The organism is Paraburkholderia sp. RL18-085-BIA-A (assembly GCF_046027075.1).
In the GTDB taxonomy this organism is placed as follows: Bacteria; Pseudomonadota; Gammaproteobacteria; order Burkholderiales; family Burkholderiaceae; genus Paraburkholderia.
Window position 1 is genome coordinate 1 of the sequence record NZ_JARESU010000043.1, and the last position, 57,671, is coordinate 57,671.

38 protein-coding genes and 4 pseudogenes (1 of these 42 running past the window's edge) are annotated in these 57,671 nt (G+C 61.9%); 13 read left to right on the forward strand and 29 right to left on the reverse strand.

Going from position 1 to position 57,671, the window contains the following annotated elements; translation table 11 throughout:
* The 4 genes and pseudogenes from P0D89_RS25845 to P0D89_RS25860 form a co-directional block, all read right to left on the reverse strand.
* Positions 1–995, reverse strand: a 995-nt coding sequence (locus P0D89_RS25845) for a hypothetical protein (RefSeq protein ID WP_408377443.1), incomplete at its 3' end; no start/stop codon positions are given.
* Between the two features lie 505 nt (positions 996–1,500).
* Positions 1,501–2,421, reverse strand: coding sequence for a restriction endonuclease (locus P0D89_RS25850; protein WP_408377445.1), 921 nt, complete (start codon positions 2,419–2,421; stop codon positions 1,501–1,503).
* Between the two features lie 807 nt (positions 2,422–3,228).
* Positions 3,229–3,807 carry a tyrosine-type recombinase/integrase gene (locus tag P0D89_RS25855; RefSeq protein WP_408377447.1) on the reverse strand — a complete coding sequence of 193 codons (579 nt, stop codon included), beginning with the start codon at positions 3,805–3,807 and terminating at the stop codon, positions 3,229–3,231.
* A gap of 118 nt (positions 3,808–3,925) precedes the next feature.
* A pseudogene (locus P0D89_RS25860) lies at positions 3,926–4,348 on the reverse strand (site-specific integrase); the annotation flags it as partial.
* Positions 4,349–4,810: 462 nt separating this feature from the next.
* On the opposite strand from P0D89_RS25860, the gene P0D89_RS25865 reads away from it, so the two are divergent.
* Positions 4,811–5,005, forward strand: coding sequence for a hypothetical protein (locus P0D89_RS25865; RefSeq protein WP_408360589.1), 195 nt, complete (start codon positions 4,811–4,813; stop codon positions 5,003–5,005).
* Positions 5,006–5,116: 111 nt separating this feature from the next.
* Here the strand turns inward: P0D89_RS25865 and P0D89_RS25870 are convergent, their stop codons facing one another.
* On the reverse strand, positions 5,117–6,097 hold the full coding sequence (locus P0D89_RS25870) for an NADPH:quinone reductase (RefSeq protein WP_408360591.1): 981 nt from the start codon (positions 6,095–6,097) through the stop codon (positions 5,117–5,119).
* Positions 6,098–6,620: 523 nt separating this feature from the next.
* On the opposite strand from P0D89_RS25870, the gene P0D89_RS25875 reads away from it, so the two are divergent.
* Positions 6,621–7,253, forward strand: a complete 633-nt coding sequence (locus P0D89_RS25875) for a malonic semialdehyde reductase (protein WP_408360593.1) — start codon at positions 6,621–6,623, stop codon at positions 7,251–7,253.
* A gap of 69 nt (positions 7,254–7,322) precedes the next feature.
* Here P0D89_RS25875 and P0D89_RS25880 read toward each other — a convergent pair whose 3' ends face one another.
* Both P0D89_RS25880 and P0D89_RS25885 read right to left on the reverse strand, forming a co-directional pair.
* Positions 7,323–8,342, reverse strand: a complete 1,020-nt coding sequence (locus P0D89_RS25880) for a ribonuclease Z (protein WP_408360595.1) — start codon at positions 8,340–8,342, stop codon at positions 7,323–7,325.
* 93 nt (positions 8,343–8,435) lie between these two features.
* The gene (locus tag P0D89_RS25885) at positions 8,436–9,620 is read right to left on the reverse strand and encodes an FIST signal transduction protein (RefSeq protein WP_408360597.1); all 1,185 of its coding nucleotides are present in this window, start codon (positions 9,618–9,620) and stop codon (positions 8,436–8,438) included.
* Positions 9,621–10,118: 498 nt separating this feature from the next.
* On the opposite strand from P0D89_RS25885, the gene P0D89_RS25890 reads away from it, so the two are divergent.
* On the forward strand, positions 10,119–10,289 hold the full coding sequence (locus P0D89_RS25890) for a hypothetical protein (RefSeq protein WP_408360599.1): 171 nt from the start codon (positions 10,119–10,121) through the stop codon (positions 10,287–10,289).
* A 669-nt stretch (positions 10,290–10,958) separates the two neighbouring features.
* Here the strand turns inward: P0D89_RS25890 and P0D89_RS25895 are convergent.
* A complete protein-coding gene (locus tag P0D89_RS25895; protein WP_408377449.1) occupies positions 10,959–11,327 on the reverse strand; it encodes a SpvB/TcaC N-terminal domain-containing protein in 369 nt (122 codons plus the stop codon).
* Between P0D89_RS25895 and P0D89_RS25900 the strand changes: the two genes are divergently transcribed.
* The 3 genes from P0D89_RS25900 (at position 11,314) to P0D89_RS25910 (ending at position 12,558) form a co-directional block, all read left to right on the forward strand.
* Positions 11,314–11,610, forward strand: coding sequence for a SpvB/TcaC N-terminal domain-containing protein (locus P0D89_RS25900; RefSeq protein ID WP_408377451.1), 297 nt, complete (start codon positions 11,314–11,316; stop codon positions 11,608–11,610). The genes P0D89_RS25895 and P0D89_RS25900 overlap by 14 nt on opposite strands.
* A 67-nt stretch (positions 11,611–11,677) precedes the next feature.
* Positions 11,678–12,145, forward strand: a complete 468-nt coding sequence (locus tag P0D89_RS25905; protein WP_408360673.1) for a SpvB/TcaC N-terminal domain-containing protein — start codon at positions 11,678–11,680, stop codon at positions 12,143–12,145.
* Positions 12,124–12,558 (forward strand): GntR family transcriptional regulator, encoded by a 435-nt coding sequence (locus tag P0D89_RS25910; protein ID WP_408360605.1) that lies wholly within the window; start codon positions 12,124–12,126, stop codon positions 12,556–12,558. The genes P0D89_RS25905 and P0D89_RS25910 overlap by 22 nt, the downstream gene beginning before the upstream one ends.
* Before the next feature lie 454 nt (positions 12,559–13,012).
* On the opposite strand, the pseudogene P0D89_RS25915 reads toward P0D89_RS25910, so the two are convergent.
* From P0D89_RS25915 to P0D89_RS25935, 5 genes and pseudogenes are all read right to left on the reverse strand, one after another.
* Positions 13,013–14,143 (reverse strand): annotated as a pseudogene (locus tag P0D89_RS25915) (IS110 family RNA-guided transposase).
* Between the two features lie 245 nt (positions 14,144–14,388).
* Positions 14,389–15,300 (reverse strand): leucine-rich repeat domain-containing protein, encoded by a 912-nt coding sequence (locus tag P0D89_RS25920; protein ID WP_408360607.1) that lies wholly within the window; start codon positions 15,298–15,300, stop codon positions 14,389–14,391.
* Positions 15,301–15,321: 21 nt separating this feature from the next.
* Positions 15,322–19,362, reverse strand: a complete 4,041-nt coding sequence (locus P0D89_RS25925) for a PAAR-like domain-containing protein (RefSeq protein WP_408360609.1) — start codon at positions 19,360–19,362, stop codon at positions 15,322–15,324.
* Between the two features lie 2 nt (positions 19,363–19,364).
* Positions 19,365–20,390 carry a hypothetical protein gene (locus P0D89_RS25930; protein WP_408377453.1) on the reverse strand — a complete coding sequence of 342 codons (1,026 nt, stop codon included), beginning with the start codon at positions 20,388–20,390 and terminating at the stop codon, positions 19,365–19,367.
* An 8-nt stretch (positions 20,391–20,398) separates the two neighbouring features.
* Positions 20,399–20,617: pseudogene (locus P0D89_RS25935) on the reverse strand (DUF2169 domain-containing protein); the annotation flags it as partial.
* A gap of 329 nt (positions 20,618–20,946) precedes the next feature.
* Between P0D89_RS25935 and P0D89_RS25940 the strand changes: the two are divergent.
* Positions 20,947–21,728, forward strand: a pseudogene (locus P0D89_RS25940) (IS3 family transposase); the annotation flags it as partial.
* Positions 21,729–21,741: 13 nt separating this feature from the next.
* Here P0D89_RS25940 and P0D89_RS25945 read toward each other — a convergent pair.
* From P0D89_RS25945 to tssJ, 10 genes are all read right to left on the reverse strand, one after another.
* The gene (locus P0D89_RS25945; RefSeq protein WP_408360615.1) at positions 21,742–22,866 is read right to left on the reverse strand and encodes a DUF2169 family type VI secretion system accessory protein; all 1,125 of its coding nucleotides are present in this window, start codon (positions 22,864–22,866) and stop codon (positions 21,742–21,744) included.
* A 336-nt stretch (positions 22,867–23,202) separates the two neighbouring features.
* Complete coding sequence (locus P0D89_RS25950) at positions 23,203–23,985, reverse strand: hypothetical protein (protein WP_408360617.1); 783 nt, start codon at positions 23,983–23,985, stop codon at positions 23,203–23,205.
* A 660-nt stretch (positions 23,986–24,645) separates the two neighbouring features.
* Positions 24,646–25,401: a hypothetical protein gene (locus P0D89_RS25955; protein ID WP_408360619.1), complete on the reverse strand. Its 756-nt coding sequence runs from the start codon at positions 25,399–25,401 to the stop codon at positions 24,646–24,648.
* A 67-nt stretch (positions 25,402–25,468) separates the two neighbouring features.
* Positions 25,469–27,277, reverse strand: a complete 1,809-nt coding sequence (mltA, locus tag P0D89_RS25960; RefSeq protein ID WP_408360621.1) for a murein transglycosylase A — start codon at positions 27,275–27,277, stop codon at positions 25,469–25,471.
* A 69-nt stretch (positions 27,278–27,346) separates the two neighbouring features.
* Positions 27,347–29,230 carry a serine/threonine protein kinase gene (locus tag P0D89_RS25965; protein ID WP_408360623.1) on the reverse strand — a complete coding sequence of 628 codons (1,884 nt, stop codon included), beginning with the start codon at positions 29,228–29,230 and terminating at the stop codon, positions 27,347–27,349.
* Positions 29,227–29,976: a type VI secretion system-associated protein TagF gene (tagF, locus tag P0D89_RS25970; RefSeq protein WP_408360625.1), complete on the reverse strand. Its 750-nt coding sequence runs from the start codon at positions 29,974–29,976 to the stop codon at positions 29,227–29,229. Before tagF ends, P0D89_RS25965 begins: the two co-directional genes overlap by 4 nt.
* Positions 29,973–33,596 carry a type VI secretion system membrane subunit TssM gene (gene tssM / locus P0D89_RS25975; protein ID WP_408360628.1) on the reverse strand — a complete coding sequence of 1,208 codons (3,624 nt, stop codon included), beginning with the start codon at positions 33,594–33,596 and terminating at the stop codon, positions 29,973–29,975. Before tssM ends, tagF begins: the two co-directional genes overlap by 4 nt.
* A gap of 32 nt (positions 33,597–33,628) precedes the next feature.
* The gene (locus P0D89_RS25980) at positions 33,629–34,945 is read right to left on the reverse strand and encodes a DotU family type VI secretion system protein (RefSeq protein WP_408360675.1); all 1,317 of its coding nucleotides are present in this window, start codon (positions 34,943–34,945) and stop codon (positions 33,629–33,631) included.
* A 5-nt stretch (positions 34,946–34,950) separates the two neighbouring features.
* On the reverse strand, positions 34,951–36,282 hold the full coding sequence (gene tssK, locus P0D89_RS25985; RefSeq protein ID WP_408360630.1) for a type VI secretion system baseplate subunit TssK: 1,332 nt from the start codon (positions 36,280–36,282) through the stop codon (positions 34,951–34,953).
* A 157-nt stretch (positions 36,283–36,439) separates the two neighbouring features.
* Positions 36,440–36,970, reverse strand: a complete 531-nt coding sequence (gene tssJ / locus P0D89_RS25990) for a type VI secretion system lipoprotein TssJ (RefSeq protein ID WP_408360632.1) — start codon at positions 36,968–36,970, stop codon at positions 36,440–36,442.
* Positions 36,971–37,250: 280 nt separating this feature from the next.
* Between tssJ and P0D89_RS25995 the strand changes: the two genes are divergently transcribed.
* From P0D89_RS25995 to tssC, 6 genes are all read left to right on the forward strand, one after another.
* Positions 37,251–39,449 (forward strand): CHAT domain-containing protein, encoded by a 2,199-nt coding sequence (locus P0D89_RS25995; protein ID WP_408360635.1) that lies wholly within the window; start codon positions 37,251–37,253, stop codon positions 39,447–39,449.
* A gap of 193 nt (positions 39,450–39,642) precedes the next feature.
* Positions 39,643–41,226, forward strand: coding sequence for a ShlB/FhaC/HecB family hemolysin secretion/activation protein (locus P0D89_RS26000; RefSeq protein WP_408360637.1), 1,584 nt, complete (start codon positions 39,643–39,645; stop codon positions 41,224–41,226).
* Between the two features lie 11 nt (positions 41,227–41,237).
* Positions 41,238–45,950, forward strand: a complete 4,713-nt coding sequence (locus P0D89_RS26005) for a two-partner secretion domain-containing protein (protein WP_408360639.1) — start codon at positions 41,238–41,240, stop codon at positions 45,948–45,950.
* A gap of 15 nt (positions 45,951–45,965) precedes the next feature.
* Entirely contained in the window at positions 45,966–47,021 is a 1,056-nt protein-coding gene (gene tssA / locus P0D89_RS26010) for a type VI secretion system protein TssA (protein ID WP_408360641.1), read from the forward strand.
* Between the two features lie 94 nt (positions 47,022–47,115).
* Entirely contained in the window at positions 47,116–47,625 is a 510-nt protein-coding gene (gene tssB, locus P0D89_RS26015) for a type VI secretion system contractile sheath small subunit (protein WP_408360643.1), read from the forward strand.
* A gap of 42 nt (positions 47,626–47,667) precedes the next feature.
* Positions 47,668–49,173 carry a type VI secretion system contractile sheath large subunit gene (gene tssC, locus P0D89_RS26020; protein WP_408360645.1) on the forward strand — a complete coding sequence of 502 codons (1,506 nt, stop codon included), beginning with the start codon at positions 47,668–47,670 and terminating at the stop codon, positions 49,171–49,173.
* Positions 49,174–49,209: 36 nt separating this feature from the next.
* Here the strand turns inward: tssC and P0D89_RS26025 are convergent, their stop codons facing one another.
* From P0D89_RS26025 to tssE, 6 genes are all read right to left on the reverse strand, one after another.
* Positions 49,210–49,989, reverse strand: coding sequence for a PP2C family protein-serine/threonine phosphatase (locus tag P0D89_RS26025; protein WP_408360647.1), 780 nt, complete (start codon positions 49,987–49,989; stop codon positions 49,210–49,212).
* 43 nt (positions 49,990–50,032) lie between these two features.
* On the reverse strand, positions 50,033–51,499 hold the full coding sequence (gene tagH / locus P0D89_RS26030; protein WP_408360649.1) for a type VI secretion system-associated FHA domain protein TagH: 1,467 nt from the start codon (positions 51,497–51,499) through the stop codon (positions 50,033–50,035).
* Positions 51,500–51,525: 26 nt separating this feature from the next.
* The gene (tssH, locus tag P0D89_RS26035) at positions 51,526–54,258 is read right to left on the reverse strand and encodes a type VI secretion system ATPase TssH (RefSeq protein ID WP_408360651.1); all 2,733 of its coding nucleotides are present in this window, start codon (positions 54,256–54,258) and stop codon (positions 51,526–51,528) included.
* A gap of 105 nt (positions 54,259–54,363) precedes the next feature.
* Positions 54,364–55,497 (reverse strand): type VI secretion system baseplate subunit TssG, encoded by a 1,134-nt coding sequence (tssG, locus tag P0D89_RS26040; protein ID WP_408360653.1) that lies wholly within the window; start codon positions 55,495–55,497, stop codon positions 54,364–54,366.
* A complete protein-coding gene (gene tssF, locus P0D89_RS26045) occupies positions 55,473–57,359 on the reverse strand; it encodes a type VI secretion system baseplate subunit TssF (protein WP_408360655.1) in 1,887 nt (628 codons plus the stop codon). The genes tssG and tssF overlap by 25 nt, the downstream gene beginning before the upstream one ends.
* Before the next feature lie 18 nt (positions 57,360–57,377).
* Positions 57,378–57,671, reverse strand: partial view of a type VI secretion system baseplate subunit TssE gene (gene tssE, locus P0D89_RS26050; protein ID WP_408360657.1) — the 3' portion only. It continues 213 nt past the right edge of the window; 294 of the gene's 507 nt are visible here — the last part of the coding sequence; its start codon lies beyond the right edge, outside the window; the stop codon is at positions 57,378–57,380.

Genomic DNA, 57,671 nt, shown 5'->3' on the forward strand with positions numbered 1-57,671 from the left:
CCTGCGATTTCTGGAAGATAGGCGTCGAATAGGGCTTCTAGCCGCTTCGCACCACAGAAGAAGTAGCCCTGTTGTAGGATGGACCCGAACGCCCAAGGGGCCTGTGTCATCAAAGCAGGCAACATGACGAGTAGTTGGATTAGCGGTGCGACATCGCGCAAGTACTCGGGCGACCCAGCTTCACCATCAAAAGGCTGGAGAACATTCCGTAAATCTAATGCCTTGAGCATATGACGCGCCTCCACCGTCACTTCCATTTGAGCGTCATTAGCGTCTGGGTATTGGATGGAGGGGTAGTAGCTCGGGTGGCAGCCAAAGGACAAGAAGGCGGTCAGGCCGAAGCGCTTAGCCGCTTCCACGAAATCCGAGGAACCTGGCTCGACAGTGGCCGAACCAAGACCCGAACCGAAGAATTCATGTGAACGGTCTTGCCGCTGATCATATATTGCAATCGCATTTTCAACGTCGGCTGGAGTCCTCGCGACTAGGATCGGCTGACGTGCATCAAGCGTGGCACCTTTGCCTACGCGTCGATAGAGAATATGTAGCTGCGAAAGCAGTTTTACCCGACCGACGAACGAGGCGACATGACGGATAGCAGCGTCGTCAACCTTGAACGTGATTCGGGTGGCTAACTCGCTCCGGTCCTCCCTAGCGAAGGTTGACGACATGATCTCCGCAAGGAATCTATCGTATCCGTTGGTCGTGCCATAACTTCCGGAAAAGAAGGCATCCGGCGCTCTCCGCAAATACCATAGCCAGCGTACGCCCCCATACCCTGAATGTGCACGCTGAATATGCTCTTGCGTGGCTGCTATGAATTGCTCCAGGTATTCAGCCGCTTCCACGCCGATAAGGTCAGCTTGGGGTGGGTGATTTTCCTTAAAGATTGCGAGTGCGGTGTTAATCGCGGCCTTACCTGAAAGCGCGTGCCATTGTTTAGAGGTCACACGGCGAAAGGCGGTAACAGCAGGATCGACGGCGAGGGGAGGCATGCCAAGTAACGTCCATTTATTTTAGGTCCGGCAAGATGATCCCATGGCTAAGGTGTGTTTGTCAGTTGGCTTGAACGTAAAGGTGATTGGATACCCAAAATATGCAGGTGCGCCCACACGAATTTGACTTGATTGCCGAGGACGACGTTCGACTGCCACCACAGGCAGTGTTCGGCGTTGCGCTCTCATTGGCGCTGGATGGTGAGGTGGATACCTTTCTTTCCAGTTCAAGGGGCTCGATCCAAAAACGGCAGCCCTCGGTGCCTATGCGGTGTTCATGCTACGCCGTGATTCGGCCGGCCGAACGCTCCGGCAGTTCACGCCGGAGTGTTCGATAAAACGAACGTTTTACCGAACGCGACTTGGCGCGGCCGTCGCAAACCGGCCACAGTTGCAGACGTTGAACCAAGCCCTATCGCAGACATCCGAAGCTTGGTTCCGATCTGACTATGGACGCTCGACGGCCGTTGCGTATGTCGCGTCATCGACCTGTTGACGACGGCTGCTACTCGAAAAATTCCTCGTCAACCTTCTTTAGGTGGAGGGTTTCCTCAACACGGCAACCGACGTTGTACCGAATCATCAGCCGGGCCAGTTGGCGGCCGTCAATCAGGACGATGCGTTTGCTTAGGAACTCGGCAGTTTCACGAGCTGAGGGAGAGAAGGCCGAGGTGGTGACAAAGAGGCCCTTGGCTGCCTTGAAGCGATCCAGTGACCCAAAGAAATCGCGGATTCCGCCGGGGCCGACGTTGTTGCCGTCGGCATAACGTTTCGCCTGTACGTAGATACGGTCCAGGCCCAGAGCATCCTGATCGATGACGCCATCTACCCCGCCGTCGCCGCTCTTGCCTAGCGCACGGCCCGCATCGGCCGTCGAGCCACCGTAGCCCATGGCGATGAGCAGTTGGACGACAAGGCGCTCGAAAAACTCCGGAGGAGCCGCTACGATACGGCCAAGTAGATCCTGGCCGAGTTCGTCCTCCAACTCGCGGTGGGCTTTTCGGATCATTTCGTCCGGCGTCATGCCGGTGGTCTGCACCACTTCGACCGCGGCCGGGCCATCGGCGGGCTTGTCGATACCGCTGCCGGCGTCCCTGAACAGGACGAACTCGGGAAACTGCTGGAGGAAGTGAATATCGATTCGTACCGGCGGATTGGCCAATACCTCGCGCCCTCGATCGGTGATGCGAAAGTGTGCGCGCCTGGTCAATTCCACCAAGCTTGCTTTGCCTAAATAGCTCTTGGCCCAGTGGACGCGGTTGGCGAAGGTGGTCTGCTTGCCGGACGGCAGCAGTTCTGACCGTTCTTCCTCCGTCAGCCGGAAATTGTCGGCCAGTGACTCGACCACGTCGGAGATCTTCATTTCGACCGTTTCTGCAGTACGCAGGACGGGCAGTATCAAGGTCTGGAAGTCGGGGATCGCCATTGCAAATGGGTGATTAGTGATGGATGACCGACGTTGGGCCGTGCTGGCCCGGGGGGCATCATGCCGCTCATGCGGGGCAGATTACCCAACGGATGATTGTTCGTCAAAACAGGTTTGTCCTAGGCGCAGCGGAAGCAAAAGGTTGGGGGCTGAGTCGGGGGGCAGTCGATCCCCGACGAAAGACGCACTTCCGGGTTCTGCCACGTTCAGTCATTCGCCTTCATGCTCGGACGGACATTCAAACGTCGGTCCGCCAGATAGCGGACGCACACCGGTGCAGTGTCGGCGTCACAAGGTCGGCCATGACCAGTCCCGAGACGTCAGCAAGCTCGTTTTCGAGGATCAGTTCGACACTGCGCACAAGCCCATCCGAAGCGTTGTTGTTGCCTGTACGCAGGCGCCTGAGGGCCGTGTCCTTATTGCCGAAAGCAGCCAGGAACGCGAACGGGAACTCCGCCGCGCGAAGGGTTGAAAGGCCAGTTCCGATATGGCTGCTTCGATTTCTACTGCATTCATGGGGCATCTCGCCTGTGTGACTTTCTTCCGCTCGCGTCCGAATGAGCTTCGCTAACTGATGCGACACTACGGGGAGCCACCTTGTAAATGGTTGTCCGTGAAGGTCCGGGTTTATCTGTTGTGAATTATCGCACCGCGCACGCGACGGCCCCCGTGGCACAGTGCGCCAGCACAAATACGTACGAAAACGATTCGTTTGCTACATGTAGAAATTTCATGTGCGAATACGGGCGTTTTCTTGTCATCGTATTGGTATGTCCATTTCGTGTCCATCGAGGGAAACCGTTCCATCTAATAAGTAACCCGAAAGGTTGGGGAATCTTCCGGACGACTTTTACGCCGGTCGTAGATTCGCGTCGTGGCAATGTTTGCGTGGACGAGCCATTCCTGAACTTTGGCGATATCGGCCTCATACTCCAGTGCATTGGTCGCCGCCGTTGCCCGCAGGCTATGCACGCCAAATCCCTGTACCTCGATTTGAGCGCGCGCCGCGTAAGCGAGCACGATCTTGTAGACGCCATCGGCAGTCAATGCTGCATGGGTCTTTCTTCGTGCCGGTTGAAAGAGTGGGGCATTCGGTACTTCGCCATGTCCGGCGACCTCGAGATAAGCGTGGATGCGTTCAGCGCTGCCAGCATGTAATGGCAGATAGCGCAGTTTGTTGCCTTTGCCGTGGATACGTAGATGGAGTACGCCGCGGCGGGCGTGGATGTCTCGAACCGTGAGCTTGCATAACTCTTCCCGGCGCAGGCCGTGATACAGCAGCACCGACAGCAGCGCGCGGTCGCGTTTGCCTTTGAGAGTTGTTGGATCTGGCGCATCCAGCAGCGCGCGCCTGATGATCGCCAAGTGCCGGCGTCTTGCCTTCATTGCTGTCGACCTTGGGCCGCTTCGCCCCTTTCACGGGATTGAAGTCGACGGCGTTCTTTTCGCACAGGTACTCGAACAGCGATGACAGCGCCGCGAGCTTGCGCCGGATCGTCGCACCGGACAGTCCACGAGTCTCGAGCGTTTTCCGCCACGCCAGCACGTGGGCGCGCGTGACGACGCGATGCTTGACGTTACGGATCGCTTCAAGGAACCGGGTGATCTCGTCCTGACTGAGGATCACCGGGAGTTTGCGCGGCGTCCGCGCTATCGGGAGTTCTTCGACCGCCCACTCGCGTTTGAGCGTGATGTGATACAGGAAGCGCAGCGCCGCGGTGGCCACCACCAGCGTGCTGGATGAGCGCCGCTGGACTTCAATCAGGTGCACCTGCCAGGCGCGCACCTCCTCCGGGCCTGGCAGTTCAGGGGAACGCCCGAAATATCTGGCAAAGTTGTTCACCTGCTGGAGATACGCGCGTTGCGTATTGGCCGCGAGGTTGCGCACGCGCATATCCTCGATCATGCGTCGACGTAGGGGTGTCATGGTGGACTCCGCTCTGAATGGTCACGACAGCAAACTGCACTGTCATCGTCCCACTCGAACGGATGTGCCCTACGGATGATCCCGGAGTCGATGCGCTGGCCAAACGCCTCCTCCCGCGTCAGCGGGTTAGTTCAACATGTTTTATCAAGAGTAGATCCGGGCGCTCGGGAACATTCGATCATCCCGGAAGCAGCCATTCGAATCAGCGGTATTGGCGGGAACAGACAGGTGATCGACACGGTATGGCTTACGAGCTACTGAAGGCGCGTCGAACCTGCTCCCACCCTCATGCAAAAGTCTTCGAAATCGCTACTCGAGCGGAACTGCGAATTGCAGAACGTGAAAACTTGCTCTTTGTAGTCGAATTGCACTGTTTGGCGTGCTCGTTCGGTCAGACGTCGCGATTTCTCTGAGAAGCTTGGCCGAACGAAACGCCTGACATTACGCAAGTCGGCGGCTGGAATGACAGTGTTCGATCGTCCCGTCAATTTCGCCTCGCAAACCCTCAACCCTTCCGAAGTGATGAAGACTGTTCTTGTAATCCACGGTGCCATGATCATCCTGATCAAAAGCAGCGTGGCCATGACGCCGGATATCACCGAAAGCAGCGGGTTCACCTGGGTCTTCGGCAACCCAAAAAGCCGCCACGATCCGTAGAACTCAATCCATGTCCTAGTGAACTGGCGATGCAAGGCAATGCCGGCTACGGAATAAGAACCTGGGGAAAGATCAAAGCATGCTCGACATCGTGCTGTTGCTGAGATCAGGTCAAGGTAGGTCTAATACAACGTTGCCTATCAGGCTTCCAGCTTCGACAGCTTCATGCGCTGCAGCAATGTCGTCCAAGGGAAAACGTGCCCCGATCGTGTGCTGTAGCTTTCCCTCCTCCAGTAGCTTCGTGAGGCCGTCAGTCGCCCTTTGCCTGTCCACTCGATCAAGGTCGTACACGACAAAGAAGCGCAGGCTAATTGAGCCAAAAAGAAGGTCGCGAAACGGCACTGCTGTTTCGCCGGGGGCATTAGAACCGTAGCAGATGATTGTTCCATGAGGCGCAAGAACTCCGAAGGGAAGCCATTTGATCGTCGTTGAGAAATCCATGTCGACGATCGCATGAACGCCGAGCCCCTTGGTGATTGCCTTGACCCTTTCAGGAACGTTCTCTTCCTTGTAGTAGATCGTCTCAGACGCGCCAGCATTCACTGCATGTCGTGCCTTCTCTACGGACCCTACGGTTCCTATCACCTTGGCGCCACCCATGGCGGCAAACTGAGTGGCATAGTGTCCCACAGCGGAAGACGCACCAACGACCAGCACGGTTTTTCCGGTGATATCGCCTAACATATGAATTGCCTGAAAGGCCGTCGTGGCAGGAATGCCGAGGCAGGCTGCCGCAGCAAAATCTCCTGCGGCCGGCAATTCCACGGCCTGCAATTCAGGCAGTACGACATACTGGGCGGCAGTGCCCATTGGGCGCTGCCATTGACCGTTCCAGACCCAGACCCGTTCCCCTATTCGGTCGGGATTCACGCCTTCACCAACCATATCAATGACGCCAGCGCCGTCACTGTGTGGCACGATACGCTCACTGGCTAGCGGTCGATTACGCCTCGACTTGACATCAGACGGATTTACTCCAGAGCAGGCTATTCGGACACGAACTTCACCTCTCCTAGGTTCTGGAATTGGCATCTCACCAACCATCAGAACCTCCCGAGCCTCCCCGTTTCTTGAGTACCAGGCTGCGCGCATAGCATCCTCACGTGAAGTTGCAAAGTAGTCGGCTGGTCAGCCAACTCCGAAATGTATGGAAGTATAGGGAAGAAAGTGAGCTCGCCGCGGGTGTTGCCTGCCTCGAAGTCCGCCTTGAATGCGTCGAGCTTGTCTTGCAGTGACATGATGGTGACTTGGTTTGGGGGCGCTGGCCGTTGGGCCGGCGTTGAAACCATCATCGGAGATGGGCGGGCAACATCGCAGCCCTTTCTGGTGGGCGCCGTATTCCTTGCGCCAGCGGTAATAGTTCTGCTCGGAAATGCCGGCTTCCTTACAGTCCAGCAGGGCGCTCCCCGGAACGTGACCGGTACCCGCCCGCGCAAATTTTTCCATGAACGACGCGTGGTAAGTCTATAACACCCAAACGGGGCTTCGCTCAGATCATCGATGATCTGCTGCGTGATGTTCACGAAACGCGTGGACGGCATACCGCCCTCCAAGATTTCGTGGTTGTTGATGCAAGAAGGCAACTTACAACGTCCGTTTCCGTTGGGAGGCAAATATGGACAAACGAGTGAATGAAGAAGGGATGGATCTGCTGTTCCGTCAGGCTCGAACCCACAACAGCTGGCTGCCTAAACCGGTCAGTGATGACACATTGCGCGAACTCTACGATCTGATGAAGTGGTGTCCAACGAGCGCAAACTGCAGCCCAGCACGTATTCTGTTTCTGCGCACTCAGGAAGCGAAGCAACGACTTCTACCGGCATTGGCACCAGGCAATATCGACAAGACGATGAGCGCACCGGTGACTGCCATCATCGCTTATGACGGCAAGTTCTATGACAAGCTGCCTAAACTCTTCCCGCACGCAGATGCACGAGCCTGGTTCGCCGACACACCGGAACTGGCCGAGGTCACGGCACGGCGCAATAGCTCGCTACAAGGGGCTTATTTCATCCTGGCTGCCCGCTCGCTCGGACTGGATTGTGGTCCGATGTCCGGGTTCGACCATGCAAAAATTGACCATGAATTTTTTCCTGCGAGCGCACAGGAGGGCACCTTCCAGCAGGAGTACTTTCCCGACAGCCACATCAAGTCGAATTTCCTGTGCAATCTGGGCTATGGTGATCCGGCAGGGCTGTTCCCACGCAGCCCACGCCTAGATTTTGACGAGGCCTGCAAATTGCTCTGACCGCCAGGAACCTTGCTTCGCGGGCCTGATCTCCCTCGCCTAGGTGCAAACGGCTCACATGCCGGTGGATCAGCAGGTGGACGTAGCGGACCACGCCGCCTGCACTTCTGCAATCAGTGCTGCCGAGCGTCCTTCGTAACGCGGCGAAAAGTGGAACGGCACCACCGCCCGGGCGCCGATCCGGCGCGCGATCAGACCGGCCTGGCGGGCCGTCAGGTGATTCTTGCGCAGGCCATGGGCCTTGTCCTCGTCAAGAAATACGCTCTCGATAAAAAGCAGGTCCACGTCGTGCATCAACGCCGACAGGGACTCTACGTTCGCTTCCGTATAGCGCAAGTCTGTTACGTAGCCAATGCGCTGTCCAGGAATGATGTCGACGATCAGGTGACGCAGTTCGCCGACCTGCCGGGTCATGGCGTGCTCGCCATGCCGGTCGAGCCACCGTACCTGAATGGGCGTCTCGTCAGGCGCGCCGGTCAGCACCGCATGTTTCAGTTCGCGCAGCCATGCACCCGTCGACACCCCCAGCGCCGCGAGTCGGTCATTCGCGACGACGACGCGGGCCTTCTCCTCGAGCACGTACGCAACGCACGGGATGTCATGATCGACAAACCGGCCGCGCACACGAAAGGTTGCTTCGTTGTGCACCACGTCGTCAGATCGTTCAAAGGATGGGCTGGCATCGCGGGCGAACCGTCTCCGACTCGAAAAGAAGGCGCGCTGGCCGCCACCGTCCACGCCGATTTCGCGCGCGTCGATCACCAGCTCGACCTCGTAACGATGCACCACGTTCCAGGTATAGGCGCTCAGCTTGTGTTCGATTTGTGCAAGAAAGTTGGGGCCGCCAAACATCACGATGCCAGCCTTGCGCCCGAGCATCACGCGCAAGAGACGATCGAAGCCGGAAAAATGGTCCATGTGCGTATGGGTAACAAACACATGTGACAAACGCATCAGGTGGCGGGGCATCAGCCTGGAGATATCGCCAAGATCGAAAAGGAGGGCACGCCGTTCGTCGCAAAAGTCCACGTATAGACCCGGGTCGCCAAACGCGTCATTGACAAGCCATGGTTTGAAGAGGGCGTGCATGAATCTGTCAGGGCAGCGTACGAATGGCTCTTGTGGATGAACGCAGTATGGATCTTCATCGTGCTCTGGCAAAAATCAGAACCGTCCGGCGCCTCAGTCCCGGCTCGTGAAGACCGTCAATACGCCGGTGTAGCCGTAAAGGTGATTCCTTGCAATCTCGCCGCCGGCGAAGAATCCCACAAGCGGTACCTCACCTAGCGCATTTCGCACCGTCTGCAACTCCGCGTGCCGCGCTCCGAAGTGCGGGCCGCCCCGTCCCGAGCAACTGATATACAGGGCGCCCGACATGTGCCCCGCCGTGCCGCTTTCCAGTTCCGCGCGGATTTCCGTTGCAATGCGCACCAGATCGACCTGGGCGGCCTCGGGGTTGCGCGTGCAAAAGGCCAGATGCATGCCGGGCTCGACCCGATCCGCAATCGCCAGGACCCGGTGCTCGGGATCCACGCCCACCAGGTGCCGCACGAGTGTGTCCGCGCCGAACTTTCCAGGCCATTTCGGCACGTCCTCGGCGCCCGTGCTCAAGCCCGCCAGGGTGGTAGACAGCGCCTGCGACAAAGCATCGATTGGCAGATTCCGGTCGAGTCCAAGGTCTTGCAACACGCAATCGAGTGCAGGCTTGCCGTCCAGCGTGCCCACCAGATTGTGTTGGGCCTGGGTGATGGTACGCACCGGCCCGATGGGCTGGCAGCCCTGCGTCACACGTGAGATCAGACCGACCTCGGGGCCGAAGAGCACGCCGGACATCCCGCCGGTGAACACGCCATCCGCTATATGCAGCGGACGGTTTCGCGCCGAGGACAGGCCGCCGAAGAGATAACCCGTGGTCGTGCGGGCGCTCAGTTCGTGCAGCAACTCTTGCACGTCCGGCGTGCTGCCCTCGGCATGGACCAGCGCGGTGTGGACCACGAACCCGGAGGATGTCGCAGGCAGTGGCTGCAGGCCGGAGAATAGCCGGAACGATTCCCGTGGCAGCGGCGCGAGCATCAGCACCAGGGCCGGCTCGTCGATGTATTCGATGCCGCTGGCGGCCACGCCGACACCGACCGTTCCGACCCATGCGACGCCAGGCTGAGCCCGGTGCAGTTCGTCGAGGATTGCCTCGGACGCGGGTGCGTAATAGTCGCTCATGTAACACCAACCGAGCGTGAACGGAGCGGATTCGTCAAGTTGCGCCGCACGGGCCGCAATTTGGGTTTGAACTTGCCTCTGGCACTCGGCCAGGGCCACCCGCCAATCGGCGTGGGCGGCGTGAGCGTGGACAAACGAAGCGCGGGACATGGTCCAAACCTGTCGAAGGCAACAATAAGTTGGACCTCCGCTGGCAGGGCATGTTCAGCCGGCCGTTGAGGAAACCCGTGACCGGACCGGCCGGCAGGGTTTGCGGTTCATGGGTACAACCCGTGATGTCCGCGACCGGCGCTTGCCGACCCTTCTCTGACATTCATTGGTATGTCGACTGAACGGCCGAAATCGGTGTAGTAGGGACGCCGGAATGAAGTAGCTGTCTTGTCAGGATCAACGCTCGCGGCCCGCACGTGTCGCGGTCTAAATCCAACAGTACGTTGTGGAGCGTTGGATACTAGCCCACCATCTGGGCTGCGCCCTCACAAGCACCCCGGCCGCGATCGATATATCGTCTATATTCAGCCAGTTACGAGCCGTCTCTCGGTACTCTGCCGAGACTGGCACGCCATGTGCTTTGAATTGGTTAGCGGCATCGCGAGCGGTGTGTCGCCCAAACTTTTTATTTACTGACCTTTTTTTAGGAGAACTACTATGAAGAGCCTTACGATTAATGACCTACTTGATGTCGAAGACCTGGATCGCGTCGCCATGTCTGCCATCACGGGCGGCATGATCGACCAACGTCTAGCCGAATACATCAACAACGTCTGGTGGTATACGCATGATTACGCTCTCGGCGCCCGCCCCGTCCCGAAATTCTGACCACGGCGGCCAACCCGCCCTCCGTGCCGTCTACGACGGTTCGGGGGGATCGTCCCGATGTGTGCTGAGTCCGTCGTCGTTATCGGTGAGCCCGGTGTGCACCGCGTACCCCCGTCGATCCCCGATTCAATCGGCCACGGGTGGTATCTCAACTCCACGATATCCCGTGAATCGTGGTTGATAACCAACCGATCCCGCCTCATCGACAGTATGGCGCCGCTCTGTCTCCGCCTTCCTGAGCTGCGCCCGCGAATCGAAGACCGGCAGTCGCACCTTGAGAGTAGGATGCCGAATCCCATTTACCTTTTGTGAACCAACGTATCCGTCCCCCCTTGCCGCCTGAATGGCCCTTTCAGCCGAGTCGCGATGGCTGGTCGCACCTTCGGCGATCTTGTCGCGCTCCAATATCGCGGCGCCGATGTGTGGCTCTGGAGGTGCCGATGCGGCGGCCACGTTACTGCCGAGCTGGAGGCGGTCGAGGGCGGCCGAACTCGGGACTGCGGCTGCCGTGAGCAGTGTCGTGTGTGGCGGTCCCGACCGGGCTCACCTGCGCTGCGGGGCGGTGAGGTGTTCGGCGAGCTGACGACCGATCGGTACGTTGGGGATGGTTTGTGGGTTTGCCGCTGCGACTGCGGTGGTGAGGCGAAAGTGAGTGCCGGGCGCCTGCGACTAGGCCAGGTGCGTTCGTGCGGCCGCTGCTGCGGCGCTTCGACCGCCTGAGCGGCACAGTCTGGTCGGTTTGGTCATGACATGCGGGGCCTGTTTATCCGGAGTCTCACACGGTGGGATCGAGCGCCAGAATATGTCGGTCACGTCGGCAGTAATAGTCCAGCGCTCGATGCGCGCGAACAAGCCCTCGATGCGCGGGCGGTACCGGCGGATTCGATAGGTCTTACCATCAACTGTCCTCTGTGCGTTGGCATCATGCGCGAGGACGGGCACCAGGTCTTCCGCGCCGGAAAGGATGAAGACATCCGAATCGACAGCATCGAGATACTGCGGCAGGCCTTTGTCGGTCTTGCGCGTGATCGTCTCCAAGGACAACATCACCACCTGGTACGGCCGCACGGGCGAGAGCCGCATAGCAGACCTGGCCAATCCGAGTCACATCTTCAGCTGGTTGATCTGTCAGAGCCACGACGACAAAGGCAATGTCGTCATCTCTACGGCGCGCGATGGCAGCAACGCCTGGCACTTCGAGGTCGACTTCGACTATGGCGAGCATGACGCCAACGCGCCGACTGAACGCTGGTTCAACAGCTTCAAGAACGAACGGGTGCATGGCGATCGCCACACGCCAGCATTCGCCCCTCGGCAATAGATCGCCCCTCAGTTCTTCGTGAAGAATCTGTCAATCTTGTCATACAAACTTCCGGTTTGAGGTGGGCATGGATAAGCAGGTTGGCAAGTCTGATTCATCAGAATCGATCTTCAGCACCCAAGGCGGCCGCACCGAGCCGGACGCCATCGAAGTGCCAAAAATCGAGCTGCCCAAAGGCGGCGGCGCGGTGCGCGGCATCGATGAAGAGTTCAAGGTCAACGCGGCCAACGGCACCGCCAGTTTCAGCATCCCACTTCCTGTCGCGGCATCGCGCGGTGTCGCGCCCAAGCTGCGTATTGCGTACAGCTCCGGCGGCGGCAACGGCATCTTCGGTCTCGGTTGGGACTTGGGCCTGCCGACCATCAAGCGCAAGACCAGTCAGGAACTGCCGCAGTACCTCGACGGCACAGGCAATGCGCCCGATTCCGATACCTTCCTGCTGGCCGGCGCCGAAGACCTGGTGGCGGAATTCAGCAGAGACGCGTTCGGCGCTTTCATCAAAAACGCGGAGAGGTGCGTGTTGCTCTTGAATTGATCGCGGTTCGACGCACCGTTGCGCTCGGCCGCCATAAGGACAGTGCTACTGTGAGGCGCCTGGAGCCTTGTATTGATGAACTGGAGTTGATGGCCGCCCGCAAGGATCCCTATGGACTGGCGCAGGCTGACGTAGCGTTTCACCATGAATTATGTGACATCAGCGGCAATGATTTTCTCCGTACCATATGGGAAGGGGTGGCTGGCCAGCTAACAATCGTTGTCGGTCTTTCAACGCTCGACAAGTCGATGAGAGACATTGTCAAGGAACACCGCACGTTGCTGGAGGCGGTAATCACTGGCGACATTAAAAAGATTGAGAAGGCGCTCGGAGAACACATCCGCGATCAAAATGCCTGCGTACATCTGGAGAAGATCATCGAGGACCGACGGAGGGCGTGCCCCCCCGGCTGACTTCTACCCGGGCATCGCCAGTCAGCCGATGTCCCGGCTTCCGAAAGCAGCCATTGGAGACTACGTCCTACGCGGTCTCTAGACAACCCGGTCCGCTTCATCGCTGACCACGACCACACTGTTGTTCGAGTGCAGGTCGATTCCACTAAACTGATATGACTTTCCGTGTCAAACGGGATCGGTTTTCAGTTTTTCCAAAAGTAACTTCTTTGCGATAGGTGGTCTGAATTTCCTGAGGGCGGCGTAGCAGTAAATTCGACGGTGAATCACACTGATATCCGCGGGTTGGTTACCGCATTACAGAGGTCCGTCTCGTGAGCCTGCCGCTCCCTTGTTCCGCAAATCGGTTGATGCGCGTTGCGATGTTTAGCCGCGGGTTGCTCGGGTACCGGGCTACGCCGCCTTCAGGAAACTCTTCTCCAGGTGTTCGTCGAATGTTGAGTGATCGGCACGGTTATGCTGCGAGTGCGGTGCGTGGCACGGCGAGCGACATTGCCAGACGGCTGATGTCCCAAATGAAACCGGCCAGCTCCCGGGCAACTGCGACCGTCGCGATGTTCGGGTTCTTGCCGCGTGCCGCCAGTCTGCGATATCGGCGGCACAATCTAAGCTGCGCGTCCCAGGCGCGATCAATGATGGCCTTGGGGATGCCTTCATGGCGGCGTTGAATGTCGGGACTCACGCGTGCCGGATGCCGGTAGCTCCAGGCCGCCTCGACGAGCAGCTTTCTGACGTAGCTGTTGCCGGTCTTCGTGATGCTGCCCTGGCGGCGCTTCCCGCCCGACGAGTGTTCGGACGGCGTCACGCCAAGCCAGGCCATCAGCTGACGCGGATGCTCGAAGCGCGACAGGTCCCCCAGTTCGGCGAGCATCCCTACGGCCGTGGTGAACTGCACACCGCGCATCGCCTGCAAGCCCAGGACGGCTGGATAGAATCGCCAGTTGGGCACCGCCTCGCGCAACGCGGTCTCGAGACGCTCGCATTGCGCGAGCCGATCCTCGATCATGCGCCGATGTTCTTCAAACGCCAGTTGCTGCCATTCGTTGCCGAACGAATACTGGCTTAGCCAGTGCCGGTGCGCGGGGCCCCAGTTGGCGCTACCGGTATAGCGCACGCCGTGCGAGAGTAGGAACGACTTCAGTCGTTGCCGGGCGCGCTTCAGATCGTCCCTGGCGCTCATCCATGCACGTGCCAGATCGCGGAACGCTTCATCGGCAACGGTGGGCACGTACACCGCTGACAGGTCGCCGGAGCGCATGGAGCGCACGAGCTTCACGGCATCACGTCGATCGGTCTTGACACGTTCCCCCGGCTTTCTGGGAATCAGTGATGGCGCGCACACCATGCAGTCGAACCCCTTCTGCACGAGCTAACGGTAAAGCCCATAACCGCACGGACCTGCTTCATAGACAACCACCACGCGTCGCGCTTTCGATTGCAGACGCTTGCACAGGCGATCGATATCCGTCTTCGTCGTACCGATCTTTCCGAGCAGTTCGACCTCGCCCGAGCCGAGCGCGTAGGCGACCGTGATCGAGTCCTTGTGAACGTCTAAACCGACGTACAACGTGCTATCGTTTTCCATTGCTGGCCTCCGTGCCGGAAATCGCCGGGTGTGGCCCAGTCCACACCGTGCGGCTCTGGCAGTGATGCTAACCCGCGTCTGATTCCTCACGGCGGGCCAGCCTCTGCCTCACGGAAAGTCATACTGCCTTGTTCATGCCGTCCTCCTGTGCGTCACGTCGGTGTTCGCACCTCCGACTCTACGCGAGCCGTTCGAGTCGAACGGCGGGGGGCCGGCTATATGATTATCAGCGCCACCGTAACAACTTAATCTTGTGGTTCGGGATCCAATCCCAACGCCTGCTTGATATCAGCGACCTTAGGCGTATAACTACGCTTCTCTGGATAAATGTCAAGATAGTTCAATGACTTTGCCTGCAGCAAGGGTGAAAGGTCGTTCGAATTGATGGCGCGAGAAAAGAAGCTCTTTAAGGATTTCATGCGAGGCACGAAAGACACGGAATCTATGGGCGTCAGGAGCTTTAGGGTTTCGATCGATGCAGACTTGGCGAGAGGCGAAAAATCGGTCAGATTCTTAGTGTTTTCCACATACAGGTACTTAAGATTCTTGCATTTTGCGATGGTGGAAATGTCCATCAACTTGGACAAGATGAAGATATCGATTCTCTGCAGATGATTCAGCCGTTCTATGCCTGACATGGATTTTATGTCGGAATCCGCTACTTCCAGCGTGACAAGCGACTCCAGGTGCTTCAAGAATTTAAGATCCTCTTCACCGGAAACCGAAAGGCGTAAGGTCCGCAATTTCGACAGCGTTTGCCATCCTCGAGTGGAGGTCCGGTGCCTAAAAGAGAGATATTCAAGGCCAGGAAAGTAAGACAAATCAACTTCTGGCGTGGTGCGTGCAGGCCAAGCCAGCTGCGTCAGTTTCTTTAGCTTGTACAAAGGTCCGAGATCTGTGTTCTTAGCGATATTCATACGGCACTCCAGGCCGCTCAGATTCGGAATTTCGTTGAGAAAGCTAAAATCGATATGCTGGGGCTTCGGATCCGGACGATGCGTGCTCACTTCGATGCTGACGATCTTTTTATCTCGCACATAGGCCAGCGCCTCGTCTAAGTGCTCCAGATACACCACCACCTGCGGCGGCCCTTCGCCGAAGCTTATCGAGGTCTTTTGTACTTCATAAGGCACGGATTCTTCAGAAGGGTCACTCATTCGGAGCTCTCTGTCGTAGATCTATTTTTTACAGGCACGTGCTGCTCGGTCAGCTTCCAGCTTTTCCAGAAGATCCTTAGCTTTTTTGGTCGCAGCGGCCCGCTTGTCAGGATTCTCTGCCCATGCTGTCGCCCCAGAAATGTGACTGTTCAAGAAGCCGGCAGGAACCCCTGCCCGGCCAATCCCTGCTTTGAACTTGGAAAGAACCATGGTTTTGTATTCGACCATCTTCCCGAGCTCGTTGTCGCCGCCGGTGTCGACGTGGGCCGCTGCCGCAATGTTGCAATCGTTTTTTCCTCCTCCCCGGCCTTTCTTAGAAGCTTTGAAACGGTCCTCTTCGCCCTTCCCAATATATCGTTTGCCGCTTTTGAGCTCGAAGATGTACGCGCCGCCACTGCCCGCGAGACCCAGCGGGTCGATCCAGCCAGTCGTATTGACTGCATAGCGATACAGGTTCGAATTTGCGGCCAACCCCAAGGGGTCTTGAGAAATGAACCTGCTCGTCTCGGGCTCATAGTATCGATAGCGGTTGTAGTATAGTCCCGTTTCCTCGTCGTAATACTGCCCTTGGAACCGTAGCGGCTGCTGAATCTCGCTGATCTCCGCAGCGAGAACGTTTCCGTGAGTCCGGTACGTAACCTTCCATGTGATGCGCCCTTCGTCGTTGCTGGCTTCCAGTGGCGTGCCGAGGTGATCGGTGTGCAGATGGTGAAGCGTGCCGTTGAAAAACTGCGCCAAGGGCAGAAAGGATTCGGGTTTATATAGGAAGATCGTCTCGTCGCATCCGCGTATTTGGAGGGTCAGGCGCTCGTCATCCCAAGCGAAGTACGTGACGCCGAGAGCGTCGCTTTTAGCGACCCGGCGCCCGATGGCATCATAGGCATAACTAAAATAACTGCGTGCCGCGACGAAGGTGTCCGAGCCGCGTTCCACTTCGGCTCTCACCAGCTGGTGGTCCGCATCCCAGTACAAGCGAGTCCGCGTCTGTACGCTGTCAGAGCGCATACCTTGCAGGCGCTCGGTCAGATTTCCATAGACGTCGTAGGCATAGCGAACGTCCTGCCAAGCGAGCAGACGGTCGCCGACGACCGTCAAGCCAGTACTATGCGCGTCCGTGCCGGTGGAAAGCGGATTGCTCGCGGGATCCCACTGGAAATGCTCGACGACGGCCTGCGCGTTGCCATTGGAACCCGCCCGGGCAATGCGCATTTGTCCGATCACGCTGTCCGTCACACGGCTCACGGCGTCGTAGCGGTAGTCGTTGATGTCGCGGTCCTTATCTTTCCATTTCCGCAACTGTCCGGCCGGGTCATAGTCGTAATGCCGCTCGATAAGGCCAATCAGCGCAGGCGTCGCTTTTCGCGTCACGCGCTGCGCCTTCAGTCGGTCAGAGGCGTCGTATACAAACTCGCTGACGAGGCTACCTTGGCTGCGCCGCACTTCCCGGTACAGATTGTCGCGCTCGAAGTTGGAAATCTCCTGACCGTCCAAGTTGATCTGGTGCAGGTGCCCCGGGCCGTAGAACAACTGATGGATGACCTTACCATTGGGCAACACAGTCTCGGTGCGGTTGCCCAGCGAATCGTAGTGATGCTTGAATGAAAAGGCCTGAGCTTGCTCGCCGGGCAGGCGAATATGCTGATCTTCCTGTATCAGTTGCCCCACAGGGTCGTAGACGAATGTCACCGCGGACAACCCATTGCGGGCCGAGGTCAGGCGGTCGAGCTTGTCATAGGTGAAGCTGCCGCCGGCAGAACGGTCGTGTTCGGCGCCAACGGGGTGCTTGGCCAGCACATTGCCGACCGCGTCGCACTCGAAACGAGTGACCTTGCCGGGGCCGAAAGCGGTGCCGCCTCGCTCGATGATGTGCGTCAGACCACCGGCTGCGTTGTGGCAGTAGCGCGTATGGCGGCCATCGAATCCTATTTCATCGGTGAGTCGATCCAGCCGGTCGTAGCCGAATCGAGTGACCTCGCCCTTCTCATTGGTGAAGCTGGACAGTCGACCCGCTGCATCGTACTGATAAGTCGTCTTCTGCCCCAGCGCGTCAACCTGCTCCAGCAGATCGCCGATGCCGTTATATCGCCAACGGGTGAGCCGCCGCAAAGGGTCGATGTAAGCGACGAGGTTGCCCTCTCCGTCCCACTCGTAATGGTGCGTGGCGCCGTCGGGTTCTACCTCTTGCACGAGATTGCCTAGGGGATCAAAGACGAAATGAGTGGTCTGCTCCAGCGCATCGGTGCAGCTGCGCATATGTCCCAGGGCGTCGTAGGTGTAACGGGTCGTGTGGCCGGAGCAATCGGTGTAGGCGATGAGATTGCCGGCTTCGTCGTGCAGCAGAATCTTCCTCTTGCCCATGGCATCCTCGATGGCCCGCACTCGTCCTTTCGTGTCCACTTCGAAGCGAGTCGTCCGGCCTAGCGGGTCGGTGCTGGCGATCGGGTTGCCGCGTGCGTCGTACTGGCGCTGCCAGGTACCGCCCATCGCATCGGTGATCTGGATCGGCAAGTCAAGATCGTTATAGTCGATAAGCGTTGTGTTGCCATTCGCGTCGATGATCTTGCAGAGGTTTCCCCGTTCATCGAACGCCGTGATGGTGGAGCGTCCAAGAGCGTCGGTGACGCCTTCGGGCCGGCCTTCGGCATCGAAGGGGGAACGTGTGACCCCGCCTTCGGCGTCATGCACGGCGATGATGTCGCCACGGGCGTCGCGCACATAGGTGGTGATGCGGCCCAGCGCATCACGTACACGAGTCGTGCGACCGTTGTAGGCAAAGCTGAGACCGGTGCCATCGTCCAGCGCCCATGATTCGATCACGCGGCCGCTTGGAGACTTTCGATCGTATCGATTGGCGTAGCGCTGTCCGGTCGCGCGGGTATATCCCACCAGGAGATGCTCTTCCCAACGGAAGGTGCGGGTCTGCCCGGTTGCGTTAGTCTGACTCACGAGATCGGGCAGGGCATCGCCTACCGACCTTGCTGTGTCGTCATATTGGTAGCTCGAAAGCAAGACGGTGATGTCACCGGCTTGCACGGTCACGCGGCTGAGTTGGCCGGCGTCGGTCCAACCAAGATGCAACTGGCGTCCGGCGCTGTCGGTCAACCCCGTGGGCCGCGGCGGAGCTGACCGCGCATTAATGCGATCGGCAAAATCGGCATCGTCGAACCGAAGCACGACGCGGTTCCCATTCCTGTCTTGGACGACCTCCAGGGGCAGACGCCACTGGTTCGAAGCGCGGACGCGGAAATGATGGGTCACGCCGTGGTTGTGCCGCAATGCCCAGTGATGCGGTGCAGGGTGGATGAGCGTGAACTGCTCGTAGGCATGGAAGTACTCCTGGCCCACTTCGATTTGGGGCAGCGCCACCTCACGGCCCGTGGCGTCCCAGTAGCGCAGCACATCGGGCTGCAGCCACAACTCAGTCGACAATGGGTGGCTCCAACCTTGCCCGAACCAGCCATCAACGCGCGCATCGCCACTCCGGTAGCGGCGTCGCCATTCGAGATTAACGTCTCCTGACAGACTGAAGTCTGTCTGATCGAGCATCTTTTCCCCAGTTGCGATGACGACTGGGGCGCCCACGCTGCAGGTGCAAGTGGTACTCGAAGGCGCGACGTCCGGAGCCGCCACCTCGTCGATATAGGGCCAAGGAGGTGAGTTGCCAGGCTGTGAGGCGTGGTTGTGTGTCGTGATGTCGAGCATCCGAACCACATTCTCGCCTTCGACCTTCACGTCCATGGACCAGGCGTTGAAATAGACCTTGCCAGTGTTCTTGTGGGTGACGACGCCCTTCAAGGGGGCTGCGCCCGCCTCGTCTCCTGCGCTTTTTTTGAAGCTGCTTTTGTTTTTGAGCATGACCTCCTGACCGGAGATGTTTACAGTGGTCGAGCCATCCGTAGTATCCGATGCCATGCCGGTATTGGGGTATGGAATGGGCACGCCGGGCGGTGTCGCAGGTGTCTGTGGCGGTGTCATGCAAACATCCGGAAACGCGCAAATCGACTTACCGGCGGCCTGCTTGCAGGACACCTCCATATTGTTGGCATAGACCTGATTGCTCATCTCTATCCCTGGTACCGCAATACCAGCGCTGCACGCTGCCCCGCATCGTTGGACATGTGAATCAGGATATTCGAACCGTTCGCATAGCGCTTCTCGCAGGCAGCCTTGGCGGCCGAGAGCATCGAAACTCCCGATGCAGCACCGATCTCGCCGGTGCACTCCGCCGGATGCCAAATGTCGAATTCCTGCTTGCGAACCCGCAGCACGCGCGACAGTGCGAGGGTCGCTTCCTTGAAGTAATATTGCTCGCCTGAACTGTCCGTTATCCGAAAGTCGATCTCATGCAACTTGCGCTCGGCATCGGCCAGTGCGGCTTCGATGGCTTGCGACAATCCCTCTGCTCGCAGCGGCTCCTCACTGTTGACGTGGGCTGGCTCGCGGCCGTAGCCGATACCAGTGCAAAGCAACTCGCCGGTGCGCTCACCAGGCGCCCCTAAGAGCAACGCGCCAGCGGCTTCCCCGGGCATGAAGCCGTCCGAGTGGGCGGAGGTGAGCAAGCGGTCGTGCTGCTCATAATGGCTGACCGTAGGCCAAGACAATAGGCTGTCGACGGCGGCGATCACGACGCGAGCGGCCTTTGACTCGTGAACCAATGCACGTGCCCGCGTCAGCGCAATGGCCACGCTGACGCGGCCGTGCGGCACAATTGCTGATGAAGCGGCAAAGCGCACTCCGAGTTCAGACTGGATCTGTTCGAATAACGCATCTTCCAGACCTTGCGTTCGGCCAGGCCGATCCAGTTCGGCGACGCACAGGATCACCGGCAGTCGGTCCCACTCAGTTTTGAGTGCGCTATCAAGTACTTCAGAGATGGCCATGGCTGTCATCCGGGCGAGCTTGTTCAGCCCGTACGACGGCGGGTGGAGGCTGACTTGGTGAGCCATGATCCACTCGCCGTTGGAATCGATGAAGCGCGTCTCAGTGGGATTGCTGATCTTAGCGCGGAGCGCGGCGCAGGCAGCGGGCGCAGACAGGCCCACGCTCGTGACGAGACCGGTGTTGAGGATCGCAATCGATCGATCGGACATGGCTACACTTACGATCTGTCCGGCAAGAGACCGACGCGGGCGACGCGCGCCGTCCATCGTCGGTCGCCGACAACGGCGAAGCTTTTCGTCATGGTGCCGACGCGCAAGCCGACAGACACGCGCCTTGCCTGCCGGCCGCCGGGAGCATAGGCGCCGCCCTGCAGAAGGACATCGCAGTGCGACTTGCTGGGCACGAAATCGACCTCTTCAAATGGTGCTGAAAAGCCGGGTTTGCCGGTGCCAACTTGCCCATACGAACTCCCTCGCTATTCTGAGGTGCCACCGACGGTGACTCGCCTGCGTCGATCGAATCCACGAAGTCACTTCCTCTCATCCCATCTCTCCAGTCGCATTTGGTTCACGGCCTCTCTGATGCGGCTGCCACATAAATTTTGGCGTTCATGCCTGTTCTGCGGACGCCACGCCCTTAAGACGATTGGAGTGGATGTCGATTGAAAACCGCTGCGAGTTTCTCTTGCGGCAGGATGTGGCGTGAGGTTGCCCCCGTAAATCGAATCCCTTGCTGAGCAGGTAAACTCACGCAAGGAGAAAAACAATGACAGGCAAGGCAAAGCGGGCGCAGTACACGCTCGAATTCGAACTGGAAGCGGTGCGGCTGGTCAAGGCCGGGCAAAGCATGACGGCGGTGGCGGCGACACTGGGTGTGGTTGAACAGACGCTGTACAACTGAGTGAAGGCTGACCGGGAAGGCAAGCTGGCCGGAGCCGGCGCAAAGCCGGTCAGTCCAGAACAGATGGAACTGGCGCGATTGCGTGCGGAAGTGGCTCGTCTGAAGATGGAGCGAGATATTTTAAAAAAAGCCGCAGCGTACTTCGCGAAGGAGTCGATGTGAAGTGCGCGTTCATTGACCGGAATCGACACCACTGGTGGCCAGTCTCAGTCCTGTGTGAAGCGCTGGAAGTCAACCCCAGCGGATATCATCAGCGCCAGCGGCGCACCGGCGGCGACAAGCCGCACAGACGCCGCGTAAGCAACGATGCCCTGCTCGCGCACATCAAGGCCATTCACGCGCAGGTCTAGGGCGAATATGGCTGGCCGCGCATGTCGAAGGAACTGGTTGCACGCGGGGTACGCGTCGGCAAGGAGCGCGTTCGCAAGCTGATGGCACAGCATGGCATCCGTGCACGGCACAAGCGCAAGTACATCGCGACGACGAACTCGAATCACAACCTGCCGGTGGCGCCTAATCTGCTGGAGCGCAACTTCACAGCGTCGGCCCCGAACCAAGTCTGGACGAGCGATATTACCTATCTGGCGACAGCCGAAGGCTGGGTCTACCCGGCGGTCGTCATCGACCTGTTCAGCCGGCCACTCATGCTGATTCAGCCGCTTACCGAGACATCGGAACCATCACCACTGGAATCGGGAAGGCGAGCTGCTCACGCTGTTGCCACCATTCCGTACCCTTCTTGCCAACGAGCACCTGCGCAATCTCGAAGAAGTTCTTCCTGATCGGCCTCGCCACGCGCCAGCTGAGACTGAAGCGCTGCGCGTCGGGCTCGACTACCACGGTGTCCAGCGCGGCGGTGTAGTCCTCACGCTCACCGCGTTTGGGAAACACATGCACAGGCGCGATCAGGTGCGGAATAGTGAAGTGAGCGACGCCGTCAGGCGTGAGGTTTGCCAGCGTTACGTCGACGGGGGCATTCTGAAAGAACTTCAGCGGAACCTGTTGATCGACTGGCGCCGCCTGGAAATACTGTTCATCGAAATCCGGTGGCAGAAATGGAAAGTGCTTTTCCAGCCACTCGTCGTCATAGGTACCGGCAAAGCAGGATCGCGTGGACCATCCGCGCCCCACGGGGCCGAAGGCCATCGGTCTGTAGCTTCCGGCCAGGTCACGCACACCGTGGCCGATCTCTTCGGTGAGTGGCAAAGGCGTGCCATCGACCCAACTCATCTTGATGTGCTTGTGGAATCCGCGGCCGACTGGATTAGGCATGAACGCAGCGTGCTCCGACGGATCTTCATGCCGGAGATCTGTTCCGCCAAACGCGACGTCATAGGAAAGAGGTTGTTTCACAAACAAGCCTGGCGGCGATGCCGTCACGTTGAGCGCCCTGCATTCCCAGTGGCGCGACCCTACTACGGCGAAGCGCTTGCTCCAGTTTCCCAGACGCATCTCCACCTCTACGCGCGTGACAGGTCGTCCGCTTGGGGCGTACGCACTTCCCAGTAGAAGGACATCGCAGCGCGGCTTTTTCGGTGCAAAGTCCACCTCATAGACGGGGGCCGAAAGCCCTGGCTCACCCGTGAAAGTATCGGCCAACACCAGCGGCATTTGCTCATCATGCAACGCAACGTGTCCGGGTGGTTCGCCAGATCGAGGAAAGCGGAACGTCCCTTTGATGACTACGACCAGCAATTCGCGCCCACTGGGTTCCAGACCCATGGTGTAGCCGGCAATCATGCGGGTGGCGTTGATCAGTTCCATAAAGTCGTCGACAAATTCCAAAGTTGCATCCTGCTATGCGGCGGGTATCCAACGTGACAGGATCACCATGAGTTAAACGAACAATCTCCAGAGCTTTTATCACCAACGCACGTTGATTCCGCACTCCATGAAAGTATCATCATCAATATAAACGCTGCAGCCCACCTCGGCGTTCTCCTTGCCACATGAGCACTGACCTTTCTGATATTTTGGTTCTGCTTCAATGGTCGCGAGCAGCCTGGTCTCGCGCGCCCATTTGTTCGCCCGACAAGGTGTTTGGGTCAAGGCTCGCAGATCAACACCGAATGCAATGCAAAATCACTACGCTCACTGATGGCGAACGCAGCCTTGCGCAAATCACCCCAAGCAGCCTTGCTCACTGGACTCAGCACCCAGCAGATTGAGAATCAGCAATATGACAGTCCGGTTCTCCGTCGCTATCTTGATCCCGACCACTTCACTCAACCACCTGCCAATTTTGGTCTCGGCAAAATCTGCTGGACGGGCTGACTTTTTCAGCGTGACACCGAGCTTCACCGCTCGATAGTGATATGAAGGCACTCGATGGCGCTCCGCTATTCCCGACAGCCCACCCTTGCAACCTGAACACCATCCCAGAGAACCTGCCAGCACAACTCTCTCGTGATGATCAAGGCTATTGATGAATTTTCGCGCAAGATGGCGCACACCGGGTTCGTCGAGTCCATATTGCATCAATACGGATTCAATCGGATCGTCGAGGGCCCGCGCGTGTTCATCCACTTCCTGTCCGATCCCATCGATCTCTATGGAAACATCGTGCTGATGCCGGGCACTTCGCAAGCAATCAATCAGATACCGCCTGAAGTAAGCGCAGACTGCATAGTTGCTTGACGGCGCGCTCTCGGCACAGGCGTTCGAATAGGTATGCCCGGGTTCAAGGCGAAGCACCTTCGCATAGATGAATTGTGCAACCAGTTCTTCCTTGTCTTCCCTGAGCGATTGCAATTCGAGCGGGTGGTAAGGGCGCAGCGCGCCGATCACGAGGCTATACATCATGGCCATTTCCTCGCCCGAAAGATGCGTACGTCTGCGCCACAAATCCGAAAGAATGGATGTCTCCTGCCCTCGACCCATTGCACTTCTTGCTGTTATTTCCATGACAAGTCTCCTCGCAGGTCTCATGGAAGTTATGAGAGAAGTATTGTCGTAAGAGACGGCTTTTTCCAGATCAATCAGCGGATAGTTTCAAAAAGAGTTGCGGCGACGCAAATGCGATTGCCCGCCGCTCAGTCAGAGGACGAGCTTAAGAAAAATTTCATGAATGTTGACGTGATGATCGAAATGTCTGCGAACGCAGCGGCACCGATGAAGCCGCAAGTCGATTCGCTTTTTCGTCCATCGCCACAAGATCCGCAGCTGGTTTGCGTCTGCCCGCCGGGAGCACCTGGCCGTGGCGCGCGGCAGAGGCGGCTTGGTCAGAGCGCACGATCAGTCGCTGTTGATCGGTCCGGTAGTCGCCTGTCCCTCTATCGCGACGCTAGCGAATATCCGCCACTCGTTTGAGCGAGCAGTGCCAAAAGTTCTTTTTGCAACGTCCTCCACGCAATACGCCTTGGGTAGTCCGTTTGGATACGGAGGGTCGAGGCCGTGTGAAAACGCAAAAGTACTCAGTTTTCGGGTGTCGCTTTACCCTTCCCGAGTTGCTACCAAACCAATACAGCGCGATCTGACGGGTCGATTTTTTTGAAGATCACATTCAACACGTGTTTTCACACAGTCTCGGTCGTCTGCGAACGCGCAGGTACAAACTGCCCACACCTAATTGACGTTGCCGCGCAACATCAGCGCTCGCAAGTATTGCCCGGCGACTTCCGATGCACCGTAATGCACCACCGTCTGATCGACGAGCGCCCAGATCGTGCAGCCGCCGAGACGCGCGCGATGGCAGAAGGAAAGATCCTCCGACAGGTACGCGCCGTGTTCCTCGATCGTGTCGAAGAAGCCATAAAAGTTGCCGCTGGGAACGACCGATCTATATTGTTCCGGTGGTCCGAAACGCGTAGCGAAAGGCATCGCCGACTCGAATGCGTCGCGCTGGACGAGCATAATGCCGGTGCCGATATGTTCGGCTTCGACAAAGCCGTCGACGACCTGGGCGTGGCCGTCATGATTGCTTTTGACCTGCACGGTGTAGTCCGCGTGTTTTTCCAGCCAGTCACGCATCGAGAGGCCGTTGTCCGTCGGGTCGATCCGCCGGTTCAGGTCGACGCGTCGGTATGGGTACGCAACACCGGCGACGCTCCTGTTAGCCATAAGCAGTTTCACCACTGCTTCCGCCGGAAAGTGCATGTCGGCGTCGAGAAACAGGAGGTGAGTCAATTTTTCGTGCTCCATAAAATAGTTCGCGAAGAGATTGCGGGCACGGGTGATGTGAGATGACCCGACATGCATCATCTGGTACTGCGCCCCGGCTTCGGTCAGGGCTCGCGTCGTGTTGACGAGTGAAAACGCGAAGTTGATGTGCACTTCGTCACGGTAGGTCGGCAAGGCTATCAGGACGTTGTATTGACCCATATGAGGTGTGCTCCGAAATTCACGCGAGAGGGGGCAAAGCTGCGCGACCCGTCGCCGACAGTCAGTATTACTGCCCGCTCTCGACGCACAGGTCGGGGTCGTTCACGACGCAATCGAGCGTTGGCGCAACCGCTGCACCGCGCACGCGTACACGTGACTCCTTGGCGGCGATCTTGAGTCCGTTGGGTAGCAATACCCACATTTGCGCGGGTTGTCGGGTTTTGCTGGCCTGTACCTGTGCCTGAGGTCCAGAGCCAAAAAAGAAGTCGACACGCACGGGGCCGCGTATCGCGCCGCCCGCATCCTGCGCCATCAGAAGACGCGTCATCGGCGGAGCACCCGGTGGCGTTTCGGCAGTGCTGACAAACACGGGTGCGCCGAGCGGCGTCGTGCGCGGATCGATTGCGGCCGACCTTCCTGCCGAAAGTGGTACGCCTAGCGCGCCGATCGGACCGTTTGTCGAATCGGGAATCGTTCTAAAAAATACGTAGCTCGGGTCTGACGTCGCGAACAGGTAGTTGATGGGCTTGCCCGACAGCGCTTGACTACTGCCAGGGTCCGCTGGCGCCTGCGCGGTTTGCTGGACCTGCGGGGCGTTCGGCTGGCCCGCACTGCCGGACATGCTCGCACGCTCGGGGTGGACCGCAGGTTTGGCCCCCTGGACGAGATTGAAGCCGCGCAGAAGCGGTGAAGTCGCTCCATCATCGGCAGCACTCACGCCCGTGTCGTCCGTTCCGGCAGCGTTCGGGCTCCCGCTCGCGCCCGCATTGCGCAGCAACGGTGATTGCGGCACATCGTCTGCCGGGACGCCGCCACCGACCGAGGCATCCGCATTCACCGCGCCTTCTTCCATGTCGATTTCAACGCCGCGCACGAGAATCTTACGCCCCTTCGTGCTCGCGTTCGCGATGGGTGGATTGAATGCGAAGCCATTCTGCTCGGCATACGCAAGCCGCAGAATCGACCCGTCAGGCATGCGGATCCGTCCGGCCCCCTGCAGTTGCATCGAATAGAGCATGGCGGGGTCCTCGACATACGCAAGGACCGGCGCATTCAAGTGACCGCGCTCGATCTCGGCACGCGAATAGTACGGCACGATGTGGTTGCCGGCCAGCCGCAGGCGAAGCTTCTTGTCGCGAATGTCGGGCACGCTGTTGCCTAATTCCAGCGCATAGACTCCTTTTAGATTTCCGCTCGAGACTGAGGAGAGCGGAATGACGTTGCGCTCTTCGATGCGCGCGGCGATCGCCGAATCCCGCGCGCCCGGTGGCAGGCGTCGCTGATCGAGAAACAGCATATCGCGGGGCACGCCATAAACCGGGTACACATAGGGCCCGCCACGCTTGCGGCTGCCGTTGAGTGTCGGTTCGTAGTAGCCGGTGAGCAAGCCGCTGGCGCTTTTGTCGACGTTGCGGATTTGATAGACGGTGAAATTCTGCTCGAAGAAGCGCCGCACCGACGCGGCGTTCCGTGCATCGACGCTGCGCGCAGCCGTGCAGGGCGCCGACCAGCCTGGCTTGCCGGCTAGTACCGCGCAACTGCGCTTGAACGCCTCCCACGACTGCTCGACGTCGTCGCTGCCCCAGCCAGGCAAGTCGGTGAAACGCACGGGTTGATAGATCGCGTTACGCGTCGCGAAGGCCGAAGCGGTGCCTGCGAGTTCCGACGACGGCGTGCCTCCGAGCGGGTATGCGACGCCGGCGTCAGCACCGACGGCGGGCGTCAGTTGCGATGACGCATTCACATCGGCCCGTGACCCCGCGCCCTCCCGGGAGTCCTGCCCGGCCGTCTGCGGCGGCTGCGAGCTGCTGCAGCCGATCAGTACCGCGCACAGCATGCCGGCGAGCGTGGCATGGCAGGTCCGTGTGGTAACCATGATTGTCCTCGTCCTGCGGCGATCCGTTTCGCGTCCGGGCCGGCCGCGCCCGCGCCTGAGACAGTCCCGCTACTTAGACGATTTCACGACATCGATTTTGAAGGTGGCTGCCCCATACTGTTGCGGACACGGCGAGTTCGCTTCGCTGCATTGGGCCGTACCGGCGAACGGCGACGAAGTCGGGGTGCGCCTCGCGGCGGCGGCTTCCTGCGCGGAGCGCGGCAGGCTCGCAAACACGGAATCGTGCGTCAGGCCGAGTTCAGAAAAGTCGCGCGGTGCAAGCGAGACAATCGCGACGAAATGATTCTCCCCAAGCGGTTCTCCCGCGAGCATCGGCCAGGTGGGACGCGGCAAAACGAGCCGCTTGCCGGGTGCGATCTGGTTGTCGTGGTCAAGCTCGTTGGGAAAAAGCTGCAGGTACTGATCGGCGGGATCCACCACGAACACATAAACATAACCAGCGCGGTCACTCGTCAGCGAGAAGCGGAGTTTGTCTCGGTTGACCACCGCGCGCGGCACCGGGAGATCGACCTTGACCTGGATTGCAGGGTCGGCGAGGGCCGCGATGCGGGCGAGTTCGGCGGGTGCGGTGAAGGGCGGCAAAGCTGGTAACGGCGAAGACTGCGGCGATGCGTTGGACGATATCGATGGGTTCGCCGTCGCGCCGCTCGCCACGGGCGGCTCGACGTGAGTAGCCGACGCCGCTTCCGGCGTAGCCAACGGAACCGCTTTCGATGTGCCGGGCGCGGCCGCCGATTGTGCGGGGCCACGGGCAGGGCTCGGCGCGCGCTCGTACAACAACCACGTTCCGATGCCCGCAGCCGCGAGCATCACAGCGGCCACGCCGAACCACACGACGCGCCGACTTGACGAAGCCGGCTGCAAATCGCCCCCGGAGCGGGAGGACATTCTGGTCTGTTCGGGGAGCCGTCCGGCGTGCGGCGGTGATCCCTCCAGCGCGATGCCGAGTTCGTCGGCGAACTGCCGCGCGGTCTGCGGCCGGTCGGCGGGCATCACGGCGAGCGCGTGATCGACGGCTCGCAAAAAGCGCCCCGAGTATCGTCCGGCAGCGAGCTTTTCGAGCGGTTGGTAGTTGTCGCTCACCATCCGTCCGACCGCAGGCGGTGGCGTCCTGCCGACGATCGCGAAGTACACGACCGCCGCGAGCGCATATTGATCGCTCCACGCTCCCTGCTTGAGAGACGGCACCTCGGCGTACTGTTCGATCGGCGCATAGCCCGGTTTGAGGATCACGGTGAGAGCCTGCGTCATGTCGCCGATGACGCGGCGTGCCGCGCCAAAATCCAGCAGCACGGGACGCTCGCTGCCTTCGAGCAGGATGATGTTGTCGGGCGCGATGTCCCGGTGATAGCAATTCGACGTATGCAGTACCGTGAGCGCGTCGAGCAACGGCGCGAGCAGGGTTGCCAGCCAGCGCTCGTCGGGCGGCTTACCCATTGCCTTGAGCGCCTCCTTGAGCGTCGCGCCCTTGTAGTACGGCATGACCATGTACGCGGTGCCATTCGCCTCCCAGAAGCGATACACCTTGACGAGCGAGTGATGATCAAACTGCGCGAGAATGCGCGCTTCGTTAATGAAGCTCTTCAAACCTGCGCGGAACGTGCCCTCGTGCCGCTCGGATTTCACCTGCACCTCGGTGGCGCTCACCCGCGATGCGAGTGCCGAAGGCATGTACTCCTTCAGCGCGACCTGCCGGCCGAGTGATGTGTCGTAGGCGAGATACACGATGCCGAAGCCGCCTTCGCCTACTAGGCCCACGATTTCGAATTCGCCGAGTCGAGTGCCGGGCGGCAAGGTGTTGTGTCCGCCAACTGCAGTCGTCGCTGCCGAAGATGGATTCGCGCTGGCCCGCGCGGCGCTGACGATGACCGTTCTGTCACTCTCAGGCGGCGGTTGGTCAGGAATGTCCGGGACGTTGCCAGGCTCGGTCATGGTTCTCGATTCAGCAGCATGTCGGTGAAGAGTTCGTTATCTGGCATTCCGCAGCTTGGCCAGATCGTGAATTTGCGTTCCGCCGGTTCGCCCTCCGGCTTGTCGTGCGCGCGTTGCTCGGTGCTCCAGAGGCTCATGCCGTGAATTTCGGTTTGCCAGACCGGTGCGAGCTGTTTTGCCAGTTGCGTGGAGAACTCGGCGCAAGACGACGCAGTCCACGACGTGCTCAATAGAGGGGCCAACTGTTCCCAGCCCATCATTGTGGGCATCGGCAGACCGGCGAGTTGCGTGTCGAACCGCTCGATCGTGTAATCGAAATCGAGTGCGGCGAGCGCCACCTTCTCGATCCCGCCGAGCCATTGCCAGATCACGTCGATCTCGCTGCCGGTCGCCGGTACACGGGGTAGGGCCGCGGCAATCGTGAGCGGAAAATGCCGCCCGACGCGGTCGACCGATGCCATCAATACGCCAGTCCAGCATTCACGCAGTTCAGGGGCGATCGCGCCCGGCATGGCGAAGAAGTGCCAGACCGGGCAGGTGAGATAAACGGAGAGCCAGCGCTCGCCCAGTCGCAATTTCGTTTCGGCAAGACGTTCGCAAAGCCACGAGTCCCAAGCGTCGACGAATGCGCTGGAGAGGCGCCGCGTGGCGAAGTCGCCAAGCGACGGCAGCTTGCCGTACCAGCCGGCGACGGCGGCTTCGGCAACACTTGCCGGTGAGGGCTCAGGCTCAAGCGCGTCGTTCATAGCTGCGCCGGACAGGAGAAGGCGTGCAGGTCGGCGAGGCGGAACGGATTTTCCACGCTGTTCGCCGTGACCTCGAAGCGCGCTTTGCGCCCCTCCACATTGAAGGTCACGAAGAAGCGCTCCGGCTGCGACGTGGGCTCGATATCCAACTGGTCGAACATGCGAAACAGAGCCCATGGCCCCTCGAACATGAGGTTGCCCGCTGCGCTCGTCGGCGGTGGCGTCAGTTGCAGGCTCACACGTCCGCTGCCGCGCGTGCCGGGCCACTGAATGGTCGTCGCGACCTGCGGGCCATGCGCGTAGCTCAGTACCTGTCCGTCCACATCGAGCGAGAACTGCAGGATTGATGCATCCATTTCCACCGGCTTGAACTGCAACGTCAGCGACGGCGCCTTGCCTCCGGCGTGAAAAAAAACGTCGCGTATCGTTGCGGCTCGCTGGAATTGCGCGAGGCCGGCCGGATTGATCTGCACCTGTGAATCGTCGACCTTCTTGAAGGCCCACGGCTTGGTGGACATGTCGACCTCGGCCGCGAGGTTCTTCTGGAAGAAATTGTCGAACTTGCCGCCGGGGGCAAAGAGTGCGCCGAAGTCTTCGGGCAGCACGTCGCTAGTCGACGCTTGTTTGAACGGGTAGCGTCCGGTCACGGCGCGATTGCAGAACGCGGAGATCGACTCCTTCAGGTCGGCGGAGAGATTCGCGCGTCGCGCGTCCTGCGTCTCGACCGCGCCAGCGCTACCGAGATCGACGAGCGCCGCGCGGATCGGCTCGGGCATTCGTTCCGCCTGCGCTCGCAGCTTCGACGGCACGTCGGAGGCGGGTGGTGCGGTTTTCTGCTGCAGCGCCTGGTCGGTGGCGTTCAAGTACACGTACATATCGTTGATCAGCCCGATGGTCTGCGTGATCGGAGGGGGCTGTCCGTCACCGGGACTGGCCACCAGCGCACGCAGGCCCGTGAAGCGGTCGTCGACAATGCTCTCCAGGCGGTTGCCCGATGCCACGGGCGCGATCTTCGTCGGGTCGGGCTCGCCGATGATCTTCATCAGCTTGTCGCGCGCAGCGGTGAGTTTGTCATTGGCCTTGTCGACAACGCTTGCTTCTCCCGCGGGCTTCGCGCCGAGCGTGGTCTCGCGTGATGCGGCGCGCGCGAGCGCCGCGAGCGGAGAGTCCGGCGCGGAGAGAATGCGCGCGATCTGCACGGCCTGCGGGAGCGTCGTCGCCCGGACAATGCGGATGTCGCCGAGAAACGCGCTCCAGATGCGCGCGTAATCTTGCAGGTAGAGCAGGCGCACGTCTTCAGTCAGGCGCTGCATGGCGGCCGGATCGCCGCGCGGCAGGCCGCTCTGGTCGCGAATGCCGAGCACCCACGGCTCCTCCGACGCCAGTTGCAAGGCGACCTGGTCGATCGCCTTGAGGAATGCCTGGTGATAGCCGTCGAAGGAGTAGAGGCCCGGCACCCCCTGCGTGAGCGGCGCGCCGCTCGCGCGCACGAACACGATCGGTGCGTTCGGGCCGCCCGCGCGCGCCACGGTGAACTCGGGAAAATCCGCGCCCACCCCCTGCTGCTTGAGTCGTCCGTAGACCCGCTGTGCCAGCGGATTCGACGCGAGCATGGTGCGCAACTGCCTGACGACGCTTTCATCGAATGGCAGGTTCGAATGCACCGCTCCGCGCGCGAGCAGCGCGTCGAGATGAGCGCTCAACGCCGCGCGCTCGTCGTTGCCGACCTCGCGAGGCAAGGTGCGGTCCCAGTCGGTCACTATCCAGGCCTTAAGGGCATCGGCATCCTGATGCTCGGGTTCGTTGAGCATCAGATAGGCCTTTAGCGCTTCGTAGGCGTAGCCCGTGTTGGCCGCATTCGCGCTGCGCGCCTGTTCCTCGATCCGTGCCGCGAGCTTCGGCAAAAACAGGTCGTTCAACAGACGCTGATAGGCCAGGTCAGATGCGGCGTCGAGCTTGCGTCCTTGCCACAGTCCCCATTGCATCGAGAGCGGCGGGCGCCGTGCGTCGACCTGCGCGGTCGTTGCAAGATTGCGCACCGAGGATAGCAACGGCAGCAGCGCCACCAGACTCGCATTCGCGGAGGTCGTGCCTGCCGCGGTGGCCTGCGCCGCGCGCGCGGCCTGGTCGACGCTTGCCACATAAGCGCGATTGCGCAAGTAGCTCGTGCCCCAGAGCGTGAGCGCGCCGGCTGCGGCGACCGTGATGGCTGCGTAGGCGGCCAGCCGCCGCAGGTGCCGTCGCCGAGCCCACTTGAGATTCGAACCGGCCAGCCCCTGCTCGGCGAACACGACCTCGCTGAGCAGCTTCTCGATGAAGAAGCTGCGCCCGCTTGCCTGGCGTGGCGGCGGCACGCTGCGCTCGACGCCGAACGCGCGCGCAAGCGATCCCATCACGCGGTCGATGGGCGTTCCCTCCTGCGTGCCGCTCGTGAAATAGACGCCGCGCACGAACGGGGCATCGTCGTGACGCGACTGGACAAAGGTCGCACGCAGGAATTCCGCGAGGACGGGCTTGAGCGCTGAAAACTGCTGCGGAAAACCGAAGATGGCCGCGCGCTGCGGCAAGCCCGTTTCCGCGTGGAGCCGCTCGGGCATGCGCGCGACAAGCCGCGCTTCCAGCGCGTCGAGTTCCTCGACGACGCGCGCATCGAACGTCTTCGCGGGATCGGGTGCGCCGGGTTGATAAGGCAGCGTGAAGCCGAAGACTTGCTCGCGATCCTCCTTGGTCATATCGGCGAAAAATTCGGCGAAGCCGGCGAGCAGATCGATCTTGGTCACGAGCACGTAGATCGGAAAGCGTGCGCCGAACTGCTCGGTCAACTCGCGAACGCGGGCGCGCAGCGCGGCGCCCATCTCCTCGAGGCTCGCCGGTGTCGAGCAGAGTAGGTCGGACACGCTCACCGTGAGCAGCACACCGTTGATCGGCTGGCGCGGTCGCGTTTTCTTGAGCAGGCCCAGAAAACCCTGCCACGCTGCACGGTCCGCCTCGCGGTCGCTTTCGTGCGTCGTGTAACGGCCCGCCGTATCGATCAGCACGGCTTCCTCAGTGAACCACCAGTCGCAATTCCGCGTGCCGCCGACACCCTTGATCCGGTTCGTCCCGAAGCGGTCCGCGAGCGGAAAGCGCAAGCCAGAGTGGATCAGCGCGGTGGTCTTGCCAGAGCCGGGCGCGCCTATGAACATGTACCACGGCAACTGATACAGATACTGCCGGGACGAAAGCGCCAGCCAGTCGCGCCAGCCTGGTTTCCTGCCCGATGCCGTGACGCGTGCCTGTCGCAGGATCGAAAGCGCTTCGTCGAAGCGCTCGTTCAGTGTCGCAACCTCGGCATCGCCTGGCGCGGGCGGTGTCTCTCGAGCAGGTGCCGTGCGCACGGCGAGCCCGTCGGCGAGCGCCGCCTGGGTGTGTCTGGCGCGCCAGGCCGCGAATAGCCGCCGCAAGATCACCAGCAGTACGACGCAGCCGATCGCGATGAAACGCGTGGTCTCCGATTCGAGCGGGTAGGTGCGTGCGATCGAGATGAGTGGGCCAACGAGCCAGATGACGGCTGCGATCAGCAGCACGCCCACGATCAGCAGCAGGATCGGATGGAACACGATCGACAGGATTTTCTTCATGTCGAGATCCGCTGTCGTTTGCTATGGCCGGGTCACGCGCCGGGCTTCGCGAATAGCGTGACTTCCACGCGTCGGTTGAGAGCCCGGCCGGCAGGCGTGTCGTTGGGCGCGACCGGGTCGGCGTCTCCCTTGCCTTCGGCCTTCAGTCGGGCGGGCGCGACGGTCGCCGCGAGCAGGTCGCGCACATTCGCGGCGCGGTCCTGCGACAGTTCCCAGTTCGACGGATAACGCGCCGAGCGGATCGGCTGATCGTCGGTGTGGCCGGTGACGAGCACGTTGCCCGGTACCGCGTTGAGCGCCGCTGCGATGCGCTGGATCAGCGGCTTCACCCGATCGGAGACAGCCGCGCTGCCGGCCTTGAAGATGCCGTCGCCGCGAATCGTGATGACTGAGCGATCGACCTGATCGCTCACCGTGACGAGACCATCGCGGATTTCCGGCGCGAGGAACTCGGCTAGCCTTGGTTTTGCGGCCGGCGTAATGACGATTGGGCGGGTCGCGCCTGCGCGGATCGACGCGATCGTATCGAATGCGGGGTCCGACAGGCGCCCCAGGTTGAAGCTCATGGAGAGATAAGCCACGGCGAGCACCAGCAGCGCGAAAGCGCCCACCACCCAGACTGGCAGCATTTCGGTAACATGGTTGCGCGCCGCCGCGACGCCGCGCCAGTGAGGCGACAGGGCGCGCTCCGGTTCACCGCACTCCTTGCGGATCAACTCATGGAGGCGTTCGCGCACCGCATCGAGTTTCTGGCGGCCGTCGCCCGAGATGCGATAGCGGCCTTCGAAACCGAGCGCCATCACGACGTTCATCAGTTCGAGCAATTGCAGGTATTGCGCCGGTTTCTGCGCGAGCCGCGCGAGTAGCTGGAACACCTTCTCGCCGCCCCACGTCTCGTTGTGAAACGTGACGAGAAGACTCTGGCGCGCCCAGACGCCGGCGCCCCACGGCGTACCCGATGCCGCCTCGTCGAGCATGGTGCAGATGATGTAGCGCGCCGCCGTGACATGCTCCGTGACGACACCGCTGGCGCGCGCCTGGGCCTCGAAGCGGCGGATGCCGCGCGCGAGCGCGTCGCGCAGCGCGCTAGAGTCGGCGCAGGATGTCATCGCGCGAATCTGCGCGGCGACACGCAGCAGTGGCGCGCACGCGGCGACCAGCGGATTCAGCGAGCTGCCTTCCACCGATGCGGCGAAAACGGCATCGAGCGTGGACTTCGCGCCACCGCTTCCGGCCGCGTCGGTCGGCAAAGCCGCGGCGGCTCCGTCCGGACGCCGGCGCGCGCCGGGGTTCGGCTTGATCATGGTCTGATCGGACTCGAAGCCTGCAAACGGATCGTCGCTCGTCATGGCGGTCACTGGCGAATCGCCCAGAATTCCAGTTCGATGCCGGGAAACTCACCGGCGATATACATCGCAAGGTTGCCGGTCTGTTCGAGCTCTTTCCAGAGATCGCAGCCGCGATCGAGTTCGAAATAGTTGAAGCCCGCATGAAACGGAATTTGCCGCGGAGCCATCGGCATCGCGCGCAAGCCGATTCCGGGCATTGCCAGATTGACGAGATCGCGAAGGCGGTCGGCGGGAGCGAGCTTGGCCTGAGTCGGAAAGCGCACACGCAGCGTTTCTCCCGGCATCTGCGCGTTGACCGCGAGCACGAAGCCGGCTTTCTTCAAGAGTTCCAGATCGTTGATCGTCGCCACGCGCACGCCGGACTTGTGCAACTGCAATTCGATGGCGACGGCGTCCGGTTCGCGCACCTGCGAGAGGAGCTGACGTAATTCCCGCATCACCGGCTCGAACGACCCTTCGAGGTCGTCATGGCGATACGGCGGATACGCGAGCGTACGCCGGCGTTCGTCGAAGGTGGCGAGGTCGCCTGCCAGCGCGATGGCTAGCTGATAGGCGCGCTCGGGATGCAGCAGCGGCACGTGTAGCAGGTGGACGAATTGCGGTTCGAAGCGGTTCAGCGTTTGCAGCAGCAGGAAGTCGGCGACCTCGGCGACTCCGCCGCGTCCGGGCTTCGAGAGGCGCGCGGCGAGCCGGTCGGCATGCTGATGCAAAAGGCCTGCAAGTTCCTGCACGTAGCCAAGCAGTTGTGGTTGGGCGAGCGCGTGGAGCATCGGAGGGATGTAGCGGGGGTCGAGCAGCACGCGATTATCCGCGCGCCGTTCGACGACGCGGGCGATGCCGATCGTCGCGTAGGCATCGGTGGCCTCGTGCGCGAGCATTAGTCGCAGATTTGGCATGCCGACCCGCATCTCAGCCACACGGTCGGTACTGGTGGTGATATCAACGACAGTGGTATCGACTGCCAGGTAGCGCAGGCCGTCTGCGGGACCGCCTTCCACGTCGAATTCCTTCGCGCCATTGCGCGACAGCGGCAACGCCAGCATCACCACTTCGTCGCGCGTGCTGGCTGGCACGTCAAGCGGTGGAGGCACGGGCGCCTCGTCGGGAAACGAGAACGACATGCCGTCGGGCAGCACGCCGAACGCCGATGCAATCGCAATCTTGCCGAGACCCAGCGCGACCTCGTCGAGTGCGTACGCGACCCAGCCCCACGACCACGCTTCGGTCGCCCGGCCGTGCGAGCGGACCAGATGTTCGACGAAGCGGTCGTGCTGCTGAAAATGCTGGGGTTCCAGGAACAACCCCTCGGACCAGATCATTCGTTGGTGCCAGGTCATGGTGGCTCGCAGTGATAGGCAACGCCTCGCACGGCGTGGAAGGTTTCGCGGGCGTACGTCGCCCTGCGGCGCGCCCACCCTTAAAAACGATTGATCGGCAGGAAATTTGCAAACGCCCCTGCTTTTCGGCGCACCAGGCCCGTCACCTCGATAGTACTCAAGGTGGCCCGATCACGACGTCAGCGGCGCCGACCTTCACGGCAAGTGGCGTCGTCCTGTTCGGTGGCACCGGGGCAGTGGCGCGCCAGCGCGAGCGTTCAATGTCGCGATACGCCGCGACGACCCCAATGAATTTCGTGCCGGGCTGGACAGTCTGTTCGAGACTCCGGTTTTCTCCAGGGCGCAGCAGGAACTCGCTCTTTGCGTTCAGGTCAGCGCCAAGCGTCGCCTGGTCCTTCCCGTATAGCGTGAAGAAGTCGGCACTATCGAATGCGGCGGTCGATTTCAGTTCATAGACGCGAACAAGGACTGGTGACGGACGTCCGCTGCTATCCGGGTTCGCCGAGGCGAGCACGGCCACGCTGATTTTTACTGCGGTTGGCGGGGGCGGCGGTGGCGCCTTGCAGGCCGCGCTCAGCATCAGCATGGCCGAGAAACCCAGCACAGGCAAAGACGAACGCGCAAACCCCGGTGCGAATAAGCGCGACGCTCCGGCACGGCGACCGGCAGTCGAATCGATACCTGGCATGGCGTTTCCCCGTCCCGATCAGACTCGCCGCAATGCGCTCAAGGCTTGACAGGAGACACCCCAGGCACCTCAAGCACATAAGGCCGCGGCGCTCAAGCAGTCCCTATCCGCCCTGGCAGGGTTGGCTAAGAGACGAATCGGCTGGCGGCATTTTTAAATTTGGCCGACTGATTCGTCTATCCGAACAGCAGCACGGTCGATGCCGGGCGGCTGGGAAATACGATGTCTCGTGTGCACCTGTCCGACGGCTGTCGTTCCACTATTTCCGACGGAATTGCTCGTGAATCCTTTCCAGCATGTCCGGGTGGCTCGACGCTGGCCCACTGCTGCCGCCCCTGGCCAATGGGCGGTGACGGCGTGGCGCGCTATCGTTTCGAGTTTGGGCGTGATCGCCGGCCTGCTCGCTTTGCTCGCCGTTATCCCAAACGCATCGGCCCAGGATGCGCCGCTCACGCCCGCTGCAAGACAGGCAGAAGCCAGGGCCCGCGACGCCGAAACGATCCAGTCACTATCGAAAGAAGGCCGTCTGCTGCTCGAGCGCGACCAGGTCAAGCTCGACGGCTACGCCTACTGCAGTATGGCGGTCGCGGCCGCGGAACGCGGCGAATTCAGGGCAAGCATCGAGGCTGCCTCACGCGCATTGCTTGTCGCGCAACAGACCGACAACGTTGACTTGCTCGCGCTCTCGAAGCGCGACCTCGCGATCGTCTATAGCTATGCGGGCGACCTCGACGACGCCCAACGCTATGCCAACGAAGCGCTCGCGGCTGGCGTGAAAAACCCCGAGCAGGTCCTCGCGCCCGCGCACAAAGTGCTTGGCGACATCGCCGCACGCAAGTCGGATCCCGCCACTGCGATCAGCGAGTATCGAGCCGCGCTCGCCACGGCCTCGCCGCGCTACCGCCCACTCGTGCTGCTCTCGATGACCAACGCGCAGATCGAAGCCGGCGATGCCACCGCGGCGCGAGCAACCTTCGATCAGGCGAGTGCTGCGCAGGATTCCGTGCTCGCACCGTTCTATCGCCGGATCCAGGGCAATCTTCTGCTCGCCGAAGGCAAGCCTCAGGAAGCGCTCGCCGCGTTCGCAGCCGGCGTCGTGAAGAGCAAGGGGGGAGATGCGAGCTATGAGAACCTGTGGGCACACGAGGGCATGGGCCGAGCCTATTTCGCTCTCGGCGAGCGTGCGCAGGCACGAGCGGCATGGATGCAGGCACTCGACGACTCCGAGACGATCCGCGCCCGCTTTCGCAGCGACGAGTTCAAGACGGGGCTCTTTGCCGATACGCAGACGGTGTTCGAGGAAACCATCGCGCTCGTCGTCGAGGACGGCGACTACGCCACTGCGTGGACCTTGTCGGAGCGCAGTCGCGGGCGCGCGCTGCTTGACGTGGTGCGTAATCGTCTCGCTGTCGGCGTCGACGCGCAGCAGTTGAATGGCCGTGTGCTGTTGCTCGACGAGGTGCGCGCAACGCTGCGGCAAGACGAGGCGATCGTCGAGTTTCACAGCCTGCCGCGCGAGATGATCGTTTGGGTGGTGCGCGCCGACGGTCTGACGGGCATCACACTGCCGATCGCCCGCAAGGACATGACGCTGGCCGTCAGCGATTTTCGCAACGCAATCATTCGCGGACGTCCCCAGGCGCTCACTTACGGGACCCGGCTCGACACGCTGCTGATCGAGCCCCTCGGCTTGCGGCCCAACGAGCGGCTCATCATCGTGCCCAACGGAGCACTGCATTACATGCCGTTTCAGGCGTTGCGCAACGAGCAGGGCTTTCTGATTCAACGGCATCCGATTGCACTCGCGCCTTCGGCTAGCGTTGCAGTGCAACTCGTGCACCGGCAGCAACGCGTGGCGAGCGATCTGGTCGCGTTCGGCAATCCGCGTATCACGCCGGAATTCGATCTGCCGGGCGCCGAGGCGGAAGTGCGCGGAATTGCGCCCCTTTTCACCCGAGAAGAAACTTTTCTGCAGAGCGCGGTGACCCGCACTGCGTTCAGTAACAACGCGCCGACAGGCCGCGTCGTGCACGTCGCGACGCATGCCGAAGCCGACACCATCGATCCGTTGCATTCGCGCATTCTGCTCGCGCCTGCGTCGCAACCGGCCGACGGACCTGACTCTCTGCTCGCCGAGGATATTTACAACCTCAAGTTCGACGCGGTCGCACTTGTTACGCTCTCGGCTTGCGAGACGGCGCTCGGGCGAGTTGAACGCGGCGACGAGATCATGGGCTTTACCCGGGCCTTTTTCTACGCTGGCGCATCGGCACTGATCGTCTCGATGTGGCCGGTATCAGATGAATCGACCGCGCTCACGATGCGCACCTTCTATGCGTCGCTGACACGCGGTGACGAAGCGATCGATGCGATGCGCAACGCGCAGCTGGCGGTGCTTGCCAACAGCAGGTTTTCGCATCCGTTCTATTGGGCCCCGTTCGACCTGATGGGTGGCTGGCGCCTCTCCGTGGCGCAATGAGAACGCTCCCGTGAAAAAGCCCATGCCCCTCAAGCCTTATTCGATCCGGCGTCGGCGCCTCGCGCCGCGTCAAACGCTGACATGCGCAGCGCGATGCCTGCCGGTGACACTTGCGTGCGCGATAGGCGCGGGAGCTTGGGCGCAACAGCCCCCCGGGGCCGGCACGCAACAGGTTCCGAACGCCGGAACGCTGTTGAACCAACAGGCGCGCCCGGAGCCGTCGGCGCCGCCGACCGGCACTTCGGGCGCACTGCCCGCACCGCCGGCAGCGGCGGCGCCGGTACCCGATGGCAAGACCTTCGAGTTGCACAGCGTCCGTCTGGCGGGCAACGATACGCTGTCCTCCGACACCTTGCTGGCGCTCGTGCGCGGCAAGATAGGCCAGCAAGTCTCCCTCAATGACCTGAACGCAATGGCAGCGAGCATGGCTCAGGCCTATCACGATCGCGGTTATGCGCTAGCGCAGGTCGTGATTCCGCCCCAGGACGTGACCAACGGCGACGTGACGTTCACCGTGCTCGAAGGCAAGATTGGCCGCGTGCACCTCAATCTGGCACCCGGCACGCCGATTCGCGAGAGCCTCGTGCAAGCGCGGCTCGCGGCAATCCAGCCGGGCAAGCCGCTACTGCAGCGCGACCTTGAACGCACGATGCTCCTGTTGTCGGACCTGCCTGGCGTGCGTGTGACCTCCGCGCTCGAAGCCGGCAGCGTGCCTGGCACGGTCGATCTGACAGTCGATCTCTCGCCCGCAAGACGCTGGGAGCTTGGTATGGCGGTGGACAACTATGGCGCGCCGCCAGCCGGCAGCGGGCGGATCGGTCTTGTCGGGCGGTTCGCGTCGCCGCTGATGAACGGGGATAACCTCGACGTGAACCTGCTGGCCGCCCAACGCAGCGATACGCTTTACGGACGCATCGGCTATGACACCCCTATCGACAGCAACGGCACTCGGGCGGGCATCGCGTATTCACATCTGTACTACTACCTCGGTCAGGAGTTTGCGGCGCTCAATGCGCAAGGCAACGCCGATGTCGTCACCGCCTCGATCTCGCACCCTCTGATCCGATCGCGAAGCGAAAACCTGCTGCTGCGTGGTGCACTTGAATATCGTTCGCTCAATGACAAGATTGGCGTCGCAAGCTTTGAGAATCCGCAGAAACTCTCGCTCGCGAGTGTCGGGCTGTCCTACGAAAGCCGCGATGCATTCCTCGGCGGGGGATTCAACAGCGCGGACGTGGAACTCTCGTTTGGGCATCTGAATATCGACTCGGCTTTAGGCCGCGCGCTGGACGAGGGGCCAGGCGGGCGCAACACCCAGGGCAATAGCGTACGCATGACGATGCTCGCGAACCGTCTGAATGCCGTGACGGAGAAATCGAGCGTGTTCATCGGCATCTCGGGGCAGTGGGCCAATCAGAACCTCGACAGTTCTTCGCAGATTGCGCTCGGTGGTCCACATGCGGTGCGCGCTTACTCGCCCTCGGAAGCAATCGTCGACGAAGCATTGATCGGCACCGTGTCGTATCGCTACGCGGTGATTCCAGCGCTCACGCTTTCCGTGTTCTTCGATATTGGCGTAGGGCGCTACAACGCGCGCCCGATTCCCGGCCAGGGCGCCAATACCACGACGCGCAGCGGGCCGGGCCTCGGACTCTTCTGGAGCGGACCGGCGGGCATTACCGTCGACGCAAGCCTCGCCTGGCGCACAACACGCCCCGATACGACCGGCAACGACAAGCTGCCGCGCCTCTATGTGCAGTTGTCGAAGGCGTTCTGAAGGAGCCTGACATGAACGACACTTCCTGCGTCCCGGCCCGGCAACGTCGCCGGGCCGCAGAGCGTGCGCGCCGCAAACAGGGAAAGCTGGCCCGGCGCGAGAGCATGGCGGCTCGCGAGCAGTTCGTCATGCCGCTTTTGCCACTGATGATCTTCCTGATCACGCCCGAGGCGGTAGCGCTGCCGGTGGGTGGGCAGGTCGTGAACGGTAACGTCGCAATCGGAGCGGCGGCAAACAACACACTGCCGATCAAGCAGACCTCGGGCAATGCGATTGTCAACTGGCAAGCGTTTTCGATTGGTGGCAACGAGACGGTCAATATCCAGCAGCCGAATGCGAATGCGGTGATGCTCAATCGAGTGCTGGGCAGCAACGCGAGTGTGATCGCGGGCAAGCTGAACGCAAACGGCAAAGTGTTTCTCGTGAATCCGGCGGGCGTACTGTTCTCGCCGGGGGCGTCCGTCAATGTCGGATCGCTGGTGGCGTCGACGCTCGGTATTTCCGATAAGGATTTTCTCGCGGGCAACTATCATTTTGTCGCGGTGCCGGGGCAACCGGGCGGCAGTGTCGTCAATCAAGGCTCGATCCAGGCGGCAGCTGGCGGAACAGTTGCGATGCTCGGCGCGCAAGTCAATAACAGCGGCACGGTCAGTGCGAAACTCGGCACAGTCGCGCTGGGAGCAGGTGGCGATATCACGCTCGATTTCGCCGGCGACGGCCTCACGCTGCTGAAGATCAACGGCCCGGCGGCGCAAGCGCTGATTGACAATTCGGGCACGCTCGCCGCCGACGGCGGCCAGGTCCTGATGTCGGTTCAAAGCGCGGATGCGCTCGCTGGCACCGTGCTCAATCAGCAAGGGATGGTGCGCGCGCAGAGTGTCGCGGAGCGCAACGGGCGCATCGTTCTGGACGGCGGGCCGCTTGGCGTGACGCAGGTGTCGGGCGTGCTGGACGCGACGGGTGGCGCGGGGCTGACGGGCGGGCAAATCGATGTGACCGGGCGCGACGTCGCGCTGTTGAAAGGCGCGCTCGTCGACGCGAGCGGCGCGACGGGCGGCGGCAGGGTGCGCTTCGGCGGCGGTCCAGCTGGCGCGGACACGGACATTCGCGACGCCCGGGCGATCTGGATGGATCCGGCCGCGCAGATGCGCGCGGACGCGCTCGTGAGCGGGCCGGGCGGGCAGCTTGTCGCGTATGGTTCGGACACGGCACGGATTTACGGCACGCTGTCCGCGGTGGGCGGCCCGCAAGGCGGCAACGGCGGCATGATCGAAACGTCGGGCCATTACCTCGATACAGCAGGAGCGCAGATCGATGCTTCGGCGCTGATGGGTTTGGCGGGGACGTGGAAACTCGATCCGTTTGACGTCCTGATTACCGACGACGCGACCGTACCCGTCACGCCATTCAACGGCATGTTCACTTCGAGCGCGGCACAGACGCAGATCACGACCGGAGCCATCAGTGACGCGCTCAACCGTGGTGTCAATGTCACCATTTCAACCTTGCAGACTACGCCGAGCGGATCCGATCTCGGCACCATCACTCTGGAGGGGCCGATCGAGAAGACGACGGGGGCCGCCGCGGTAACGCTCACGCTGGAGGCCAGCGGCTCGATCGTAATGGACGGTACGAGAGACCAGGCGATTCCTTCGATCACCGATCAGCCGTCCGCCACGCTTACACCCGGTCCGCTGAACATCATTCTGGCAGCGAAAGGCGTGCAAACCCAGCAATCTGCCAGTATTACGGTGAGGGGTCTGAGCGACACCGAGCCCGTCGAGTTGTGGACCAATGGCGGCGACATCCAGATTGGAACGCCGCTCGCCTCCGGACAAGCAAGTCCGCCCGTCGTGCTCACGGATGTCAGTATCGATACGCGTGTACGGACACCGCCGCCACAGTCGGGACCTGACACCACGGCCGCGAGCGGCCGCGTGACGATTCAGGGCGCAGGTGTGACGAGTCCGAATTCAGATTTCATTGCCAACGGTGATGGCGTCGACATTCTCGGAACGACCATCATGACGACGACCGGCGCCATCAGCATTGTCGGGTCAGGCCCAGTGGTGAGCGGCGCCACACGAACGCAGGGGAACGGCGTGGTCATCGGCGCCACGACGATCGGTGATGGCGCCACGGGCCTCGGCTCGACGATCGCCTCGACATCGGGTCCGATCACGGTCCAGGGTACAGCGGCCACCTCGACCGGTGCTCCCACGAATAATCCCGCTAACACGTCGGTGGTGGGCGACGGCGTCAACATCTCGGGGGCGTCGACGATCTTCTCGGGCGCGGGCGCGATCACTATCTCGGGCACGGCCAGTTCCTCTACGGGCACGTTCACGAACCCCATGGGAACCGTCGCCGGCAACGCCGTTGGGATCACCGGCCCGGCGTCGATCGACACCGGCTCGGGCGCGATTACCATCCGGGGCGCGGGCGCGACTTCCACTACAGCTGTCAATCTGCTCGCGACCAACGGGATCGCGATCGACGGAACCACGACGATCGCCTCGACCTCGGGCCAGATAAGCATGCAAGGCTCCGGGGCTACTGCGACAGGGACGGTTAATCAGCTCAGCGGCGATGGTATCGACCTTTCCGCCACGACGACGATCACGTCATCGTCCAGTTCGATCGGCATCAACGGCACGGCGGCCAGTTCCACGACGACAGTCGGCCAGTTCGATGGCAACGGCGTCGTGATCGACGGACCGGCGACAATTTCCGCGGGCACCAATCTCTCCATCGTTGGCACGGTGCCCGCCACGTCAGCATCGGGGGACGGCGCACGGATCGGAGACGGCATCGACATTGGCGGCGGCAGCTCGGTGACGCTCGCCGCCAACCAGCTGACCATCGAAGGTTCCGCGTCGCCAGCCAATGTCTTTGGCTTTGGCGTGGCGATATCCGGGCCCGTGACCATTGACGCAAGACAGGGCGACGCGCGGATCTTCGGCAGCGGTAACGGCGATGAGGGCGTGTCGATTATCGCGGGACCGGAAATTCCGGTCACCGTGTCCGCGCACAACGGCATCGTCGACATACGCGGTGTCACGAATGGCGTCGGCCTATCGGGTTCGAGCGTCGATCAGATCCAGTTCTCGTCCGGCGTATCGGTCGACGGCGCTCAGATTTCCGCGAGCGGCGCACCGAGCGGCGTCTCCATCACGGGCTCGACTCCGTCGACGGCCGCGGGGTTTGAGCTCATCGGCACGACTGTCTCGACTGACCCTGGCGGCACGATCATCCTGCGGGCCGCAAGCGGCAGCACGAACTCGTCGTCGATTTCCATCGATCCTGCCTCGTCGATCCGGGCACCGGGCGGCGTGGTGGTGTTCGCGCCGGCTTTGGTCGACCCGAACTTCGCCGTGACCCCACAAAACAGCGTGCCGATCACGCTGTTCGGACCCAGCACAACCGCGGGACTCAACATCGACCCGGCAACGTATCAAACAATCGCCCCCACGCTGGGAACGCTCGTGCTCGGCTCGACGACGCAGATCGGCCCGATCACGGTCGAGGGCACATGCGCGGGCAACGCCGCGTCGTGCGCGCAGCCGCAACGGCCGACGGTCGTGAGCAATCTGACGCTCGCCAATCCGGGGGCAGGAAGCCTGGGCATCGCACTGCCATTTGGCGTCTCGATGCCTGGTCATACCTTGGCGCTGTCTTCGGCAGGCGCTGTGACCGACCCGAACGGCATCCAGGCAGCCGGTCTGCTGCTCGCCGGAAACACGAATTTCACGCTGAGCGATCCAGGCAACGACGTCGGCAGGCTAGCCATAGTCGGTGCGCAAAACGTGACCTTCTCGAATCCGGGTAGTTTCGACATTGGACCATTGACTGCGCAAACCTATGATTCGGCCACAGGGACGGTGACGACCATCGATGGCACGAACTCCTCGCTAAGCGGCAGTCTCCAGGCGACCTCGTCGAACGGCGCGATATCGCTAGGCGTTCCGGGTACGTCAACGAGCGTGAATGCGGGCCGCACGATCGACCTCGTGATGGAAAACGGCGAGTTCGACAACGCGGGCGGCGGCCGCCTTACCGCAGGCAATGCCTGGCATGTCTGGGAAGCAAGCTGGCAGGGCGAGACGCGCGGCGGCCTGGATCCGGGCGGCGCGAGGCCGAACTTCTATGGCTGCATTTACCCGGGAATCTGCAGCTGGGGCGGCACCGTGCCGCTCGACAGCAACCATTTTGTCTATGTCGCGCAGCCGACGCTCTCGATCACCATCGGCAACAGCAGCCGTGTCTACGGAACCGGCAATCCTGCGTTCACGTTCACGGTGACAGGTCTGATCAACGGCGATACGGCAGGCGGGGTTGTCCAGGCCGGGTCGCTCGGCACGCCGGCAAACTCGGGCTCACCGGTCGGGCAGTATCCGGTCACCGGCACATTCGCTTCGCTGGTCGGCTACAACCTGGCGATCGTACCCGGCACGCTGACGGTCACGCCACTTCCGGTCAACGGGCAGGTCTTCGACCGTACGGGCCTGCAGCCGCTCTTTACGGCGCAGGAGCAGAGCTTCGTCTATGAAAGCAATCTGGGCGGCATCCATGTCTGCGTCGGTTCGAACGAACCGATTCTGGCCCTCCAGCAGCCCGAAGGCGCGGCCGACAAGCTGGCGGTCGAATGGAAGCGGGTGCGCTCGCGGCCGAATCTGAACAGTTGCCTCGTCGTCAATGGCCAGCACGGCTGCGACGAATTCTAGCGGCGGAGACGGTCAATGCTCGACGTAGAACCCTTGCTCGCCGAAACCCGATCGATGCCGCCGTGCGGCGTCGATCTGGAATACGACGCCGAATTCCTCGAACTCGAAGCGCTTGCAAGCGACAAGCCGAAGCGGCAGTTCCAGGACACGGACGAGGAGCCGCCCTGGCGCGACATCATGGAGCGCGCCGCGGCGCTGCTCGACCAGTCGAAGGATCTGCGCGTTGCGCTCATTTACACTCGGGCCGCCTCGCGGGTGGCCGGACTCGGCGGCTTTCACGCGGGGCTGCGCGTGCTCCTCGGCATGCACGAACGTTACTGGGAGAACCTCTATCCGCCGCTCGACGCCGAAGATGCCGACAGCCCCGCCGCCCTACGGGCGACCGCGCTCGCGGCGCTGGGGGACCCCTTTACACCGTTCGACGATCACTCGACGCTCCTTCACGATCTGCGCGTGGCCGAAGTCTGCCGTGTACCGGGCGACCGGCTCACGGTACGCGACATCCTGATCGCGACGGGCAAGCTGGCCGCGCCCGAAGGCGAGTCGACACTGACGCTTCAGACCGTTCAGGGCGTGCTGGCCAAGGTGATCAAGGACGAACCGGCGGCGCTCGCGGACGCACTGGCCTTACCCGAAACTGTCGAGAATCTGGCCAACCGGATGAGCGCATGCTTTGGCGCCCAGGACGCGCCGGGCATCACCATGATGATGGGTGCCGCACAGAACATCGCGAGCGTGTGCCGTTCCGTGGCGGTCGACAGCATCGCTGCCGCGCAATCCGGCGAGAATCCGCAGCCCGTTGCCGTAGACGCTGCCGGCACGTTGTCAGCCGGCGTGGCGGAATTGCCGCGCGCCCAAGGTCCAGGCCGACTGGCGACGCGCGAGGATGCCATTGCGATGCTGGACGCTGTATGCGCGTTCCTCGAACGTACCGAGCCGACCAATCCGGCGCCGCTGCTCATCCGGCGGGCACGGGCGCTGATGAGCAAGGATTTCATCGCGATCATGCAAGACCTCGCGCCGGAGAGCCTCCCACAGATCCAACAGATCGTGGGCAAGGAGCCCGGATGACGCACGCAGAAGCAGGTCCGTGCGCCGTTATTTTTCAATCGACGGCCGCCCAATCGTCTTAGAAAGGTGAGTCTCGAACACGCAGGGAGGGGTTATGGCAACGAGCAGTCAGAAGTTCATCGGCCGCAACCGGGCGCCGCGCGTACAGATCGAATACGACGTCGAGACTTACGGCAGCGAGCGCAAGATCCAGCTGCCGTTCGTCATGGCCGTGCTGGCCGATCTGTCAGGCAAACCCGCCGAGCCGTTGCCGCCGGTCGGCGAGCGCAAATTCCAGGAAATCGACATCGACAATTTCGACAGCCGGATGAAGGCGATGAACCCGCGCGTCGCTTTCCAGGTGCCGAACACGTTGACCGGCGAGGGCAATCTCAGCGTCGACATCACCTTCGAGAACATGGACGATTTTTCGCCCGCGGCCGTCGCCCGCAAGGTCGATGCGCTGAACAGGCTGCTCGAAGCGCGCACGCAACTGGCCAACCTGGTCACCTACATGGACGGCAAGACGGGCGCAGAAGAGTTGATCGCGCGCGTGCTCGAAGACCCGGCACTGCTGCAGACGCTCGCTAGCACTGCGCAAAAACCGGCAGCTTCGGCCGAATGAGCCGCGGCTTCGCCGGTGGTGTCCCACTAAAGGGAAACGAACATGTCTGATATTCCGAAGTCCACCGAAACGCCGGCTGAGCAGAAGGGCACGACGCTCGAAGGCAGCGATCTCGCCGCACTCCTGAACAAGGAATTTCGCCCCAAGAGCGACGAGGCGATGAACGCCGTGCAAACCGCGGTACAGACGCTCGCACAGCAGGCCCTGTCGAAAAGCCAGCTGATTTCCGGCGATGCGATCCGTACGATCCAGAGCATGATTGCCGAAATCGACGCGAAGCTCACCGGACAGGTCAACGAGATCCTGCATCATGCTGACTTCCAGAAACTCGAAGGCTCCTGGCGCGGCTTGCACTACCTGATCAACAACACCGAAACTGACGAGATGCTCAAGATCCGCGTGATGAACATCTCGAAGAAGGATCTGGGCAAGACGCTCAAGCGTTTCAAGGGCGTCGCGTGGGACCAGAGCCCGCTTTTCAAGCGCGTGTACGAAGAGGAATACGGCCAGTTCGGCGGCGAACCGATTGGCGCGATGGTCGGCGACTATTACTTCAATCAGACTCCACCCGATGTCGAATTGCTCGGCGAAATATCCAAGATTGCGGCGGCGGCGCACGCGCCGTTTATTGCCGCAGCCGACCCGAGCCTTCTGCAGATGGATTCGTGGCAGGAACTGGCTAATCCGCGCGATCTGACCAAGATCTTCGGCACGCCGGAATATGCAAGCTGGCGTTCGCTGCGTGAAGCGGAAGACGCGCGTTACCTTGGCCTTGCAATGCCGCGCTTTCTCGCGCGGGTGCCTTACGGCGCGCGCACGGCGCCCGTCGATGAATTCGATTTCGAGGAAGACACGGGCTCGGCGGATCACAGCAAGTATGCGTGGGCGAATGCGGCGTATGCGATGGCGGTCAATATCAACCGTTCGTTCAAGCTCTACGGCTGGTGCTCGCGGATTCGTGGGGTGGAGTCGGGCGGCTCGGTCGAGGGGCTACCGGTGCACACCTTTCCGACCGACGACGGCGGCGTCGACATGAAATGCCCGACCGAGATCGCGATTTCCGATCGTCGCGAGGCCGAACTGGCGAAGAATGGTTTCATGCCGCTCATTCACCGCAAGAATTCGGATTTCGCGGCCTTTATCGGTGCGCAATCGCTGCAAAAGCCCTTCGAATACGAGGACCCCGACGCCACCGCGAACGCGGCGCTCGCGGCACGGTTGCCGTATCTGTTCGCGTGCAACCGCTTTGCGCATTACCTGAAGTGCATCGTGCGCGACAAGATCGGCACGTTTAAGGAGCGCTCCGATATGGAAAGCTGGCTGAACCGCTGGATCACGCAGTACGTCGACGGCGATCCCGCCAACTCGTCAGAGATCACCAAGTCGCAAAAGCCGCTCGCGGCAGCGGAGGTGAAGGTACAGGAAGTGGAGGGCGCGCCGGGATACTACACCTCGACTTTCTATCTGCGCCCGCACTATCAGCTCGAAGGGTTGACGGTATCGCTGCGGCTCGTGTCGCGATTGCCGTCCGCGAAGGCGGCCGCCTGACGCAATTCGCGTCAGCGGCGCCGCTGCGACGACGCGTCAACGCGTGCGCAGGATCGTCGTCTGTGGCGGCTCGCCGATCCACACCGCCGTCGCGGTAAAGTTGTCGTGTCCTGGGCGGGCGTTGTCCGTGACCCGTGCTGCCAGCCGTTCGAGCCATGCCGACGGTGAGGCTGCGCGACCGATCGCGTCGATCATCGCAGCTTCGTCCACATACTCCCAGAAGCCGTCCGTGCAAAGCAGGAACGCATCTCCATCGGCGAGCGGGAAAGGCTCGCTGGAAACCGCGATCGGCAAATCATCGGCCGTGCCGAGCGCCGCAAACAGCACGTTGCGGCGGGGGTGATGGCGCACGTCCTGGCTCTCCAGCAGTTTCGCGTCGAGCATGCTTTGCACCAGGCTGTGGTCCTGGGTCTGGACCCGGGTGGCGCCGTTGCGGAAGCAGTAGAGACGGCTGTCTCCGCAATGCGCCCAGGCGGCGGACTGCGCATGCTCATCGATGGCGAGCAGCACTGCCGTCGAACGCATGTGTTCGAGTCCGCCGCCGGTTTCCTGCGCGTCGACGATCGCGTCGTTCGCGCGCAGCAGGATCCGCATCAGGTTCGGCGCGCTCAGCGCGAGACCCGCAGCGGCGACCCGATCGAGTTCGGCGCAGACCGTGTCGACCACGATACGCGACGCCGCATCGCCGCCACCGTGTCCGCCCGCGCCATCGGCGACCACGCAGGCGAGCAGGTGGTCGCGCCGCCATTCGCCGTAGGCGTCCTCGTTGCGGCTTCGACCGCCCACCTCGCTCACGCTTGCGGTTAGCAGTTGCACGATGTCCTCCAGCGAGCGCGACGTGACGGGACGTGATTCAGGTTCAGGACTTGCCTTGCTTCAGGCGGTCGATCTGCGCCTCGTAGGCCGCAACGAACGCCTTGCCGAAGAGCGCGTGGAAGTCGTCGGCGGCTTCGTGCGAAAGCTGGCTGTACAGGTCGTTAAACAGATCCCAGCAGCGCGCGCGACGGCTTAGCTGCGGCAGTAACGCGTCGAGCAGCGAGTGTTGCACAAGGCGCGCTTCGATTTTCGCCGGTTCGAAGCGCTCGAACACGCCGTCCAGCGCGGCGCGCATACCCGCGACAAAACCGACCTGGTGCGCGCGCAGATCGTCGTAGGCGTCCGACAAGGCCTCGGTGCCCGGCATGAAGCCTCGTGACGGACGATTCAGCAGATGGGCGAGCGCTGTTTCGACGTCCGGGGAGAACTTGAGCGGGTTGTTGCCGGTCGCGACTATCAAGGTCGCGTCGGTGCGCATTTCGCGCTTGGTGGTCGCGCGCGCGGTGAGCAGGTCGAGCGTCCCTTGAGTGGCCTCGCGCAGCAACGCGCCGATCAGTTGCATGACGGCGGGCGTGAGTGAATCGAGATGGACGCCGGGCGCGTCGAGGCCGCGCAGCAAAGCGTCGAGCAACGCGCGCTCATCGGCCGGCCGTGGCGGGGATTCCGCGACTGCTGCGGGCGGTGCGCTGGGCGGTTGCCGCGGCTCTTCCCGCGACTCCGGACGCATCCGCGGCAGAGGAAACGCGCTGCTCAGCTCGGAGCCGCGATCGGGCAGCGTGGGCGGCGGTGCGTCGGGCCGCGCCGATGAAGTCAGGCTCGCCAGCGGATCGCTCGCTTGAGCGGTGTTAGGCGCGCAGAGCGGATCGTCGATCGGCGAGGCGCCGAACGGCGGCGTCCGTCTTAGGTTGCCGTGGTCGTCAGACGGGAGATCAGCGGCCGGACCGAGGTCGAACAGATCATCAATCGAGCGGTTCGCTGCGGGATCGTCGAGGCCCAGATCGAAGTCTTCAGGCAGGCCGGAGCATGGCTTGCCGGACTGGACGTCCGGCTCGGTGCGCCTGCTCGCCGGGCGGAGCAGATCGTCCAGTCCGGCTGTGTCGTGCCCGGCGCGCGGGGCCTGCGACGGCGCACCGAAAATATCGGCGAAAGGATCGTTGCTGAGGTCCGTCGGCATGGTGGGCACGGTCGGCTCATCGTCGCTATTCACCGCGCAGCGCAACTGGTAGCCGCCAATCTGCACTTCGTCACCGTCTTTCACGATGATTTCCTGCCCGGGCTCCAGCGCCGTGCCGTTCACGAGTGCCGGATTGCTGCCGCGATCGATCAGCCGGTATTGACCATCGCGCCACACGATCTGCGCGTGCACGCGCGACACCGTGCGTTCCGGGTCCTCGAGCACGAGGCGGTTCGAATCCGCACGGCCGATCGTCCCGCCCGCCGTGTCGAAGGTGGCCGAAGGCGGATGCGCCCGGGGCTGGCCATTGAAGCGTGTCACCGTGAGCGTCAGCATCAGATGAACTCCCGTACGGCCCCGTCTCAGTCAAACTGGTAGAGGAAGTCGTCCGCCGTGGTCGACAGGCGGATGCGCGTGAGTGCGCCGCCCTCGGTCAGCCTCGACAGATATTCCGTGGAGATGCGCGGCAGTACCGTGTTGGTGAGCAGCGCATCGATCACGCGGCCGCCTGATTCGGCCTCGGTGCAGCGCGACACGATGAGCTTGACCGCAGCGTCGTCGAACTCGAACGGGATACCGTGATTGTCGGCGATGCGGCGGCGAATGCGCTCCAGCTGCAGGCGCACGATGTTCGCCATCATCGCGTCGGAAAGCGGGTAGTAGGGCACCGTGACAACGCGGCCGAGGAGCGCGGCCGGGAACACCTCGAGAAGCGGCTCGCGCAAAGCGGCGGCAAGTGCCGCGGGCGCGGGGGGACTCGCCGGGTCGCGGCACATCCGCATGATGACCTCTGAGCCGACATTCGACGTGAGCAGGATGATCGTGTTTTTGAAGTCGATATAGCGGCCTTCGCCGTCTTCCATCCAGCCCTTGTCGAAGACCTGAAAAAAGATTTCGTGCACGTCGGGATGGGCCTTTTCGACCTCGTCGAGAAGCACGACGCTGTACGGGCGGCGGCGCACCGCCTCGGTGAGCACGCCGCCTTCTCCATAACCGACATAGCCCGGCGGCGCGCCCTTGAGGGTCGAGACGGTATGGGCTTCCTGAAACTCGCTCATGTTGATGGTGATGACGTTCTGCTCGCCGCCATAGAGCGCCTCGGCGAGCGCGAGCGCGGTTTCCGTCTTGCCTACTCCCGACGTGCCGCACAACATGAACACGCCAATCGGCTTGTCGGGGTTGTCGAGGCGTGCGCGCGAGGTCTGAATGCGCTTTGCGATCATGTCGAGCGCGTGGCGCTGGCCGATCACGCGCCGATCGAGTGTGTCGGCAAGATTCAGGACCGCAGCCATTTCGTTGCGGACCATGCGGCCGACAGGAATGCCGGTCCAGTCGGCGACCACCGAAGCGACGACGGCGGCGTCGACGGTCGGCATGATCAGCGGGGCTTCCCCCTGAAGGTCGGCAAGGCGGATTTTCAGGTCAGCGAGGCGGGCGAGGAGCGACGCACGGTCGGTGGTTTGCTGGGCGGCCGTTGCGCTGCTATCGGTGCCATCAGTGCTATCGCTGGTCTCTCCGGTCTCGCCAGCGGCAGCCTCTGCGGAATCGACCTGCTCACCGCTTGCCCGCAGCGCAGCGCGCACCGACAGCAACTCGTCGACCACCCCCTTTTCCTCGTTCCAGCGTGCTTCCAGCCCTTCGAGCACATCGTGTTCACGCACGAGCGCGTCGGCGACAGCCGTCCCGCGCGCGCCGATATCGACGCCCATGCTAGCTTCCCGCGCGACGATGGCCGCCTCGACATCGAGCCCTTCGATTCTGCGGCGGCAGTCGTCGAGTTGCGGCGGCGTTGCGTGCTGGCTGACCGCGACGCGTGCGCAGGCCGTGTCGAGCAGACTGACTGCCTTGTCCGGCAATTGCCGCGCGGGAATGTAGCGATGCGAGAGCCGCACGGCCGCTTCGATGGCTTCATCGAGCAACTGCACCCGGTGATGCGATTCCAGCACGGCCGCTACTCCGCGCAGCATGCGCACGGCCTTCGCCTCGTCGGGCTCATGTACCTGGACCACCTGAAAGCGCCGCGTGAGCGCCGGGTCCTTCTCGATGTATTTCTTGTACTCGGCCCAGGTGGTTGCACCAATCGTGCGCAGGTCGCCACGTGCGAGCGCGGGCTTGAGAAGATTGGCCGCGTCGCCCGTGCCTGCCGCGCCGCCCGCGCCGATCAGCGTGTGAATCTCGTCGATAAACAGAATGATCGGTGACGGACTCGCCTGAACCTCTTCGACGACTTGCCGCAGCCGCTGTTCGAATTCGCCCTTCATGCTCGCGCCGGCCTGTAGCAGGCCGAGATCGAGCGACCACAGCGTGACGCCGCGCAGCAACGGCGGAACGTCGCCGCGCACGAGACGCTGTGCGAATCCTTCGACCACCGCCGTCTTGCCGACGCCAGCCTCGCCGGTAAGCAGCGGATTGTTTTGCCGCCGCCGCATCAGGATATCGACGATCTGGCGGATCTCCTCATCGCGTCCGCTGATCGGGTCGATCTTGCCGTTGCGGGCATTGTCGGTGAGGTCCGTTGCATACTTCCTGAGCGCCTCCTGTTTGCCCATGGCCGCGGGCGCCGGTTCGTACGCGGTGCTGCGCTCCGCTGGTGCGACGCCGCTCTGGTCCGCCGTGTCTTCCGCCGAGCCGGCCAGGATGGTAGAGAAGTTGTCCGAAAGGTCTTCGAGCTTGATGCGTTCAAACTGGTGCGAGATGGCGAGCAGGTTGTTGCGAAGCCGGGGCGTCTTGAGGATGCCGACCATCAGGTGGCCCGTGCGCACTTTCGTTGCACCGAACATCAGTGTGCCGTAGACCCAGCCGCGCTCGATGGCGTCGGTGATGTGCTCGGAGATATCGGAGATCGAGGTCGCGCCGCGCGGCAGACGATCGAGCGACGCCGTCATGTCGCGCGCCAGCACGGCAGCATCGATGTTGTAATGGGTCATCAGCCGTTGCAGATCGGAGCCGGGCGTCTCCACGATCTGCATGAGCCAGTGTTCCAGCTCGACGTACGGGTTGCCGCGCAGCTTGCACAGCACCGTGGCGCTTTCGACGGACTTGTAGCCGAGCGGGTCGAGCTTGCCAAACAAGGCGACACGACTGATTTCCGCCATCGTGAAAGCTCCTTTGACCAGAGAACGAGCGCCGCCGCGGTGTCCCGTCGTCTTGTAAGACGGCTTTGCGAGCGGTTTTTTTGAAAGCGGGAGGTAATCGGGACGTCAAAGCGGCACGCGCCCATCCGCATCCAGCGCGAGGTCGGCTGCGTCGTGGCGCCGTCCGCGCTGTGCGAGCCATGCGGAGTAGCCGAGACGTCCGTAGCGGCCCAGCCTGAACGCCGGCACCTCGCCCGCCTGCAGGATCAGCTTCGCGTCCCATGCCAGTTCGCGGTTCAGATGTTGCCGCACCAGCGCAACGAGTGGTGCAAGCGCCGCGCCGCCGGGCAGCAGCGCTTCATATTGCGCGAGCGACAGCGGGCCGATCACGAGACGAAATTTGTGCTGCCGGTCCCAGATATGTCCGCCGAGCACGGCGCCGCTGCCCAGGCGCGCCATGCTCGAGCGTGTCCGGTTCTGCTGCGCATGCGTGCCGCGTGTCTGCAGGATGGTCCGTTCGGCACGTTCCAGTGTCATCCAGTGTCCGCAGAACGGTTCGACACGCACCGGCACCCGCAGCACGGCGCCGGTGATCGCTTCGAGCACTTCGAGCGGTCGCGTCTGCATGTTGATCAGTCCAGCAAAGTGGAGCCTTGCAAAATCGGACGCAGCATCGCGCCGATGGCTGGCATCATCCGCGAAGCCGATCAGGGAGCCGACATAGAACGTGAAGCGGTCGCCGGGGCGATCGAGACTGTTCGCGGGACGTCCCAGAGACGAGGCGCGGTAGAACAGCAGCAGAAAGCGGTGTAAGAGCATGTCGAGCAGATGCGCAAATGCCGCGTCGCCGTGATGCATGATGCGTTCGCGCGCGAAGTCGGTCAGATGCAGCGGCAATGGGCCGTTCGGTCCGAGCAGGCCGAAAAAGCGCTGTGAAAGGCGCGGCGCGCTCGTTTGAACCCGTCCGCTGGCTCGTGTCAGCGCGGCGAGCGGTGCGGGCGCGAATGCGAGAGATACGTCCTGCGCGAGCCGGATCGGTTCTTCCGTTGGACGCGACGCCGTGCCAAGACGCGGCAGATGCGGTGTGAGCGCCTCGACACGGCGCATCAACTGAAAAAAGTCATATTCGTGTGGCGCGGCGGCCACGCGCTCGAAAAGCGCATCGAGCGCTTGCGCCCGCCCGGCTGCGTCGTCCGCAGGGGCGTCGGCGGCTGGCGGCTCGTCGGCCGCTGCGCTCAGAAGGTCTGACGGATTCCGCATCGCGGGGGCAGGCGAAGGATCTCGCCGCGAGTCGTCGTACGCAGAACCGTCTGCACGAACGCGTTGATCGATACATAGCGCGCGAAAAACCGGTCGAGCACGCACCCGAGCAGGTATGCGCTGCCGCCCTGAAACGCCATATCCTCGGCGCTCAGTTCGATCTGCAGACCGCGCCCGAACGCGATGGGTCCGGGCATCGGCAAGCGCCGCACCACAGGCGTCGCGTGCACCGAGAGGACACCTGCAATCTGCCGCCGGCTGACTTCGTCGTTGCCGGGCACGTGCAAGCTCAGGAGCGAGCGCAGCGCGGCTGCGCCTTCGCGCGCATCGCCGTCGTAAAGCGACAGGTAGTGCAGCGATAGCTGATCCACCAGCCGCCAGTTGTGGCCAAAATCCAGACATGGCGCGGCGGGCGGCGAGGGCCGGGTGACGCAGCGAACCGAAGTCACGGGCGCCGCAATGTCGAGTGCGAAGTCGTTTTGCGTGCCGCCGTGCGGCATCAGCAGCGGCAAGTCCCGATTGGTGCAAAGCGTTTCGAAGGACAGTTGCCGCAGGTCACCGCTGTACGGCGCCTCCCGCGGATCGACGATCGACACGAATACTTCGCTCCCCACGTATTCAGTGCGATAGCCGCTTCGCTTGCGCTCGGCGGGCACGACACGCGGCTCACGGCGCACCGTGAAATAGGCAGCGTCCTCGGGACGGTCAGCGAGAAAATCTCCATAGAACGGATGAAACACCTGCTCGCTGTCGTCACCAGCGCCAAAGCCCGACACGGCCGTGATCGTATGCACCTCGAAGTCGAGCGGGCGCGTGCGGTCCGGCACCACATGAAACTCCGCGACGTTATCCGACACGAACGCGCGGTCCGCGTGTTTTGAAAACAGATTGATCGCGGGCACGCAGTCGAGCAACAGGTGCTCGCGCGAGACCACGCGTTCGAGCGTCGTGTCGCCGCTCGCGAGCAGGATTGTCAGTTCGATTTCACGCGACGCAAACGCGGGCAGCACGGCCGACAGGCCATCGATTCTGGCGAAGCGGAAGCGCTCGGCAAAGGCGAAATATTCGTGCAGGAGCCGGTAGCCCTGAAACGCGTTCGGTGTGACGGGCAGCAGGGCTTCGTCGTCGTCGAAGCCCGCACTTGTGACAACATCACCCGCTAGCGTGTCGACGCGCGATACGGGTCGCTGCGGTGTCGAAATCACGACCGCGAGTGCGCTGCCGCTGACGAATTCGAGGAGTTTCCAGGGGGTATCGTCGCCGCCGGCAAAGTAGAGGCGCAAGCTGTCGAGACTGAGCATGTCAAAGCTTAGTCCTTCTGCCGCCAACAGACGCAGGCGCAACGCGCCCTTCACGCGTCTTGCGAGCGCGCGCGTCCCTGGCAGGGTCGCGAGTGGCAGATCGGTGACCTGCGCCAGATAACGCGCTTCCGTCAGTTCGAGCGGCCATAGGGTCAAGTCCGCGCTCGTTCTGAACTGGCAGTGGACCGCGTCGCCTGACGTCTGGCTGGCGATCAGTGCGGTGTGGCGCGGCACCGTGAAACCCGTGGCGAGATTGGGATTGCCGAGATCGGGAGCGAGTCGTGCGATCAACATCGACGGAGTCGGACAGGCCGACTGCGGCAACACGATCTGTGTCAGATGCTGTGTGAAGCGCGGAAATTCTTCTTCGAGCTTCAATTGCACACGGGCTGCGAGAAATGCGGTTCCTTCGAGCAGCCGCTCGACATACGGATCCGCGACGTTGAAGTCGTTGATGCCCAGGCGCGCCGCAATCTTCGGGAACTGCTGTGCGAATTCCACGCCCATCTCGCGCAGGTGCGCCAGTTCGGTGTTGTAGTGTTTGAGCAGGCGAGGATCCATATCGCGGGTTCGGAGAAATCAGCGTGGCAGTTCGGTCAACGTGATGCCGCCTTCCTCGAGGTCGATCTGGGTTCGCAGCGCGAATTCCAGCGGCGCTGGCTGAGCCCACAACAGCCCCCGTATCACGAGTGCAATCTGGTTGTGCATGTCGAGCACCGGACGGTCGAGCACGGGCTCGATTTCGATCGACTCCGGCGCGATGCGCGGCTCGAAAAGCACGATTGCTTCGCGGATCGCCTGTTCGAGCGCGACGGCGTCGACCGTCGACGCAAAGCCGCCCGACAGGCTGGGTAAGCCGAAATTCACCACGGA

Coding starts and splice junctions, on each gene's coding strand:
- P0D89_RS25890 (WP_408360599.1), top strand. CDS start 10,119: ATGAAGAGCCTTACGATTAATGACCTACTTGATGTCGAAGACCTGGAT.
- P0D89_RS25885 (WP_408360597.1), bottom strand. CDS start 9,620: ATGTCCCGCGCTTCGTTTGTCCACGCTCACGCCGCCCACGCCGATTGG.
- P0D89_RS25950 (WP_408360617.1), bottom strand. CDS start 23,985: ATGGAAATAACAGCAAGAAGTGCAATGGGTCGAGGGCAGGAGACATCC.
- P0D89_RS25925 (WP_408360609.1), bottom strand. CDS start 19,362: ATGAGCAATCAGGTCTATGCCAACAATATGGAGGTGTCCTGCAAGCAG.
- P0D89_RS25930 (WP_408377453.1), bottom strand. CDS start 20,390: ATGTCCGATCGATCGATTGCGATCCTCAACACCGGTCTCGTCACGAGC.
- P0D89_RS25905 (WP_408360673.1), top strand. CDS start 11,678: ATGGATAAGCAGGTTGGCAAGTCTGATTCATCAGAATCGATCTTCAGC.
- P0D89_RS25865 (WP_408360589.1), top strand. CDS start 4,811: ATGACAGTGTTCGATCGTCCCGTCAATTTCGCCTCGCAAACCCTCAAC.
- P0D89_RS25850 (WP_408377445.1), bottom strand. CDS start 2,421: ATGGCGATCCCCGACTTCCAGACCTTGATACTGCCCGTCCTGCGTACT.
- mltA (WP_408360621.1), bottom strand. CDS start 27,277: ATGGTTACCACACGGACCTGCCATGCCACGCTCGCCGGCATGCTGTGC.
- P0D89_RS25965 (WP_408360623.1), bottom strand. CDS start 29,230: ATGACCGAGCCTGGCAACGTCCCGGACATTCCTGACCAACCGCCGCCT.
- tssM (WP_408360628.1), bottom strand. CDS start 33,596: ATGAAGAAAATCCTGTCGATCGTGTTCCATCCGATCCTGCTGCTGATC.
- P0D89_RS25980 (WP_408360675.1), bottom strand. CDS start 34,945: ATGACGAGCGACGATCCGTTTGCAGGCTTCGAGTCCGATCAGACCATG.
- tssJ (WP_408360632.1), bottom strand. CDS start 36,970: ATGCCAGGTATCGATTCGACTGCCGGTCGCCGTGCCGGAGCGTCGCGC.
- P0D89_RS25870 (WP_408360591.1), bottom strand. CDS start 6,097: ATGCGCGCAGCCTGGTACTCAAGAAACGGGGAGGCTCGGGAGGTTCTG.
- tagH (WP_408360649.1), bottom strand. CDS start 51,499: ATGCTGACGCTCACGGTGACACGCTTCAATGGCCAGCCCCGGGCGCAT.
- P0D89_RS25875 (WP_408360593.1), top strand. CDS start 6,621: ATGGACAAACGAGTGAATGAAGAAGGGATGGATCTGCTGTTCCGTCAG.
- P0D89_RS25955 (WP_408360619.1), bottom strand. CDS start 25,401: ATGGGTCAATACAACGTCCTGATAGCCTTGCCGACCTACCGTGACGAA.
- tssC (WP_408360645.1), top strand. CDS start 47,668: ATGTCTGATATTCCGAAGTCCACCGAAACGCCGGCTGAGCAGAAGGGC.
- tssB (WP_408360643.1), top strand. CDS start 47,116: ATGGCAACGAGCAGTCAGAAGTTCATCGGCCGCAACCGGGCGCCGCGC.
- P0D89_RS26005 (WP_408360639.1), top strand. CDS start 41,238: ATGAACGACACTTCCTGCGTCCCGGCCCGGCAACGTCGCCGGGCCGCA.
- P0D89_RS25880 (WP_408360595.1), bottom strand. CDS start 8,342: ATGCACGCCCTCTTCAAACCATGGCTTGTCAATGACGCGTTTGGCGAC.
- tagF (WP_408360625.1), bottom strand. CDS start 29,976: ATGAACGACGCGCTTGAGCCTGAGCCCTCACCGGCAAGTGTTGCCGAA.
- tssA (WP_408360641.1), top strand. CDS start 45,966: ATGCTCGACGTAGAACCCTTGCTCGCCGAAACCCGATCGATGCCGCCG.
- tssK (WP_408360630.1), bottom strand. CDS start 36,282: ATGACCTGGCACCAACGAATGATCTGGTCCGAGGGGTTGTTCCTGGAA.
- tssH (WP_408360651.1), bottom strand. CDS start 54,258: ATGGCGGAAATCAGTCGTGTCGCCTTGTTTGGCAAGCTCGACCCGCTC.
- P0D89_RS25920 (WP_408360607.1), bottom strand. CDS start 15,300: ATGAGTGACCCTTCTGAAGAATCCGTGCCTTATGAAGTACAAAAGACC.
- P0D89_RS25855 (WP_408377447.1), bottom strand. CDS start 3,807: ATGAAGGCAAGACGCCGGCACTTGGCGATCATCAGGCGCGCGCTGCTG.
- tssF (WP_408360655.1), bottom strand. CDS start 57,359: ATGGATCCTCGCCTGCTCAAACACTACAACACCGAACTGGCGCACCTG.
- tssG (WP_408360653.1), bottom strand. CDS start 55,497: ATGCGGAATCCGTCAGACCTTCTGAGCGCAGCGGCCGACGAGCCGCCA.